The sequence below is a fragment of the Algisphaera agarilytica genome, assembly GCF_014207595.1.
Taxonomy (GTDB): Bacteria; Planctomycetota; Phycisphaerae; order Phycisphaerales; family Phycisphaeraceae; genus Algisphaera; species Algisphaera agarilytica.
On the sequence record NZ_JACHGY010000001.1, the window covers coordinates 807,400 to 863,973 of the forward strand.

Annotated in this window: 53 protein-coding genes and 1 riboswitch (2 of these 54 cut by a window edge); of the genes, 29 read left to right on the forward strand and 24 right to left on the reverse strand. The window is 64.0% G+C overall.

From position 1 onward, the window contains the following. A protein-coding gene (locus HNQ40_RS03470) for a hypothetical protein (protein WP_184676421.1) crosses the window boundary here: on the forward strand, positions 1–186 show its end. It extends 360 nt beyond the left edge of the window; only the last 186 of its 546 coding nucleotides appear in the window; its start codon lies off the left edge, out of view; the stop codon is at positions 184–186. Positions 187–195: 9 nt separating this feature from the next. Here HNQ40_RS03470 and thiC read toward each other — a convergent pair whose 3' ends face one another. Continuing rightward, positions 196–2,061: a phosphomethylpyrimidine synthase ThiC gene (thiC, locus tag HNQ40_RS03475; RefSeq protein WP_246402761.1), complete on the reverse strand. Its 1,866-nt coding sequence runs from the start codon at positions 2,059–2,061 to the stop codon at positions 196–198. 80 nt (positions 2,062–2,141) lie between these two features. Further along, positions 2,142–2,240, reverse strand: a riboswitch (TPP riboswitch). 54 nt (positions 2,241–2,294) lie between these two features. Here thiC and HNQ40_RS03480 point away from each other — a divergent pair. Further along, the gene (locus HNQ40_RS03480) at positions 2,295–3,005 is read left to right on the forward strand and encodes a regulatory protein RecX (RefSeq protein ID WP_184676422.1); all 711 of its coding nucleotides are present in this window, start codon (positions 2,295–2,297) and stop codon (positions 3,003–3,005) included. Positions 3,006–3,120: 115 nt separating this feature from the next. Beyond that, positions 3,121–3,330 carry a hypothetical protein gene (locus tag HNQ40_RS03485; protein WP_184676424.1) on the forward strand — a complete coding sequence of 70 codons (210 nt, stop codon included), beginning with the start codon at positions 3,121–3,123 and terminating at the stop codon, positions 3,328–3,330. Positions 3,331–3,436: 106 nt separating this feature from the next. Here the strand turns inward: HNQ40_RS03485 and moaC are convergent, their stop codons facing one another. Next, complete coding sequence (gene moaC, locus HNQ40_RS03490; protein WP_184676425.1) at positions 3,437–3,895, reverse strand: cyclic pyranopterin monophosphate synthase MoaC; 459 nt, start codon at positions 3,893–3,895, stop codon at positions 3,437–3,439. Positions 3,896–3,922: 27 nt separating this feature from the next. After that, positions 3,923–4,894 carry a dockerin type I domain-containing protein gene (locus HNQ40_RS03495; protein WP_184676427.1) on the reverse strand — a complete coding sequence of 324 codons (972 nt, stop codon included), beginning with the start codon at positions 4,892–4,894 and terminating at the stop codon, positions 3,923–3,925. Between the two features lie 299 nt (positions 4,895–5,193). Between HNQ40_RS03495 and HNQ40_RS03500 the strand changes: the two genes are divergently transcribed. Together HNQ40_RS03500 and HNQ40_RS03505 are read left to right on the forward strand one after the other, a co-directional pair. Beyond that, positions 5,194–5,583, forward strand: coding sequence for a PadR family transcriptional regulator (locus HNQ40_RS03500; protein ID WP_184676429.1), 390 nt, complete (start codon positions 5,194–5,196; stop codon positions 5,581–5,583). After that, positions 5,580–7,493 (forward strand): hypothetical protein, encoded by a 1,914-nt coding sequence (locus tag HNQ40_RS03505; RefSeq protein ID WP_184676431.1) that lies wholly within the window; start codon positions 5,580–5,582, stop codon positions 7,491–7,493. Before HNQ40_RS03500 ends, HNQ40_RS03505 begins: the two co-directional genes overlap by 4 nt. 54 nt (positions 7,494–7,547) lie before the next feature. Here the strand turns inward: HNQ40_RS03505 and HNQ40_RS03510 are convergent, their stop codons facing one another. Continuing rightward, positions 7,548–8,429: a hypothetical protein gene (locus HNQ40_RS03510; RefSeq protein WP_184676433.1), complete on the reverse strand. Its 882-nt coding sequence runs from the start codon at positions 8,427–8,429 to the stop codon at positions 7,548–7,550. Between the two features lie 223 nt (positions 8,430–8,652). Between HNQ40_RS03510 and HNQ40_RS03515 the strand changes: the two genes are divergently transcribed. The 4 genes from HNQ40_RS03515 (at position 8,653) to HNQ40_RS03530 (ending at position 12,579) form a co-directional block, all read left to right on the forward strand. Then, positions 8,653–10,068, forward strand: a complete 1,416-nt coding sequence (locus HNQ40_RS03515) for a sulfatase-like hydrolase/transferase (protein ID WP_184676435.1) — start codon at positions 8,653–8,655, stop codon at positions 10,066–10,068. A gap of 40 nt (positions 10,069–10,108) precedes the next feature. Next, positions 10,109–10,525 (forward strand): PEGA domain-containing protein, encoded by a 417-nt coding sequence (locus HNQ40_RS03520; protein WP_184676436.1) that lies wholly within the window; start codon positions 10,109–10,111, stop codon positions 10,523–10,525. Between the two features lie 42 nt (positions 10,526–10,567). Then, on the forward strand, positions 10,568–11,035 hold the full coding sequence (locus tag HNQ40_RS03525; protein ID WP_184676438.1) for a gamma-butyrobetaine hydroxylase-like domain-containing protein: 468 nt from the start codon (positions 10,568–10,570) through the stop codon (positions 11,033–11,035). A 212-nt stretch (positions 11,036–11,247) separates the two neighbouring features. Further along, positions 11,248–12,579: a porin gene (locus HNQ40_RS03530; RefSeq protein ID WP_184676440.1), complete on the forward strand. Its 1,332-nt coding sequence runs from the start codon at positions 11,248–11,250 to the stop codon at positions 12,577–12,579. Positions 12,580–12,675: 96 nt separating this feature from the next. On the opposite strand, the gene HNQ40_RS03535 is transcribed toward HNQ40_RS03530, so the two are convergent. Beyond that, a complete protein-coding gene (locus HNQ40_RS03535) occupies positions 12,676–13,401 on the reverse strand; it encodes a carbonic anhydrase family protein (RefSeq protein ID WP_184676441.1) in 726 nt (241 codons plus the stop codon). A 266-nt stretch (positions 13,402–13,667) separates the two neighbouring features. Between HNQ40_RS03535 and HNQ40_RS03540 the strand changes: the two genes are divergently transcribed. From HNQ40_RS03540 to HNQ40_RS03570, 7 genes are all read left to right on the forward strand, one after another. Continuing rightward, positions 13,668–14,354: a response regulator gene (locus HNQ40_RS03540; RefSeq protein WP_184676443.1), complete on the forward strand. Its 687-nt coding sequence runs from the start codon at positions 13,668–13,670 to the stop codon at positions 14,352–14,354. Positions 14,355–14,468: 114 nt separating this feature from the next. Beyond that, complete coding sequence (locus HNQ40_RS03545) at positions 14,469–15,764, forward strand: sensor histidine kinase (protein ID WP_184676444.1); 1,296 nt, start codon at positions 14,469–14,471, stop codon at positions 15,762–15,764. 86 nt (positions 15,765–15,850) lie between these two features. After that, positions 15,851–16,561 carry a phosphate signaling complex protein PhoU gene (gene phoU, locus HNQ40_RS03550; protein WP_184676446.1) on the forward strand — a complete coding sequence of 237 codons (711 nt, stop codon included), beginning with the start codon at positions 15,851–15,853 and terminating at the stop codon, positions 16,559–16,561. A gap of 85 nt (positions 16,562–16,646) precedes the next feature. After that, positions 16,647–17,222, forward strand: coding sequence for an SMI1/KNR4 family protein (locus HNQ40_RS03555; protein ID WP_184676448.1), 576 nt, complete (start codon positions 16,647–16,649; stop codon positions 17,220–17,222). A 182-nt stretch (positions 17,223–17,404) separates the two neighbouring features. Further along, the gene (locus HNQ40_RS03560; RefSeq protein WP_184676449.1) at positions 17,405–17,923 is read left to right on the forward strand and encodes a methylated-DNA--[protein]-cysteine S-methyltransferase; all 519 of its coding nucleotides are present in this window, start codon (positions 17,405–17,407) and stop codon (positions 17,921–17,923) included. A 91-nt stretch (positions 17,924–18,014) separates the two neighbouring features. Next, positions 18,015–18,422, forward strand: coding sequence for a DUF5684 domain-containing protein (locus tag HNQ40_RS03565; protein ID WP_221435359.1), 408 nt, complete (start codon positions 18,015–18,017; stop codon positions 18,420–18,422). 231 nt (positions 18,423–18,653) lie between these two features. After that, a complete protein-coding gene (locus HNQ40_RS03570) occupies positions 18,654–19,088 on the forward strand; it encodes a hypothetical protein (protein WP_184676451.1) in 435 nt (144 codons plus the stop codon). Between the two features lie 9 nt (positions 19,089–19,097). On the opposite strand, the gene HNQ40_RS03575 is transcribed toward HNQ40_RS03570, so the two are convergent. Next, the gene (locus tag HNQ40_RS03575) at positions 19,098–19,529 is read right to left on the reverse strand and encodes a PilZ domain-containing protein (RefSeq protein WP_184676453.1); all 432 of its coding nucleotides are present in this window, start codon (positions 19,527–19,529) and stop codon (positions 19,098–19,100) included. Positions 19,530–19,650: 121 nt separating this feature from the next. Between HNQ40_RS03575 and HNQ40_RS03580 the strand changes: the two genes are divergently transcribed. Then, the gene (locus tag HNQ40_RS03580; RefSeq protein ID WP_184676454.1) at positions 19,651–19,956 is read left to right on the forward strand and encodes a NifU N-terminal domain-containing protein; all 306 of its coding nucleotides are present in this window, start codon (positions 19,651–19,653) and stop codon (positions 19,954–19,956) included. Positions 19,957–20,022: 66 nt separating this feature from the next. On the opposite strand, the gene HNQ40_RS03585 is transcribed toward HNQ40_RS03580, so the two are convergent. Together HNQ40_RS03585 and HNQ40_RS03590 are read right to left on the reverse strand one after the other, a co-directional pair. Beyond that, positions 20,023–21,432, reverse strand: a complete 1,410-nt coding sequence (locus HNQ40_RS03585) for a GTPase/DUF3482 domain-containing protein (protein ID WP_184676456.1) — start codon at positions 21,430–21,432, stop codon at positions 20,023–20,025. Then, a complete protein-coding gene (locus HNQ40_RS03590; RefSeq protein WP_184676458.1) occupies positions 21,429–22,853 on the reverse strand; it encodes a DUF2868 domain-containing protein in 1,425 nt (474 codons plus the stop codon). Before HNQ40_RS03590 ends, HNQ40_RS03585 begins: the two co-directional genes overlap by 4 nt. Positions 22,854–22,994: 141 nt before the next feature. Between HNQ40_RS03590 and HNQ40_RS03595 the strand changes: the two genes are divergently transcribed. Further along, complete coding sequence (locus tag HNQ40_RS03595; RefSeq protein ID WP_184676460.1) at positions 22,995–24,716, forward strand: hypothetical protein; 1,722 nt, start codon at positions 22,995–22,997, stop codon at positions 24,714–24,716. A gap of 314 nt (positions 24,717–25,030) precedes the next feature. On the opposite strand, the gene pckA is transcribed toward HNQ40_RS03595, so the two are convergent. Next, on the reverse strand, positions 25,031–26,620 hold the full coding sequence (gene pckA / locus HNQ40_RS03600) for a phosphoenolpyruvate carboxykinase (ATP) (protein ID WP_315852761.1): 1,590 nt from the start codon (positions 26,618–26,620) through the stop codon (positions 25,031–25,033). A gap of 261 nt (positions 26,621–26,881) precedes the next feature. Then, positions 26,882–27,631: a hypothetical protein gene (locus tag HNQ40_RS03605; RefSeq protein ID WP_184676463.1), complete on the reverse strand. Its 750-nt coding sequence runs from the start codon at positions 27,629–27,631 to the stop codon at positions 26,882–26,884. Positions 27,632–27,659: 28 nt separating this feature from the next. On the opposite strand from HNQ40_RS03605, the gene HNQ40_RS03610 reads away from it, so the two are divergent. The 4 genes from HNQ40_RS03610 to HNQ40_RS03625 all read left to right on the forward strand — a co-directional run bounded on the left by HNQ40_RS03610 (position 27,660) and on the right by HNQ40_RS03625 (position 31,244). After that, entirely contained in the window at positions 27,660–27,989 is a 330-nt protein-coding gene (locus HNQ40_RS03610; protein WP_184676465.1) for a Rieske (2Fe-2S) protein, read from the forward strand. A 239-nt stretch (positions 27,990–28,228) separates the two neighbouring features. Next, positions 28,229–28,780: a superoxide dismutase [Ni] gene (locus HNQ40_RS03615; protein WP_184676466.1), complete on the forward strand. Its 552-nt coding sequence runs from the start codon at positions 28,229–28,231 to the stop codon at positions 28,778–28,780. Between the two features lie 80 nt (positions 28,781–28,860). Next, positions 28,861–30,288 carry a M20/M25/M40 family metallo-hydrolase gene (locus HNQ40_RS03620; protein WP_184676468.1) on the forward strand — a complete coding sequence of 476 codons (1,428 nt, stop codon included), beginning with the start codon at positions 28,861–28,863 and terminating at the stop codon, positions 30,286–30,288. 197 nt (positions 30,289–30,485) lie between these two features. Further along, positions 30,486–31,244 (forward strand): hypothetical protein, encoded by a 759-nt coding sequence (locus HNQ40_RS03625; protein WP_184676470.1) that lies wholly within the window; start codon positions 30,486–30,488, stop codon positions 31,242–31,244. 90 nt (positions 31,245–31,334) lie between these two features. Here HNQ40_RS03625 and HNQ40_RS03630 read toward each other — a convergent pair whose 3' ends face one another. Then, positions 31,335–32,396, reverse strand: coding sequence for a lactonase family protein (locus HNQ40_RS03630; RefSeq protein ID WP_184676471.1), 1,062 nt, complete (start codon positions 32,394–32,396; stop codon positions 31,335–31,337). Between the two features lie 199 nt (positions 32,397–32,595). After that, positions 32,596–33,714, reverse strand: a complete 1,119-nt coding sequence (locus tag HNQ40_RS03635; RefSeq protein WP_184676473.1) for an ATP-binding protein — start codon at positions 33,712–33,714, stop codon at positions 32,596–32,598. A 178-nt stretch (positions 33,715–33,892) separates the two neighbouring features. Here HNQ40_RS03635 and floA point away from each other — a divergent pair, with 178 nt between their 5' ends. Further along, positions 33,893–34,921: a flotillin-like protein FloA gene (gene floA / locus HNQ40_RS03640; protein ID WP_184676475.1), complete on the forward strand. Its 1,029-nt coding sequence runs from the start codon at positions 33,893–33,895 to the stop codon at positions 34,919–34,921. A gap of 90 nt (positions 34,922–35,011) precedes the next feature. Here floA and HNQ40_RS03645 read toward each other — a convergent pair whose 3' ends face one another. From HNQ40_RS03645 to obgE, 4 genes are all read right to left on the reverse strand, one after another. Next, entirely contained in the window at positions 35,012–36,142 is a 1,131-nt protein-coding gene (locus tag HNQ40_RS03645; RefSeq protein ID WP_184676477.1) for a GTPase, read from the reverse strand. Further along, positions 36,139–36,582 carry a hypothetical protein gene (locus HNQ40_RS03650; protein ID WP_221435360.1) on the reverse strand — a complete coding sequence of 148 codons (444 nt, stop codon included), beginning with the start codon at positions 36,580–36,582 and terminating at the stop codon, positions 36,139–36,141. The genes HNQ40_RS03645 and HNQ40_RS03650 overlap by 4 nt, the downstream gene beginning before the upstream one ends. A 58-nt stretch (positions 36,583–36,640) precedes the next feature. Then, positions 36,641–37,423 (reverse strand): type III pantothenate kinase, encoded by a 783-nt coding sequence (locus tag HNQ40_RS03655; protein ID WP_184676481.1) that lies wholly within the window; start codon positions 37,421–37,423, stop codon positions 36,641–36,643. A gap of 92 nt (positions 37,424–37,515) precedes the next feature. Continuing rightward, positions 37,516–38,604 (reverse strand): GTPase ObgE, encoded by a 1,089-nt coding sequence (obgE, locus tag HNQ40_RS03660; RefSeq protein WP_184676483.1) that lies wholly within the window; start codon positions 38,602–38,604, stop codon positions 37,516–37,518. Positions 38,605–39,027: 423 nt separating this feature from the next. Between obgE and HNQ40_RS03665 the strand changes: the two genes are divergently transcribed. Next, positions 39,028–39,513 (forward strand): transposase, encoded by a 486-nt coding sequence (locus HNQ40_RS03665; protein ID WP_184676485.1) that lies wholly within the window; start codon positions 39,028–39,030, stop codon positions 39,511–39,513. 139 nt (positions 39,514–39,652) lie between these two features. On the opposite strand, the gene HNQ40_RS03670 is transcribed toward HNQ40_RS03665, so the two are convergent. Continuing rightward, the gene (locus HNQ40_RS03670; RefSeq protein ID WP_184676487.1) at positions 39,653–40,483 is read right to left on the reverse strand and encodes a helix-turn-helix domain-containing protein; all 831 of its coding nucleotides are present in this window, start codon (positions 40,481–40,483) and stop codon (positions 39,653–39,655) included. A 243-nt stretch (positions 40,484–40,726) separates the two neighbouring features. Between HNQ40_RS03670 and HNQ40_RS03675 the strand changes: the two genes are divergently transcribed. The 4 genes from HNQ40_RS03675 to HNQ40_RS03690 all read left to right on the forward strand — a co-directional run bounded on the left by HNQ40_RS03675 (position 40,727) and on the right by HNQ40_RS03690 (position 45,139). Continuing rightward, positions 40,727–42,049 (forward strand): Gfo/Idh/MocA family protein, encoded by a 1,323-nt coding sequence (locus HNQ40_RS03675; RefSeq protein WP_184676488.1) that lies wholly within the window; start codon positions 40,727–40,729, stop codon positions 42,047–42,049. After that, entirely contained in the window at positions 42,046–42,834 is a 789-nt protein-coding gene (locus HNQ40_RS03680; protein WP_184676490.1) for a 3-keto-disaccharide hydrolase, read from the forward strand. Before HNQ40_RS03675 ends, HNQ40_RS03680 begins: the two co-directional genes overlap by 4 nt. A gap of 135 nt (positions 42,835–42,969) precedes the next feature. Further along, on the forward strand, positions 42,970–43,659 hold the full coding sequence (locus tag HNQ40_RS03685; RefSeq protein WP_184676492.1) for an NUDIX hydrolase: 690 nt from the start codon (positions 42,970–42,972) through the stop codon (positions 43,657–43,659). Positions 43,660–43,744: 85 nt separating this feature from the next. After that, on the forward strand, positions 43,745–45,139 hold the full coding sequence (locus HNQ40_RS03690) for a hypothetical protein (RefSeq protein ID WP_184676494.1): 1,395 nt from the start codon (positions 43,745–43,747) through the stop codon (positions 45,137–45,139). A gap of 103 nt (positions 45,140–45,242) precedes the next feature. Here the strand turns inward: HNQ40_RS03690 and rpmA are convergent, their stop codons facing one another. After that, a complete protein-coding gene (gene rpmA, locus HNQ40_RS03695; protein ID WP_184676495.1) occupies positions 45,243–45,491 on the reverse strand; it encodes a 50S ribosomal protein L27 in 249 nt (82 codons plus the stop codon). Between the two features lie 529 nt (positions 45,492–46,020). On the opposite strand from rpmA, the gene HNQ40_RS18580 reads away from it, so the two are divergent. After that, on the forward strand, positions 46,021–49,236 hold the full coding sequence (locus HNQ40_RS18580) for a hypothetical protein (RefSeq protein WP_221435361.1): 3,216 nt from the start codon (positions 46,021–46,023) through the stop codon (positions 49,234–49,236). Between the two features lie 372 nt (positions 49,237–49,608). Here HNQ40_RS18580 and HNQ40_RS03705 read toward each other — a convergent pair whose 3' ends face one another. From HNQ40_RS03705 to dapB, 6 genes are all read right to left on the reverse strand, one after another. Next, positions 49,609–50,772, reverse strand: coding sequence for an MraY family glycosyltransferase (locus tag HNQ40_RS03705; RefSeq protein ID WP_184676499.1), 1,164 nt, complete (start codon positions 50,770–50,772; stop codon positions 49,609–49,611). Positions 50,773–50,872: 100 nt separating this feature from the next. Continuing rightward, on the reverse strand, positions 50,873–51,583 hold the full coding sequence (locus HNQ40_RS03710) for a prepilin-type N-terminal cleavage/methylation domain-containing protein (RefSeq protein ID WP_184676501.1): 711 nt from the start codon (positions 51,581–51,583) through the stop codon (positions 50,873–50,875). Beyond that, the gene (locus HNQ40_RS03715; protein ID WP_184676503.1) at positions 51,580–53,211 is read right to left on the reverse strand and encodes a sigma-70 family RNA polymerase sigma factor; all 1,632 of its coding nucleotides are present in this window, start codon (positions 53,209–53,211) and stop codon (positions 51,580–51,582) included. The genes HNQ40_RS03710 and HNQ40_RS03715 overlap by 4 nt, the downstream gene beginning before the upstream one ends. Positions 53,212–53,368: 157 nt before the next feature. Continuing rightward, entirely contained in the window at positions 53,369–54,820 is a 1,452-nt protein-coding gene (locus tag HNQ40_RS03720) for an alpha-L-fucosidase (protein WP_221435362.1), read from the reverse strand. Positions 54,821–55,009: 189 nt separating this feature from the next. Further along, positions 55,010–56,038, reverse strand: a complete 1,029-nt coding sequence (locus HNQ40_RS03725; RefSeq protein ID WP_184676507.1) for a deoxyhypusine synthase family protein — start codon at positions 56,036–56,038, stop codon at positions 55,010–55,012. Between the two features lie 73 nt (positions 56,039–56,111). Continuing rightward, positions 56,112–56,574, reverse strand: the 3' portion of a protein-coding gene (dapB, locus tag HNQ40_RS03730) for a 4-hydroxy-tetrahydrodipicolinate reductase (protein ID WP_184676509.1). 284 nt of this gene lie beyond the right edge of the window; 463 of the gene's 747 nt are visible here — the last part of the coding sequence; the start codon falls outside the window, past its right edge; its stop codon occupies positions 56,112–56,114.

Below are 56,574 nucleotides of genomic sequence, written 5' to 3' on the forward strand. Positions count from 1 at the left end.
CTGAAAGACTACGACACCTCGAGCATGAAACGATATGGAGCCGGCGGAGCAACGTGGAAAGATCCGTTCGCGCACGGCGCCTACTTCCGCTACGGCAATCTGCTGGTCTCACTCAGCGGGGATTCACCCCAAGAGTTGCAGGACGTCGCTGCGAAACTGGTTAGCCATAATCAATCTTCACCGTAGATCGCCGACTCAGATAATCGAATCGTTCTTCGACAGCCCGTGTGCCTCGGCGGTGTTGAGCTGGACCAGCGTCTCCTTGGGCGCTACCTCTTTGGCTTCATCCGGGTCGACATAGTCGCTGTGGCAGGAGGCTTTGCCGGAATCGTCCTTGGCGGTGAGCTTACCCTTGGCTTTGGCGGCGAGCTTGTGGATCTCTTCGGGGCTGAGGTGTCCGCGTTGTTCGAGGATCTGTTGCTGCTCGGGGGTGAGGCCGGGCGACTTCTTGGTCTTGCCGCGGTCGAAGCCGTCGGCTTTGCCGCTGGCCCATTCCTGGATCTCCTTGGAGATGCGGACGCTGCACCAGTCGTGGCCGCACATCGCGCAGAAGTCGGTGTCGACGTCGAGGTCTTCATCGTGGAAGGCCCGGGCGGTGTCGCCGTCGAAAGCGAGGTCGAAGTGTTTCTTCCAGTTGAGCGCGGCACGGGCGCGGGTGAGGTCGTCGTCCCAGTCGCGGACCCCCGGAATGCCTAAAGCGATGTCCGCGCCATGCGCCGCAATCTTGTAGGCGATGCAGCCCTGTTTCACGTCGTCCTTCTTGGGCAGGCCGACGTGTTCCTTGGGGGTGACGTAGCAGAGCATGGACGCGCCGTGGTAGGCGGCGTTGGTCGCGCCGATGCAGGAGGTGATATGGTCGTAGCCGGGGAAGACGTCGGTGACGAGCGGGCCGAGCACGTAGAACGGCGCACCGTGGCAGATCTGCCGCTGGGCCTTCATGTTGAACTCGATCTGGTCGAGCGGGACGTGGCCGGGGCCCTCGACCATGACCTGGACGCCGCGGCGCCAGGCGCGTTCGGTGAGCTTGCCGATCTCGACCAGCTCAGCCAACTGCAACTCGTCGGTCGCGTCCGCCAGGCCGCCGGGCCGGCAGCCGTCGCCGATGGAAAACGTGACGTCGTGCTCGCGCATGATGTCGCAGATCGCTTCCCAGTGGGTGTTCATCAGGTTTTCTTCGTTGTGCTGCAGCATCCACTTGGCGAGGAGGCTGCCGCCGCGCGAGACCAGGCCGATGAGGCGGTTCTTCGCGAGCTTGATGTGCGACTTCAGGATGCCCGCGTGGATGGTGAAGTAGTCGACGCCCTGCTCGGCTTGGTGCTTGACGGTGTCGAGGACGATCTCGGGGGTGAGGTCTTCGATCTTTCGGCCGATGATCATCGAGTAGATCGGCACGGTGCCGATGGGCGTGTTGCTGTTCTGGATGAGGGCTTCGCGGGTCGCGTCGAGGTCGCCGCCGGTGGAGAGGTCCATGACCGTGTCGGCGCCCCAGCGCTCGGCCCAGTGCAGCTTCTCGACTTCTTCATCGGTCGACGACGACACGGGCGATGCGCCCATGTTCGCATTGATCTTGGTCTTCGAGGCCCGGCCGATGCACATCGGGTCGAGCTTGTACTTGAGGTGGTTGATGTTGGCGGGGATCACCATCCGGCCCGCCGCGACTTCGTCACGCACCTGCTCAGCGGTCAGGTGCGGCTCGCGCTCGGCGACGCGCTGCATCTGCGGCGTGATCGTGCCGAGACGGGCGTGTTCGAGTTGGGTCACCGCGGTGAAGCCTTCGGGGGCCTGCCATGCTTCGGCACGTTCGTAGTTTTCGAGGTCGGTGCAGGTCCAGTCGGCAGGCATGAAGTCCCAGGCCGTCTTGGTCGGCAGGCTGGGCATGCCCGTGGAGTTCGGCGAGCTGAACGTCGAAGCGCCCGCGCTGCCGGGCTTGATGCAGGCGGGGTTGGCGAAGCTGCCGGGCGTGGTGACGTTTTCGGAAGTGCCGGGGTTGCCGCCGATGGGCGGGAGGACGTAGTCCGCATTTCGGGATTCGGATTTCGGATTGTCGTTGGGCTGGATCATCGCGTGGCTCCTGGGCAGTGGCGGAGGGGCACGCGGGTCACCGGGATCTTAATCACTCTCATTGATGGAGTGACAACTTCCGGGGGAGGTGGGTGCTTGCCTACGCCGGTACGAACCGGATCAGGTCTTACGGGTGCTTCTCAGTCCGCGACTTTCGGCGGACGCCCCGAGCAAAGTCTGAGCATAGGAGGGCAACCCCCCGGCTGCAAGCGCTCACCACTTAGAATGCCCCCATGGACCCCGGCCCACGCATCTCCGCCCTCCGCCCCACCAACCGCGACCCGCTGCGCAGCACCGTCAAGGTCGACGGCAAAGCCGTCGGCACGCTCTCGCAGAAACTCATCGACGACCTGGGCCTGACCATCGGCTCGCCCTACACGCCCCAGCTCGCCGAGGCCGTCGCCGAGGCGGTCATCTACGACAAGGCCTTCCGCGCCGCGACCCGAAGGCTCGCCCGCCGGGCGATGTCCACCGGCATGATCCGCCAGAAACTCCGAACCCCCGCCCAGCGCAAACGCGACAAAGACGGCAAGCTCCGCGAGCCCACGCCCCCACCGCCGCCGCACATCATCGATCAGGTGATCCAACGCCTCGACGAGCTCGGCCTCGTCGACGATCGCGCCTTCGGCGAAGCGCTCATCCGTGACTTCACCCGCGGCAAACCCGCCGGCCCCATGCTGCTCAAGCAGAAGCTCTACGCCAAAGGACTCGACCGCCAACTCATCGACGAGCTCGTCGCCGAGGCGACGGATGATCCCGAGGAGCAGGCCGACGGGGCCACCGCCTTTGCTCGCAAGAAGTTCCGCAGCATGCAGCACCTCGACCGCGACGCGCAGAAACGCCGACTCTACGGCCAACTCGCCCGCCGCGGCTTCGCCCCGGATGCCATCCGCACCGCGATGGACGCCGTGTTGACCGACGACCCCGACGAACACTTCAACTGATCTATCACAAACAAAAAACTTCTCCCGCCGCGCAGGGTCCGCCCCTTCGCCGGGTACCGCATGGTGAAGTTCGCTGTTTCTCCGACCCGCACCCCACCCCGAACTGGAGCCCGTTATGCGACCCATCACCCCACTCTTCGGCCTGACCCTCGGCCTCATCACCGTCTTCGCCCTCTTCGTCGCCACCGGCTGCGAAACCACAAGCCAACGCGTCGACGAAAAAACCGACCGCGCCACCACCCGTACCGAAAACCGCGTCGACCAGGAAGCCAACGCTGCGATCGACCGCTCGGTCGACCGCACCCTCGACAAGATTTTCAAATAAAAACTTTAGCCCCGGGTCAATGACCCGGGGCGGCTGCGGCGTCCGCTCGAACATCCACCCCACCACCCACATCAACCCGACACGCCCCCGGGTGACTCACCCGGGGCTAAAGGGCTTCTTTCGTCTTCTCCACCAACCGCACCCCCTCGACCCGCAAGTCTTTATCCACCGCCTTGGTCATGTCGTACAACGTCAGACAAGCCACGCTCACCGCGGTCAAGGCTTCCATCTCGATCCCCGTCTTCGCCACGATGCCCGCCTCGGCCATGACCGTAATCTCTCCGGGGCCGGTACGTTCAAAGCTCACATTCACATAATCCACCGGCAACGGATGGCACAACGGGATCAATTCCCCGGTCTTCTTCCCCGCCATCACCCCCGCCACCCGCGCTACCGACAACGCCTCGCCCTTGGGCAAGTCCCCTTGCATCACCAGATCGATGGTTCCGGGGGCCGCACAAAACCGCCCCTCCGCGATCGCCCGCCGCCGCATGGGCGGCTTGCCACCTACATCGACCATCCCCGCCCAGCCGTGCTCGTCCACGTGTGAGAGTTTCTTGTCCATGCCTGCAGTCTAACCCACCGTATGCATTCACCCCGCCTTCCGAGTCCGCGGCCTCAACCCCGCCACCGTTACGCCGAGACCAAGTAAAGCAAGGCTCGAAGGCTCGGGGATCACCACCATTGAGGCCCCCTCAAGATTGGTGCTGCCGAAGTTGTCCTGCCACACGGTATAGTCCGCCGCATCCACCGCCCCATTGCCATTCCCGTCGGCAGCCAAGTCTTCCATCGATCCAAAAGCGTCTTGCCAAACCGTGTAGTCCGCTGCATCGACCACGCCGTTGCCGTTGTAGTCGCCCGGAAGAGTCACCAACTCCGGCAGCAGTGTAATCGTCACGATCGAGAAGTTGCGAAACACATCGCCTCGGCCCGAAAGGTCGTCACCGCCGTCGTCGGTCTCGTCCAAGTCGAAAGCGAAGGCCGTACCGTCGGCAAAGAATCCCGCCAGGGTCACATCACGGTCGGTCACCGTGAACGCCACGCCTTCGGTCAGCCCCGTCACCTCGGACCCGCCCAGCGTGAACGACGTGCCGAAGATGTTCGTCATGCTGTTGGGTGCCGCAAAGATCACGTCGCCGATCGTTCCGCCGCTGATGTTCACCTCGGCACCGCTGTCGATATAGAAGAGGCCGCCGACACTCCCGCCGGAGATGTTCACTTGGCTGCCACTGATCGCCCCAAAAAGGTCTCCGACACTGCCGCCGCTGATGTTCACCTCGCTGCCCGGCAAGGCATCGAAACGCTCACCGATGCTGCCGCCGCTGATGTTCACCTCGGCACCGGAGCCGGCCTCAAGCCGATCGCCGACGACCCCGCCGTCCATGACATTGAGCTGCTGCAGATTGCCCACCGCCGGGGGTGGCGTGTCGGACGGCACATTAAATACGCCGTTGGTAAACAACGCCGAATCGGAGGGACCCGAGCCGAACACCTGCCCCGACGCCGACACCCCGCCGAAGCCGACCAACACCACAGCCATCGCCAACTGATTCTTCAGATTCATCTTTCTTCCGGACTCCATGGAATGTTTACGAACGCATTGCCGCCACGCCCCCAGCACACCCGGAGAGCGACATGCAGCACGTTGATCATACCGGAAGCGGCGTTTTCAGCCTCGCACTTCTCCGTAAATCGAATTCAGCACCGGCCCTTCAGCGGAACGCACCAATCGGGGCTAGCCCGCAACATCTTGTCGCATTCATGCAAAACCCTCGCATTTTTCTTGACTTCATCGCCCCGACAAGCCCATACTATGTTTTACATAGCTTGCGTTGCGTAATAACCTAATTTCTGGAATCCATCATGAAACTCGAACGCGAAATGATGCGGGGGGCCGGGCCCACGGCCGTGCTCCAGCTGCTCGCCACCGGCGAGATGTACGGCTACGAACTCGTCGAAGCCCTCGAAACCCGCTCGGCGGGGGTCCTGGCGATGGGCCAATCCACGCTGTACCCGATGCTCTACAACCTCGAAGCGAAGAAGCTGGTGAAGTCGCGTACCGTCACCGCCGACAACGGCCGGCCGCGCCGCTACTACCGCCTGACCGGAAAGGGCAAGAAGAAGCTATCCGCCGACCGCGAGCAGTGGTCGGCGCTGATGGACGCGATGGCCGCCCTCGGCGTCACGCCCGGGGCCGGAACCGCGCAACCCCTCACCGCTGGCCTCGGCCTGCTCCGCGGGGGTGTGGCATGAGCGAAACGCTGCCGAACCCCTCGTCGCAGAGCACCGCCCTTCCGCCGTCGTTCTGGCGTCGCCTCGCCCACTCCCCGCTGCGCGACATCCTCCGCGGCCGGATCAACGGCCGGCTCGACCTCGACGCGAAGCTCGAGGCGGCCGAGCTCCCTGCCGAAGCCGAGGCCACGGTCCGCGATGTCGTGAAACGCACGCGCCTCTGGCGTCTCGAGAAGATGGAGGTGGCCGACGAGTTGATCGCCCACTTCAAAGACGGCCAGCAAGCCGAGGCGGATCCGCAAGCGGCCGTGCTGGACTTCGGCCAACCCGCGGTCACCGCGAAACTGATCCGCCGGTCCAAGCAACGCAACCGCTCGATCACGGCCAAGGCGTTTGTCTGGACCCGCCGGGGGATTGCGGTCCTGGTCCTGTTCTATGCCCTGCTGGCTGTGCGTTTCTTCATGGGGTCGCCCCAAGTCACCGTCGATTACGTCGCGGCGATGAACGCCGACGCCCGGGCCGTGCCCGCCGAAGATCAGGCGTGGCCGATCTATCGGGAAGCATGGATCGCGTTTGGCATGGCCGAGCACGATCTCGCGCCGCTCTTTCCGGATGACCATCATCCCTCCAGCCGTTCCTTGCTACGCCCCGGCGATGCGGGCTGGAACGAATCCCGCGCTTTCCTGGCGGAACATCAACCCCTCCTTGACGCGCTGCGACAAGCCGGGGCCAAGCCGGGCCTGGGTTATGAAGCCGGATTCAACCACAAGCTCGACGAACGTGACCGCCTCGCGTTCTACGGCCCCAACAATCAGCCCGAGCGGGTCGATCTCAGCAAGCTTTCTCCTCAGGAACGCCTGGCCGAAGAATCCGTCATCAACGTGCTGCTGCCCCACCTCGGCTTGATGCGGAAATCCGCCCGCTTGCTCGCCTCTGATCTCGACGCCGCGGTTCAGCAAGGTGACGCCGACCGGGTCTTGGCGAAACTCGAAGCCCTCCTCGGCATGGCCGATCAAGTCACCGAAACGCCCATTCTGATCAACGGCCTTGTTGGGCTATCCATCCTCTACCTGACGTACGAAAAAATCGAAGACCTGCTCATCGAATCGCCCAACCTGCTCTCCGACGAGCAGCTCCAACAACTCCAAGCCCGCGTCGCCGCCGTTTCACCGCGCACGATCGTCCGCTACGACGGCGAACGCATGATGATGTACGACACCCTGCAGCGGATGTTCACCGACGACGGGCGCGGCAACGGACGTATCACCTCGGAAGGGCTGCGTCTAATGAGCACTTATTCCAATACGTTCGCAAGCCAAGGCGTCGAGGTGCAAAGCCCCGTCTTGCAAACCATCGAGTCCGCAGCGATGCCCGCATCATTGTTGGTCATCGCTTCTCGACAAGACATGCGAGACAAGTTTGATCAGATGATGAATGACCTCGAGGCTTCGGTCGCACTCCCTCGGCGGTTTCAGCAAACCAACGAGTTCTCCGACGATCTGGACACCTGGTCGCTGCGCGAACGCACCAAGTACCTGCTGATCTCCCAGCTCATGCCTGCGCTCGGGGCCACAACGCGGAGAATCGAGCAGTGTGAAGGCCGACAGGAAGGCGTTGTGTTGGCCCTGGCCCTCGAGCAGTATCGCCGCGAGCACGGCCAATGGCCCGACGTCCTCGCCGCACTCACCCCGGCCTATTTATCCGCCTTGCCCGTCGACCGAATCACCGGCGACCCGCTGCGCTACCTCGTTACCGAAGACGGGCCCAAGGTCTACAGCGTCGGCGTGGACCGCGTGGACAATCAGGGCCAACCTCCGATCGGCGAGGACGGCAAGGCCCGACCCGAATCGGCCGCATCCTGGAGCAAAGATCGCTGCCCCGATGACGAAGGCGACTGGGTGCTCTTTCCGACCAACAACGCCAAAAAATAAGCCGCCCAAGGTTTGAGCCTTGGGCGGCAACGATGTGATGACTTCATCGGGCCTTTACTTCATCGGGTAGTGGTGCAGGTAGTCGATGTCGAGGCGGACGGGGTTGAGTTCGTATTCGGGTTTGTAGAACCAGATGTTGGAGAGGACAAAGTACTGCTTCGAGCGGTACTCGCGGTCGAGGACTTTGGCTTCGAGGTCGGTCTCGTCGCCGAACTTCAGCGCGACGCCCTTCTTTTGCCATTGGTCGTCGACGTACTCCCAGAGCTGGACGTAGTCGGGGGTGTATTCGTAGCCGTGGATGCGCCAGCCGTTGAAGTCGGTCTGGCCCTGGAAGGCGTGGATGCTGCGGTCGACGTCGGAGCCGCCGCCATCGGAGGGGAGGATGCGTGCGTGGTAGCCGGGCACCTTCTTCCACTTGATGTATTCCATCCAGTCGATCTCGAGGGTCTTGCCGCTGTCGTTGGGCGCGTTACGCGGCGTTGAGCCCATGTTGTAGGAGTAGCTCCAGATGGCAGGGTGGGCGGCGTGCTTTACCCCGTACTCCAGGCCCTTGGTGCGCCAACGGCAGACGGTGAAGCCGTATTCGTGGACATGCAGCGCCGAGACGCCCGCCTCGCCGTGCTTGTTCGCCAAGAGGCTGAGGTAACGGGTGTCGCCTTCTTTGCGGAGCTGGTTGTGCTTGGCCTTGATGTTGCCCGAGGGCTTCGAGGTGTCGGTTCCTTTACGGGCGCGGACCACCCACTTGTTGGGGTCAAGTTTCCAGAAGTCGTCCGAGACGTTCTTGTCCATCTCGACGGCGAAGTTCTCCGCGATTTCCTCGGGCACCGGCAGCGGCCCGGCACAGGCGACCTGCGAAGAACAGAGGGCGATCAAGCAGGCGACGATCAGAACAGGCAGGGTTGAATTCAGGGTGTGCGAATCGAAGGGGCAGACCATTCGGAGGGACCTTTCATTTAAGATTAAACTTATTTATTTTAATGAAGTCAGATTTCGTGAAGCATGGGCGGCGGATTCAGCCGTACCGCCCTACGTGTGGCGGGCAGCGAAGGTTTTCATCGGTGAAACCTGCAAGGCCGGTGACGTAAAAACTTTGTTAACATTATACATTTTGCGGGTATCATTTCAACTCCCAATTGCCCCCTCTCTCAGGAAATTCTCCATGCCGAACCGTCTCTGCCTGCTAATGATCGCCGTCGCGGTGCTGCTGCTCGCCCCCACCACCCCCGCGGCGGCGGACAAGCCCAACATCATCGTGATCCTGGCCGACGACCTGGGCCACGCGGATGTCGGGTTCAACGGCTGCACCGACTTCCCCACGCCACACCTCGACCGCTTGGCCGCTGGGGGCGTGAAGTTCACCATGGGTTACGCCAACCACTCGTTCTGCTCGCCCACCCGCGCCGCGCTCATGACCGGCAAGTACCAGCAGCGGTTCGGCTACGAGCTCAACGTGCCCTACGCCCCCCGCGACAAGGTGGCGGGCCTGCCGGTGGAAGAAGTCACCATCGCCAAGCGACTCAAAGACGTCGGCTACACCACCGGACTCATCGGCAAGTGGCACCTGGGCGTCAGCTCGAACCACCACCCGCTCAAGCGCGGCTTCGACCGGTTCTACGGCATGATCGGCGGCGGCCACGACTACCTCTCGGTCGACAGCACCCGGCTCGACAACCCCTACTACCACGCGCTCATCGACAACAAGCAATACGTCAACGTCGAGAAATACCTCACCCACCAACTCACCGACGAAGCGCTCGAGTTCATCGAAGACAGCAAGGACCAGCCGTTCTTCCTCTACCTCAGCTACAACGCGCCGCACGGCCCGTTCCAGGCGCCGCAGAGCACGATGGATGAACTCAGCCACATCGAACACCGCTTCCGCCGGATCTACGGCGCGATGGTGGTGGAGATGGACCGCGGCATCGGCCGGGTGATGCAGAAGCTCGACGAGCTCGGGCTGGAGGAGAACACGCTGATCTTTTTCCAGAGCGACAACGGCGGGCCGGAGAAGGGATACAAGTCGGTGGAGGAGACGTGGGGCCTGACCGACAACTCGCCGTTCAAGGGCGGCAAGGGTTATCTGCATGAAGGCGGCATTCATGTGCCGTACTTCCTGTATTGGCCCGGCAAGATCGAAGCGGGCCAGACCTACCCCTACCCCGCGCTGTCGATCGACATCACGCGCACAGCAGCCGCGGTGGCCGGGGCGGATGAGTCGGACATGGAAGGCGTAAACCTGATCGAATGCGTGACCGCCGACCCCGTGAAGGTGTCACACGAGCACATCTTCTTCCGTCAAAACAACAACGTGATCTGGGCGGTGATCGACAAGGACGGCAACAAGCTGACCAAGCCCGGCGGCGATCCCGCACTGGAGCTCTACAACCTCCAGGACGATCTGGGCGAGTCGAAAAACCTGATCGAACAGCAGCCCGAGCTGGCCAAAGCGTTGCAAGAGGCGTACGACGCCTGGAACGCGGACAACGAGGCCACCCGCTTCGTGACCCACGGCGAATACAACCGCCTGCTCGACGAGATGCACGGCTCGATCAGCAAGGGTCCCCCGAGCGAGTGATTGCTGGGCGGAGCTTGCAGGGCATCGATACACTGTGGCGATGCGGAAGCGGATTCCCCTCATCCTGATGCTGGCGAGCGCACCACTGCTGCTCCCGGGGTGCGTGCAGCGGACGATCTCGATCACCTCGGAGCCGGCGGGCGCGTTGGTGTGGCTGAACGACCAGGAGGTCGGGCGTACACCGGTGGAGGTGCCGTTCAAGTGGTACGGGACCTACGACGTACGTCTGGAGAAGACGGGGTACGAGCCGAAGTGGACGACGGGCGAGGCGGAGATGCCGTGGTGGGAGTTGCCCGGGCCGGACCTGGTGGCGGAGATGCTGCCGGGGGCCGAGTCGCGTGTGAGCTGGCATTATGAGTTGACCCAGGAAGTGCCCGCCGCGGAACAGGATGTCCCCGCCCTCATCGACCGGGCCAAGCAGATGCGTCAGGACACCCGCGGCTTCGCGGACGATTGATCGACGCATCCCTCTGATCCCGCCCCACCACGCCGCAAGTACATGGCCCACCAACCGATTCAATTTGGCGACCACAAAGACTCCGACGACTTTGGCGAAGTCGTCGAGCCGCTGCCGCCCGGGCTGCGGCCAACCGCGTTGGACCTTAAGAAAGACACCGCGCTCACCATCACCTGGAGCGATGGGCGGGTGTCGGTCTATCCGGTGGGCTACCTCCGGAAAAATTCCCCCTCAGCAGAAGCCAAGGCGTTCCGAGAAAAACAAGCGGAGAACCCGCTCACGGTTCTTCCCACCTCGGCCTCGAACACCTCGGGAAAACCCTTCCAAGCGGAGAACGCCGAGCTGATCGGAAATTATGCGCTCCGCATCGAGTTTTCCGATGGACACCGCACAGGCCTCTACACCTGGGCCTACCTACGTGAAATCGACCCGGCCCAACACGGCTCACCCGATAATCACAATGAATCACAGACTCACCAAACCCCGCCCGATCGAAAAACATCGTCCTAGACGTTTTTCCCTGCCCCACCCAGTAAATACGCCCGCATCCACGAAACGCTTTATGCGTTGCGCGTTTACACCGCTAACACTCTTCTAACTTAACAGTCGCTTAATCCTCACATGAGACTCGTACCCTTCCGCCAACCTAAGACCCCCCGGATGTCCGGGGCACGCACTGGGGTGGCCTGCTACTCCTCTTTCTCTTTATGGAGACCCGATCGATGCAACGTAAACTGACTACCGGTGTTCTCGCTGCGGCGCTTTTTTCGCCCGCCGTCGCGATGGGCGAAACTTCTGAGCTCGACGCGATGAAGGCCGAGCTCGCTGCGATGCGTGCCGAGCTGTCGCAAATCAAGGGTGGCTCGACCGCTCAAGCGACCGCCGACCTGCAGGCCGCGACCGACGCCGCCATGCTCGACGCCCAGTCGCGCATCAACTACGCCGCCGAAGAAATGACCGCCGGCCACAACGGCAAGAACTTCTTCCTCGAATCCGCCGACGGCGGCTTCAGCCTCGCCCTCTCGGGTCAAGGTCAATTCCGCTACATCTACAACCAACGCTCCAACGCCCCCGGCACCGGCATCGACGACGGCGACAACCTCGCCGGCTTCCAACTCCGCCGCATGAAGCTCAAGGGCAAGGGCCACATCGCCGACCCCAAGGTCAGCTACAGCTTCAGCCTCGCTTCGAACCGTGACTCGAACAACACCGGCCTGGAATCCTTCACCCTCGGCTACAAGTTCGACAACGGCGTGGCCCTCAAGGCCGGCCGCTTCAAGGCCCCCTTCGCCTTCGACGAACTGACCAGCTCCAGCCGTCAGCAAGCCGTCGAACGTTCGCTCGTCAACGAGCAGTTCACCACCGGCCACACCGAAGGCATCCAAGTCGAATTCAAGCCCGTCGATGACCTGAAAGTCAAGGCGATGTTCAGCGACGGTGCCAACGCCGGCGAAGGCGGCAACGGCGACTTCAACGAAACCCCCGCCGACCTGGCCGTCACCGTCCGCGGCGACTACACCATCGGCGGCAGCAAGGGCTTCGCCAAGGACTACACCTCCTGGGTTGAAGACGAAATGGGCATCAACATCGGTGCCGCGGTTCACCACGAAGTCGCCAAGACCGGCGTCAACCAAGCCACCGGCACCCTCGACGCCTTCACCCGTCTGACCGTCGACGCCCTGTACAACAACGCCGGCCTGAGCCTCTTCGGTGCCGTCTACTTCGAAACCCAAGACGCCGTCACCGGTGGTGTTGAGTCGGACCCCTTCGGCCTGCTCGCCCAAGCCGGTTACACCATCGACGACACCTGGGAACCCTTCGTTCGCTACGAGTTCATAGACACCGACGTCGCCGGTGCTGACGAAATCAACGTCATCACCGCCGGTGTGAACTACTACCTCAAGAAGCACTCGGCCAAGTTCACCGTCGACGGTGTCTTCGCCCTCGACCCGCTCACCGGCATCTCGGTCAGCGACGGCCTGGGCCTCCAGCCCGACGCCCCCGGCGAAGACGGCCAGTTCGCCCTGCGTGCTCAGTTCCAGCTCTTGTTCTAAGGCCTGCTCGCTTAAGAACAGACCCTACCGTAGGGCCCACGGCTTAATCGCCGTGGGCCTTTTTCATGGACCTGGTCGATGGTGGCTCGCCGGTGCTTAGTTAGTCAGCGTAACACTGCCGTCCTGCAGCGAGTAGACCGCACCGACAATCTTGATCTCGCCGTTGTTTTCCATCTCGGTCAGGACCTCGCTGCGTTCGCGGATGTCGGCGATGACCAGCTCCACGTTCTTGTGGACCACTGCTTCGACGAAGGCGCTGTTCTTCGAATTGCGTTGATCGTCAGCGAAGCCGTCGACGCCCTCCACTGCCGGCTCGATGTGTGCGAGCAGGTCCGTCAGGTTGCCGAGCTCCACCCCGTCACACGCCCCCTTCACCGCACCACAGGCCTCATGGCCCAAGACCATCACCAGCTTCGAGCCGGCGACCTTGGTCGCGAACTCCATCGAGCCGATCTGCTCGGTGGTGGCGACGTTGCCCGCCACCCGACCAACAAACACATCGCCGATGCCCTGATCAAACACCATCTCCACCGGGACGCGCGAGTCAAGGCAGGACAGGATCACCGCCTGGGGGTACTGGCCCGTCGAGCTGATGCTGACCCGCTCGGTGATGTTGGGTTCGGAAATGACGCCGCTGACATAACGCTCATTACCCTCCATCAAATCCGACAGCACCGCATCGGGGGTCAACGCGGCCTGCTGAGCCTGATCGATGGGGGCCTCACTGGCCTGCGGCGCGGCACAACCGGTCAGGGTTAACGCCGCGGCGATTAAAAAGCCCGAGGCGGCGGTGCTCGCTTTGCGGTGGGCGGTTTGAATCATAATTTTGCCTTTCAGTTAGAAGTTCTGGCTCTGAGAAATGGGTTGCAGACTAGGGTTATGCCGGACAAAAACCGTAACCCCGGACTCTAGCGCGAGTAAAGACGATTTCCCGGAAACCAGGACAATTATTTGCGTCCCGGAGGGCTCGGAACCCGCAGCGTAACGGGGGCTCTCGTAAGGATGAATGTCAGTTTTCCGTGAGCAACGTAGGGAATATGAATCGGTCTGCTACATTCTCCAGCGATCAATCGAAAGGTGCCTGCCCGATGCCAGATCTGAAAGTTCTGCTAGTTGAAGACGAGCGCGACCTGCTCGAACTTCTGAAATACAACCTCGACCGCGAAGGCTACGACGTCGTCACCGCCGAGACCGGCGAGGACGGCCTCAAGCTCGTCCGCAACCAGCCGCCGGACCTGATCCTGCTGGACCTCATGCTGCCCTCGATGGACGGCCTGGAGGTCTGCCGCAGCCTCAAGTCCAAGGCCGAGACCGCCGACATCCCCGTGATCATGCTCACCGCCAAGGGCGAAGAGAGCGACATCGTCCAGGGCCTCGAGCTCGGGGCCGACGACTACATCACCAAGCCCTTCAGCCCGCGCATCCTCATGGCCCGCATCAAGGCCGTGCTGCGTCGGGCCGACGTCGACGGCGAAGAGCGCCGCGTGCTCGAGTCCGCCGGCGTGCGAGTCGACCTGGAGCGCCACGAAGTCACCGCCGAGGGCGAGCCGGTCGACCTGACCGCCACGGAGTTCAAGCTGCTCACGCTCTTGGTCTCCCGCCCCGCCCGCGTGTTCACCCGCCAGCAGATCATCGACTCGCTGCATGAAGGCTTCGCCGCCGTCACCGACCGCAGCGTCGATGTACAAGTGGTGGCCCTGCGTCGCAAGCTCGGGCCCGCCGCGGGCAAGCGGATCGAGACGGTCCGCGGCGTGGGCTATCGGTTCAAGGACTGATTCCACACACAAAGTTATTTCTACAAACGGGCCGGCCCGGGTTACGATATTTCGTAGCCCATCTGAAATATCGTCCGTCCCGCCGTGGATCGAAACCCACCGTTTTTCACGTTCATGCAAACCGCCCTCATCATCCTGCTGACAGTCTTGCTGGTCGCTGCGGTCCTGACCGCGGTGACGCTCGGCCGGCGGCTGCGCCGATTGAAAGAGGGGCTGACGGGTCAGCGTGAACACAACCGCCAACTCGCCGAGCGTCTGACCACGGTCGAGCGCCGCCGCAGCGAACTCGAGGCGGTGCTGTCGTCGATGGTCGAGGGCGTCGCCGCGATCGACACCGAAGAGCGTTTGATCAGCCTGAACCGCGCCGCGGCGTTGATGCTGTCGCTCGACCCCAAGCGTGCGGTCGGCCGTTCGATCCAGGAAGTCGTCCGCAACGCCTCGCTGCAGTCGCTGGTCACCGAGGCGTTGGGCAGCCAGGCCAACACCCCCGCCACCCGCGAACTCAGCCTCCGGCTGAACCCGGGGTCGAGCACGGACGACCGGTCGATCCAGGCCCAGGCCGCCCCTGTCCGCGACGCCGAGGGCCGGCAAGTCGGGGCCGTGGTCGTGCTCCACGATGTTACCCGGCTGCGCCGGCTCGAGTCGGTCCGCCGCGACTTCGTCGCCAACGTTTCCCACGAGATCAAGACCCCGATCAGCGCGATCAAGGCCGCGGTCGAAACCCTGATCGACGACGAGCAGATGCCCGTCCCCGCCCGGCAGAACTTCACCGGCATCATCGCCCGCCAGACCGAACGCCTCGACGCGATTATCGAAGACCTGCTCAGCCTGACCCGCCTCGAGCAGGAAGGGGCCACGGTCTCCGACGAGATCGAAGCCCACGCCGTCGAGCCGGTGATCCGCGCCGCCTGCGAGACCTGCCACGCCAAGGCCCAGGCCAAGTCGATCACGCTGAAGATCGAGGCCGAGCCGTTGCGGGCCCAGGTCGTGCCCACGCTGCTGGAGCAGGCGCTGGTAAACCTGATCGACAACGCGATCAAGTACAGCCCGGAAGACACCACCGTCGTCATCTCCGCCGAGCGCCGCAACGACGACGCGGTCCTGGCCGTCACCGACGAAGGCCGCGGCATCGAACCCGAGCACCTGCCCCGCGTGTTCGAACGCTTCTACCGCACCGACCGTGCCCGCAGCCGACAACTCGGCGGCACCGGCCTGGGCCTTTCCATCGTCAAGCACATCGCCGAGACCATGGGCGGCAAAGCCAGCGTTCGCAGCCAACTGAGCAAGGGCAGCACATTCACGCTGACCTTCCGCGCCGGCACCCAGAACGCCGCAGCCAAGCCGTCCACGGGTTCGGCCGTCGCCGGCGTTGTCCACCCCGCCGAACCGCCCACCACCGAATCCGCATAATCCCCAAAAGATGGCGCAAGCCTTACCGGGGATTGTTAAACTCGAATGTTCCGGTTTACCTGTCCCCGTCGTTTTGAAAGTTCATCATGCCTATCTTCCTGCAACGCCAAATCAACACGCTCAAGAAGATGCTGCTGAGTCTCGGCGCGCTCTGCGAAGAGCAAGTGCGCGACTCCATCGAAGCGGTGGTTACCCGTGATGTCGAGCTCGCCCAACGCGTCGTCGAAGGCGACAAGAAGATCGACCTCCTGGAAATCGAGATCGAAGAAGAGTGCCTCCACACCCTGGCGCTCCACCAGCCGGTGGCGTTCGACCTGCGCTACGTCGTGGCGGTGTTGAAGATGAACAACGACCTGGAGCGCATCGGCGACCACGCCAAATCCATCGCCGAGCAGGCCAAGTACCTCGCCGAGGAGGGGCAGGTCAACGAGCCGCCGTTCGATCTCAACGCGATGGGCCGACGGGTCGAGCAGATGCTCCGCCACGCCCTGGACGCGGTGGTGAACATCGACGTCGAGGTGGCCCACCAGGTCCGCGTGCTCGACGACGAAGTCGACATCATGCACGCCTCGATGTACGGCCGGGCCATCGAGCTGATGCGTGAAAACCCACACCAGACCGAGCAGATGGTGCACTACATCAGTGTCAGCCGACAGCTCGAACGCATCGCCGACCACGCCTGCAACATCGCCAAGGATGTGCTCTACATCACCGAAGGCGAGATCCCGCGCCACGGCCAGATCCGCCGGGAAAACGCGGTCGAGGCCGCGTCCGAGGGCGAAGGCGAAAACGCCTGAGCGCGCAGGCGACGTTGGCCGATGACGTAGGAGAGGAGAAGCGGGCCGCTTTCGTGGTCCGGTAATCTCCTGCGAGGACCACGCCATGGCCAAGATGCAACCCCTCGACGTCGCGATCGAGAGCATGACCTTTGTCGCCCAGGCTCAGGGCTTTGCCGAGCCCGCGCCCGCGCCGACCGACGAGGACATCTGCGAGGCCCAGGAAGTCTTGGGCGTCCCCCTGCCGCCGAGCTACATCGAGTTCATGGAGCGGGCCGGGGAAGTCCTGCTGCCCGACTGGGACCTCTACTGGGTCGGCGGATGCGACCTGACCACCCGCCGCAACCTCGTCATCGCCAACGAACTCGAACGCGACCACGACAGCTCGCCCCTGCCCGCTTTCCTCATCGCCTTCTGCGACGACGGCAACGGCGACCAGTACTGCTTCGACACCCGCACCCGCACCGTCGCCGGCAGCGACCAGAGCGTCGAGCTCGAAGGCGAAGTCGGCATCGGCGAACGTGCCGACCCCGCCACCGACCCCTTCAACATGCAGGCCCTGGAATACCCCATCGTCCTGTGGGACCGCGACCAGGGCCTCAGCCAGATCCGCGACGGCCTCTACGTCGTCGCCACCGACTTCATCGATTGGCTCAAGGGCCAGGTGCATGAGTCGACGTGATTGTGTCGTGAACTGCGAAATTGAATGAAGCATCTTCTCCCCTCCCTTGAGGGAGGGGCCGGGGGAGGGTGCCGAGCACCCGTGACTTCCCCCCAACACGACGCCCTCCCCTAACCCCTCCCTCAAGGGAGGGGAATCAATCGGCCGCAACGCAGTCTCTACCGATGCGCTAAACTTAGCTCATGTCCCCCACCGCCCACACCACGATCAACTCCCCCGTGGGCCCCCTGCGTCTCTGCGCCACCGACACCCACCTCACCCGCATCGACTTCGTCCACGGCCGAAAGATCACCCCCCTGCCCGACGACGCGACCGCGGTGCAACACGCCGACGACCACCCGGTCTTCGTCGAAACCGCACGCCAACTCGCCGCCTACTTCGCCGGCGAATCCGAAACCTTCGACCTGCCCCTCGCCCCCCAGGGCACCGAGTTCCAGCTCCGCGTCTGGCAACAGCTCCGCCTCATCCCCTTCGGCACCACCATCTCCTACGGCCAACTCGCCCAGCGCCTGGGCCAACCCAACGCCAGCCGCGCCGTCGGCCTGGCCAACGGCAACAACCCGCTGTCCATCGTCGTGCCCTGCCACCGCGTCATCGGTGCCGACGGCTCGCTCACCGGCTTCGGCGGCGGCATCGACACCAAACGCCAACTCCTCGAACTCGAATCGCCCAGCCTGTTTGCGCTATCGAAGACAACCTAAGCCTTGCAGGCCGAGCCCGAACCGGCCATACTCAGGCGAACATCTAAGCCACGTAACCGAAATGCGTGGCGCATTCGCAAGGGGTTCATACATGGCACAGGTTTTGGTTAACGTTTTGGCACAGTCCAACGGCGGCGATGCCGTTGCGATGATTATCGGTCTGCTGTTCTTTCTTATCTACCTCGGCCTCATCGTCGTGGTCATCGCCGGGGGCTGGCAGATGTTCGTGAAAGCGGGTCAGCCGGGCTGGGGAGTGATCATCCCGATCTACAACATCTACTTGGTCTGCAAGATCGTCGGTCGCCCCGGGTGGTGGACCATCCTGATGTTTGTGCCTCTCGTTAGTGTAATCATCGGCATCATCCTGGCGATCGATCTGGCCAAGTCGTTCGGACGCGGGGTTGGAACCGCGATCGGACTGATCCTCCTCGGCTTCATCTTCATCCCGATCCTGGGTTTCGGCAGCGCCGAATACGAAGGTCCCGCTGCCGCGATGTAAACCAACGCTTTCCCCGCGTCACCTATGCCGCCGATCAAACTGCAACCACCCGAGTGGCGAACAGTACCCGAGCACTGCGCGGCCTGCGGTTACGCTCTGAAAGGCCTGGCCACGCCCGGCTCGTGCCCCGAATGCGGGACGCCATATGACGATCAAACGCTGGTCATGATCGGTATGCCCCGCCGAGGGAGCACGACAAGCCCCCTGCGTCGAATCCTTTGGGGGGTGATCATGGCCGTCGCGCTGCTCTGGCTCAACTGCATCGGCTTCTTTGTGATCGATCCAACGATCTTCGGCATCGTGGGCGTAGGCTGGATCATCGGGCTCATCGCCATGCTGTCTACCGGCAAACGCGAGCGATCCGCCACCCAGCCTTTGATCTTCACGGCCGGTGGCTTTGGCATCGCATCGGACGAAACCACCGACGCCAGCCGAACGTTGCAATCATGGTCCGAAGTCAACTGCTTCAACCTGACCCGCATCGGGGCCAAGTGGTACCGATTACGGATCGGCAACGCCAAAGACCCTGAGCGAATCCACACCGATGGTCAACTTCGATCGGTCAAGTTCGAAGCAGGCGTGCGCTGCGACGACGATCAAGCCAACCGAGTCCGCGACACGATCACCCACCACCTACGTCACTATTCATATCCCCCCGCTGCCTGAGCCAAGGCGTCACGCGGCGCTCGAGGCCTTGATCACTTCCGGATCGATAAACTCGTCGATCTGGATCATCTGATCGAAGCGGAATCCGATCTCATGGCTCTTGCCCGAGACGAGCCGGCACCAGCTCACCTTGCCCGACATCGCGACACTCTCGCCGTGGCGGGTCTGCAACGCGATGTGGCAGGGCGTGTCCGGGTACAGGAAGCTCAGGTGCAGGAAGCCCATGCCCCCCGAAGAGAGGTTGCGCGACCGCACGAGGTGCGACGTCTTCTGACCGCCCGGGTGGATGACCCGCAGGGCCACCTTCGTAACGTGGGGGTAGCGCTTGATATCCAGGTCACGCCGATCACGGGTCGCGGGGACCGTCGGGCCCTTGCCCGCTTCGAGGCTCGAGATCAGCGTGCCCCATTGCTTCTCCGTCAGCTTCAGGGAACTGTTCAAAATATCGTTCGGATTCGCGCTCATAGACCCTCTCAGGATGACTGCAGATTTATCGGAGATTTCACGGCACCGAATAAGGCGCGCCTCTGACAAAATCGCCGCGATCTGTCATGATCCGTTCATGGCCAGCCCCTCCCTGCAGATCGAAGACACGCCCAACCCCCAAGCGATGAAATTCATCGCCGAACGTCCGTTTTCCCCTCTCCCGATAGCGGAAAACGCGCCCGCGAGAATGCGTAGTTACCGATCCGCGGAAGACGCCCAGGCCGCCGAAGACGCGTTGGCGGTCGCCGTGTTTGCCGCGGGGCCGATCGTGTCGGTGATGGTCGTGGCGAACTTTGTGACCGTGAACAAAAAACCCTCGGGCCGATGGTCACGGCTGCAGCCAAAAGTCGAAGCCGCGCTTCGGCCTTTTCTCGAGGGATAATCGCTCTCACCTCACGCCACCATGTACGAATGCTGAAGACCGGAGCATCACAACCCGTGCTGCGGATCAGGGCTCCAGGATCGGCTCGATGATCTCGACCAATTCCGCGGTGGCGGCGCTGATCGCTTCGATGTCTTGCCCCGCCTTGCCCAGCGCCTTGAACGTCTTGCTCAGCGCGGTCCGCTGTTCGTCCGTCAGCGGATTCATCGCCCCGGCCTGGGCCTGATCAACCTCCAGCGCGCCGCGCTGCGCGTGGGTCCGCCCGGCGACCAACGCGTGGTGGTACCGCGCCCGTCCCAGCAACACGAACGGGAAGTTCGGGTTCCGTGTCGGGCCGCACCGCAATAGCTTGCCGCCCAACGGCTGATTCATCAGCTTGAAATCCGCCAACCGGCCCGCGCCCAGGTAGCCCATCGTCCCGCCGACCACCGCACCGATCGCCGCGCCGAGGAACAGGCTCGATCCGCCCGCCGCCACGTCCAGCGCCCCGCCCGCAGCCGCACCCCCGCCCGCTCCCGCGAGCACCAGGTCCTTTCGGCGCAGACCAAACAACAGCCACGCGTCTTCCGAAAACAGGTCGGCCACCAGCGACTCGACGTCCTCGCCCGAATCCGCCTCGCGCCGGTCCAGGCCGTGGTGGTCGTAGATCGACTCGACCCGCTCGCGTCCGCGCTTCTCGCGTCGGCGAAGCTTGCCCTTGAAGTCTTCCAGCAAGCCGGGCTGGAACTTCTTGGGGTCGTCATCGGGGCCGACCTTCTTGGTCACCGAAAGCGTGAGCCCGTCGGCCAGCAGCGTGGCGATCTCCTGGGCCGACTCGTGACGCCTCCGCTGACGGTCGGCGTCGAGGGCCTGCACCGCGGTGTCCAGCGGCTGCCGCCACTCTTCTTTGAGCTGGCCGAACGCACGCAGCAGCTCGAGCCGCTTATCGAACTCCGCGGTCACGGCGTTAAACACGCGCACGATCTTGAAATATTGGCCAAGCGCCGAGCGCCACGCCTCGATGTAGTCCGCTTCGCCGATGGGGTTGATCAGCGCCAGGCTCGGCCGACCGGTCCAGCGGAGGATCTCCATCTCCGCCTCGTACTCCGGGCCGTAGGGCACCGAGCCGTCGACGACGTATAAGATGCCCGCGGGCTGCTCGTCGTCGATCAGGGGACGCAGCAGCTCGACTTCATCGGGGTAGGCATCAGAGCGTTCGTGTTCGGTCACAAAGTCGCGCACGACCGCGCCGTGTTGATCGGCCGTGGTCTGGCGCTGCGTCATCCAGTCCAGTGCCCGCCGAGCGCGTTGGAAGCCGGGGGTGTCGATCAGGGTGTATAGCGTGTTGCCGTCGACCGACATCGGGAACTCGCGAGAGCGCGTCGTCGTGCCGGGCTCGGGCGCGACGCGCACCGCGTCGTCCGCCGCGAGCGTTGCGACGATGCTCGACTTGCCTTTGTTGGGGTGGCCCACCACCGCGAATCGTGGCTCGCTCACGGCGTCCCCCCTTCGGCTTGCCCGGCTTCGTCCATCACCATCCGCAGCCACGGGTCACCCACGCTGGCGAGTTTCTTCTTCCACACCGCGTGGTCGCCTTGGCCGATGGGCTGCACCTCGATCGAACGGCCGTCGCCGAGGGCGCGGCGCAGATCACCCAGAAAATCCAGGAACTCCAGCACCGGCGGCTCCCACGCCTTGACCCGGATCAGCACCGGATGTTCAGGCGCTTGCGCGGCCGCGGCTTCGATCGTCTGCCGATCCTCGTCGAGCGATCGCCCGCCACCCGCGTCCAGCGCCTGGCCGTCATACGCCGCCTCCGCCCAGCGGATCACACAGCCCGCTTGCGACGAGGGCGTTGCGTCCATGCTGTCCGCGGCGCTGCTCGACGCGGCGCCTTCGTGTTCGCTGGCACGCGTCTCCACCACCGCCGCGGTCATACGGCCGAGCACGCGATCGGCCCCGGGCGTGTGCACCATCGCCTTCACCACCGCGCCGCGCAGCCGCCATTGCGTGAACACCAACGTGACGAAACGCGGCACCACGCCGTAGACCAGCATCGCCATGACGAGGAAAGGCCACCACTTGGCCGACTCCTCCGCCGCCACGCCCAACTCGAAGTTCTCCGCGCGGTAGGTCTGCGTCGCTTCCACCAATGCCAACGGCGGCACCGCGTCCTGCCAGGCCATCGCCCAAGGCGTCGCCAACGCCGAAGTCAGCCCGTGCATCTGCTCGGCGTCCACCTGCAGCGTCGTGCTCCAACCAAATCCCAGGTCGCTGAACACGATCAGCTGCAGCGCCCCGCACACCGCCGCGAGGTTGAACGCCAAGGCCATCGACTGCGACCACGCCAAGAGCTGCCACTTCTGCACCGCGTGGTACACGCGTTGATGCGCCTGCCCACGCCCCAGGATCTGCTGCACCGTGTCGCGCGTCTCGCCGGGCAGCCAACGCGCCACCAGCGTCGCGAGCTTCGCCGGGCTCAGGTCGCGCAGCCACGCCGACCCCGGCACCCGGCCCGGCAGCGCCGCCACGCCGAACAGCCCCAGCGTCACCGCCTGCAGCACCACGAACACCGCGATGATCCGCACCACGTTCACCGGCGTCGAGCCGTCGTAGTAGAACAAGCCCATCGCCGCCACATACCCCAGCAGCAACCCGATCCCCACCGCGATCAACCCGACCAGCCGCAGCCCGTCGCCGCCTCGGTGGGGGCTGTCGGGGATCGCGTCCAGCCAGGCGGTCAGCCGCCGTGCCCGCGTGGGCGTGTCCAGCGGCTCTTGGCTTGCCTCGAATCCCAATTCCTTGCCGATGCCGCGGTCACGGGTCCGCAGCCGCTCCAACGGTTCGGCCTCGTCGCGATGCAGCTGCGTCGCCAGGTCCAGGAGCGTGCCGGGTTGAGGTTTGGGAAGCCGGGGCATGAGTCGATCCATGATCGGCCACCGCCCGCCGCAACGCAACGTCCGCCGGTGGATCATGCCCTGTTCTGTGTATCGTTTTTGCAGGGTAAGATAGAGAGGCTAGGTCTCTTCGCTGATCTGAATGACTAGAAGGGGTTTGTTTTGCCGATCGATCTGGACTGCCCATCTTGCGGAAGGACGCTGCGTGTCGACGACAAGTACGCCGGCCGACGCGGGACGTGCCCGGCCTGCAAGAGCCCGCTGCTGATCCCCGAGGACAGCCCGCTCCTGGAGATCCTCCCCGAAGACCGACGCACCTACGACAACGTCATCCTTCCTTCGCCCAAGCCCGCGCCCCCGCCAGCTCCGAAGCAGGACCCGGCGGAAGAAGCCGAGGAGTGGCGTGACCCCCGGCTGGTGCGGTTGGACCGTCTGCGCGAAGAGGAAGAAGCCGCCAAGCGCCCGCCGTGGTGGAACCGGCCGTTCCTCGATCTGTTTGGTGTGAAGCTTACGCCGCTGGTGATGATCCTGATCCCGCTAATGTTGGCGGGGGTCGGTTTCTGGTACGCCCGCAGCGCGGGCCAGCCCGCCAAGGTCATCAACGCCTCGCCCGTGTTCGTCGTCGAGGTGCTGCACACCGGCGACACGCTCAAGCCCGTCGGCAGCTCGACCGCCAAGTCACTGCTGGGCGGCGGGTTCCAGGGCATGGGCGCGAGCGGCGGCAGCGGCCCGGTCACGCCGTACACCGCGCCGACGGGCAAGACCCGGACGAACGTGTTTTCGGTGGGCGGTCGAGATCAACTCGTGGTCACCCAGGCCGACCCCGACGGCGACTACGTGCTGCTGGAGATCGCGCTGCAGCAAAAGATCATCAACAACCTCGGCCAGTTCTCGGGGTACGACTCGATCCTCAAAGAGGGCGAGTTCGAGCTACGCCGCATCAGCGACCCGCCGGGCGCGGGGACGACCGGCCGACTGGTGAGTGCGACGTTCGATCAGCCGATCGACCTCGACCTCGCCGGGGCGAACACAAGCAACTACCGCGCCCTGTTCCCCGCCTCGGCCAAGCCCGACCGAGTCACGGAAGACAAGATCCCCGGCGTGGTCAACGGCGAGGCCGAGTACGCCCTGAGCCGGACCCAGGGCACCATCAGTTTCACCGCGTCGCGCAGCGTGCAGGGCTACCCCGCCATGAAGGGCCTCAACGCGACGGGCAAGCTCGTGACCACGCATGCGGACAAGGACGGCCCGACCGTCACCGCCGACTACCAGGGCGGCACGCTCAACGTGAGCTGGGACCCCGGGGCCCAGGCGCACTGGACGGTGCCGAAGATGGTGGAGAAGACGCGCACCTCGCCGTGGGACCGCTACACGTTTTCGCTGCTGTTCCCCCGGCCGGACACCGCGGGCAAGTACAAGCTCTCGTTCGCGGGTAAAGACGTGGCGACGGTGAAGCTCGGCCGGGCCAAGCAGCCCAGCGCCCCCGCCCCTTCGCCGATCGCCTCGCAGCGTCCGGGCGGCCCGCAGGCGGCGTCGAAACAATCCAGTTCACCGCTGGCATACTTCGACGTCCTGCGTGACGCCAAGAGTCAAGCCAATGGTCTGGTCTCGGCCAACAACATGCGGCAGATCGGCATCGCGCTGCAGACCTACATGGATCAGAACAACGGCCGATTCCCCGACACGCTGCTGCAGCTGCGTGAGGTGTTCCCCCAGCTCGACCAGGTCATGGAGAACCCCCGCACCGGCGACCGCCCCGGGTTCATCTACGAGAAGCCCCCGCCGGGCAGCGCACCTTCACGCACCCCGGTGCTCTACGAATCCCTCAACGGCCAGAAAGACCCCGACGGCGCGGTGTTGTACGGCGACGGTAGCATCCGTTAAGCCGCCGAGCCGCTTACACCCCGACGCCTACACATTCACGGTGGATCGCTTTACTCTCCTCCCTTGAGGTAGGGGCCGGGGGAGAGTGATTTGGCAAAGCCTCCGCCGCGTTGGGTGGCCGGGGCAGAGTCCGCGATGCCCCGGAACGCGTAACCAAGGCAGCGTTCAATGCATACGCTTCCGGGGCTTGTGGCGACATCGGAACTGGATGGGAGGGCGAGGCTACCTCCGAGCCGGGTGTGGCTAAAACTTCGCGGCTTGGCATGAGCCTCGCCCTCCCATCCAACCGTGAAAAAATTAGCCCGGCTGTCGCCTTACGCCTTCGGCCCGGCCGCGCGGACGGCATCGGTGACGCCGTCTTCGTAGGTCTTGAAGTTCTCGATGAACAGGCCCGCGAGTTTCGATGCGGTGTGGTCGTAGGCGTTGCCGTCGGCCCAGGTGTTGCGGGGGACCAGCAACTCGTCGGGCACCCCGGGGACCTGCGTGAGCATGTCGATGCCGAAGACGGGATCGGCCTGGGTCGGGGCGTCCGCAAGAGAGCCCGCGTGGATCGCATCGACGATCGCGCGGGTGTAGGCGAGCTTGATGCGGGAGCCTTCACCGTAGCCGCCGCCCGACCAGCCGGTGTTGACCAGCCAGACGTTGGTGTTGTGCTTCTGCATCTTCTCGGCGAGGAGTTCGGCGTACTTCGCGGGGTGCCACACGAGGAACGGCCCGCCGAAGCAGGGGCTGAACGTCGCCTCGGGTTCGGTCACCCCCACCTCGGTGCCCGCGACCTTGGCGGTGTAGCCCGAGATGAAGTGGTACATGGCCTGCTCGGGCGTGAGCTTGCTTACCGGCGGCAGGACGCCGAATGCGTCGCACGTCAGGAAGATGATGTCGGTGGGGTGGCCCGCGACGCCGGGGATGCGGGCGTTGTCGATCGCTTCGACGGGATACGCCCCGCGGGTGTTCTGCGTGATGCTGTGGTCGGCGAAGTCGACGTGGTGGTCGTCCGGATCGAAGCGCACGTTTTCGAGAAGCGCGCCGAAACGCAGCGCGTGGAAGATCGCGGGTTCTTTTTCTTCCGAGAGGTCGAGCGCTTTGGCGTAGCAGCCGCCCTCGATGTTGAAGATGCCGGTGTCGGTCCAGACGTGTTCGTCGTCGCCGACGAGTTGGCGGTTGGGGTCGGCCGAGAGCGTGGTCTTGCCGGTGCCCGAGAGGCCGAAGAGCACCGAGCTGTTCTCGCCGTTGGCGTCGCAGGTCGCCGAGCAGTGCATGGAAAGGTGGCCCTTCTTCGGCATGAGGTAGTTCATGACGGTGAAGATGCCTTTTTTCATCTCCCCAGCGTACTCGCTGCCGAGGATGACGAACTCCTGGTCGCCGATGTTCAGGTCGATGCTGGTGCGGCTGGTCATGCCTGCGGTGAGCGGGTTGGCGGGGAACTGGCCCGCGTTGATGATGGTCCAGTCGGGCTCGCCGAAGTTGGCGGACTCCTCGGGGGTCGGGCGGATCAACATGGTCCACATGAACAGCGCGTGGTACGGACGTTCGCAGATGATGCGGACTTTTTGGCGGTGTTCGGGGTCCCACCCGGCGAAGGCGTCGACGACGTATAGCCGGGGGCGGGTGTTGAGGTAGTCGATCGCCCGGCTGCGGATGATGGCGAAGGTGAGTTCTTCGATGGGGACGTTGATCGGGCCCCACCAGACATCGTTTTCTGATTCGGGTTGTCTAACGATTCGTTTGTCTTTGGGCGATCGGCCGGTCTTCTCGCCGGAGTAGGCGATGAGCGCCCCCGACGCGGCGATCGAGGTGCCCTCTTCGTAGCGCAGCGCTTCTTCGTAGAGCGCGGCGGGGGACAGGTTGCGGCGGACGGTTTGGACTTCGAGTCCCAACGATTCGAGGCTGAATGATTCACTCACGGAATTCACCTTTCACCAGGCCAGAGGACCCACGACGATCCGTGTCGATCCGGAATCCAACGGGCGTGCCTGCATCGTAACGCGCCGCATGATTGTGAACTGGCGAACACGCAGATTTCTTCCCATGCCTTACTCCCTCTCCCTCCGGGAGAGGGTTGGGGTGAGGGCACTGGACGTATAACACGTTGGGAGCACATACGGACTCACGTTCCCCCTCCGACCGGCTTCGCCGGCCACCTCCCCCGATGGGGGAGGGGTTGGCTACGACTTCAACGACGCATACGCATCGGCCAACAGCAACGCCGGAAGCACGGCCCCCGCCCCGCCCTCGATCTGCAGGTGCGTCTGCACATCGTGCAGCTGCTGCTCGCCGAACATGATCGTGTCGGGGTTGGAGAGGAACGCCGCCAGGCCCCACGGCTGATAGGTCGTGTAGTCGGGCTGGGTGTGGTGCTGGTGGTAGTTGGTGATCTCGACGACGCGTTGTTGCCAGTCTTCTCGCTGATAGCGCTGGGCGAGCAGGTGCAGGGCGTGCACACCGACCATTTCGCGATAGGTCCAGAAGTCGATGCCGTCGTCGAGGGCTTGTTCGTGCAGCGAAGAGTCGCAGGTATTGGCGATGGCCTCGATCTTTGAGAAGGTGTCGGTCGACGGCGAGACGACTTCCCGCCAGAGGGTCAGCGATACATCTTCCTCATCGGTGGACCACTGCGGGGTGGCCGGGGCGCCCGCGGACGCAGCGAGGTGGAAGGCCAGGCACCGGTAGATCGGGCGGGAGTGCCCCCGTCCATCGGTGAAGTCGACATCCGCTTCGACCGGCGGCGCGGTGATCGTCAGCCCCGACTCGCCCAGGCGCTGGCGGGCAGCGGGGAGCATCTCGATGAGACTGAAGACGCGTTGACCCTCCCGCGGCTTGTGCGGCGTCGCGTCCACCGCGATGTCGATCGCGTGGCGGGCCAGGCTCTGGACCATCGCGGCGTACCGGCTAAGATCGTGTCCGCTGTTTTGCATATGTGATTTATAGATCGGACGACCCGCCATGCCCAACTGGACCGACCTCGGCACCGCCCAAGACTTCCCGCCCGACGCCCAGGTCTGCACCCACGCGACGATCGACGACGGCAAGAAACAGGAAGTCGTCGTCTTCAACATCAACGGCGAGTTGCACTGCATGGCCAACATCTGCCCCCACGCCGGCCTGCCCCTGGGCGACGGCGAGCGACGCGGGCTCACCATCACCTGCCCCTACCACGGCTACACCTACAACATCCGCAACGGCAGCGACCTCGACGACCCCGAGTTCGGCCTGCCCGCCACCGTCTACCCCATCCGCGTCGAAGGCGACACCGTGCAGATCGACCTGGGCTGAGGCGGATCGTCTGTCGATTTGAACCGCGGCCCAGGGGTTCGGTTCGGGTGGCCGGGGCAGAGCGGAGCGATGCCCCGGAAGGATGCGATTCACCCCTTGCTTCTCTTTTGTCGTTCCGGGGCATCGCTCCGCTCTGCCCCGGCCACCCGGCGATACGCAGACGCTATCGCGTGATAATTTTTCGTGATCGTCGCGGTTTTGTGCTGCGCGTCCGGTGTGCGGCTGCATAGGATGCGGGTATGAAAATCATCTCTCCCCTCCGCGTCGTTCTGGCCTGTTCCATCACCGCCCTGGCGGGAAGCCTGCTGCTGTCGCCCCAGCCAGCGGATGCGCACTGCCAGGTGCCATGCGGCATCTTCGATGACCAGGTCAAGTTCGCTGAGCTGAACCAGCACATCGATACGATCGAAAAAGCGATGGTGCAGATCGCGGGCTTGGCGGGCAGCCACGACGCGGAAGAGCAGCAGAAGTTCGTCCGCTGGGTCAACACCAAGGAAGACCACGCCCAGAAGATCATGGATGAAGCCCAGGAGTATTTCCTGGCCCAACGCGTCAAGCTGCCAAAGGACGAGTCCGAACACGAGGCCTACCTCGCCAAGCTGGTCTCGCTGCACGAGGTCATCGTCTACGCCATGAAATGCAAGCAGACCACCGACACCGCGGCCGTCGCGCCGCTGCGTGCGTCGCTCGAGAAGTTCGAGGGGCAATACTTCGGCAAGGATGACCACGCCCAACATGACGACCACGGCCACGCCGATCATTCCCACGGCGAGGATGGTCATAAGCACTAAACCGCTCCACACCGAACACTCTTTCAAAAGCAGCCCCGAGCAAACCGCCCGGGGTTGTTTTTTGCTCGTAAACTAATCGCATGACCACGCCCAACCCCCTGCTCGATCATCTTGATTCCGACCACAACCACGCCGTGCAGCGCCTCTCGCAACTGCTGAAGATCCCCAGCGTGAGCACCGACCCGGCGTTCGAATCCCACGTCCACGACGCCGCCCGCTGGATCGCCACGTTCTGCGAAGAGATGGGCATGAACGTCGATGTCATGCAGCCCAAGGGGGCCGACGGCAAGCAGGGCCACCCGGTGATCATCGCCAAGACGATGCCGAAGATGGTCGCGGATGATGCGAAGAACCGCGTGCTCTTCTACGGCCACTACGACGTTCAGCCGCCCGACCCCGTGGACCTGTGGACCAGCCCGCCGTTCGAGCCCACGGTGCGCGATGGCAAGCTCTTCGCCCGCGGCGCCTCCGACGACAAGGGCCAGGTCATGTGCTTCCTCGAAGCGCTGCGTGCGTATCACGATACCGACACCAAGCTGCCCTGCCACGTCACGCTACTGATCGAAGGCGAAGAAGAATGCGGCAGCGTCAGCCTGCCCGCGTTCCTCAAGCAACACGCCGCGATGCTCGACGCCGACGACCAAACCGTCTGCGTCGTCAGCGACACCAGCATGTGGGACTCGCCCGACTCGCCCACCGGCTACACCCCCGCCATCACCTACGCCCTCCGCGGACTGGTCTACTTCGACATCAAGCTCCACGGCCCGTCCCGCGACCTCCACTCGGGCGTCTACGGCGGCACCCTCGCCAACCCCGCCACCCAGCTCGTCCGCGTGCTGGGCAAGCTCATCAACGACGACAACCAGGTCACCATCCCCGGCTTCTACGACGACGTGCTCCCACTCACGAACGAAGAGCGCGACGCCTGGCAGCAACTCGGCTTCAACGAACACGAGTTCACCGGCGACGTCGGCAGCCAACCCTTCGGCGAGAAAGACTTCTCCACCCTCGAACGCCGATGGGTCCGCCCGTCCTGCGACGTCAACGGCCTCTACGGCGGCTACATGGGCGAGGGCGCCAAGACCGTCATCCCCACCTTCGCCGGGGCCAAGGTCAGTTTCCGCATCCCCGCGAACATGGACCCGAAGAAGGTCGCTCAGCAATTCACCGACTGGCTCCACCAGCACGACACCGGCGGCTGCCGCTGGGAGATCACCAACCACGGCGAGGCCGACCCCGTCGCCACCCCGACCGATTCGCCCTGGGTCATCGCCGCCAGCAAAGCCATCGAGCAGACGGCCGGCCAGCCCCCCGCCTTGGTGCGCGAGGGCGCGACCATCCCCGTCATCGCCGACTTCAAGAACCAGCTCGGCATCGACACCCTGCTCATCGGCTTCGGCCTCAACGCCGACAACATCCACTCCCCCGATGAGCACCTGGGCCTCGACCGCTTCCTCCTGGGCTGCAAGACCCACGCCGCCCTGCTGCAGCAGATCGCCGACGCCTAAAGCCGCTTGCGTCTTAGCCATCTTCGAACCCCGCTCAGCCGCAAGCGGCTACCCAACCCGCATATCCGATAACCCTTAACGCCCGGCCCCGTGGCGCGGGTTTTTATCGGTTGCACGACTTGCTGTGAATCTTAGGGTTCCCCCGTTCGGCCGCGTGCCGTGTGATTCTCCATGACCGCTCAGGGAACCTTAGTCCGATGAAACCCTCCTCCTCGATCTTGCTCGGCGTCGCGTGCGCCACCACCTTCGCCGCGGGTTGTTCGTCCACCGTCGCCACCGTCGAAGGCCCCGAACACCGCCAGAAGCTCGGCATCCCGCACCCCGTCGCGGTCAACCTCGACGACAAGCGTGCCGACCCCGCCACGTTCGCCGCGTCGATCAACGGCAGCGACATCACCCAAGCCTTCGTCTTCAACGACGACGAGGTAACGCTCTCCGACGAGTTCGTCTACGAGCCCACCACCGGCCGCACGCCCCACCAGCTCACCGTCACCGCCGAACCCGCACTCAACGCCAAAGGACGGCCTATGGGCAAATCTTTTGAGCAGACCCTCACCTTCTTCCCGCCGTCGCTCAGCCTCCAAGGCAACGTCGGCATGGGCGCTAACAGCCGCATCAACGTGCCCCAGGACGGCCGGACCAGCGTCATGGTCAAGCTGCCCCAAGCCCCCCACCGCGAAACCACCCTCACCATCCGCCCCGTCGCCACCGACGCCCAGGTCGTCGGCGACATCTCGGCCGATGACATGATCAACTGCATCGCCCTGAACGACAGCGAGCCGGGCGAAGCGATCACCCTCACCATCATGCCCGGCCAACGCGTCGCCGTGTTCACCGTCCGCGGCCACACCACCGGCGTCAACGAACTCCGCGCCGAAGCCCCCGGCTACGTCGCCACCGCCATCGACGTCTACATCGACAGCCCCGCCGTCACCGCCGCGGTGAATACATACTGATCTCCGCGGGACCAACTCCTCCCACGCAAGAAGCCCACGGACTCGCATCCGTGGGCTTCTTGCGTTTAATCAAGATTTACTTTCACACCCTTACGACCCGGGCAAAAACTTCACGCACACCGGCCGCGGCACCGACACCGGCTCGCCTACCGGCGAAAGCTTGCCCGACTCCGCATCGATCGAAAACACCTGCACATCATCGGTGTTCTGGTTGCACGCCAGCAGCCAGCGCCCGGTCGGATCAACGTTGAAGTTGCGCGGCTCCTCGCCGCCCGACGGCTGGTGGCCGACCAGCGTCAGCGTGCCGTCGCTGCCGTTGACCGCAAAGATCGCGATGCTGTCGTGCCCCCGGTTCGAGCCGTAGACAAACTTGCCGCTGGGGTGGACGACGATCTCGGCCGTCGACCTGCGCTCGCCCTCGGGGTAGTCTGCGGGCAGCGTGTCGATCGTCTGCTTGGCCGTCAGCGTGCCCGCCACGGCGTCCCAGTCCATCACAGTCAGCGTCGCGTCGAGTTCGTTGATCACGTACGCCCACTGGTCATTCGGGTGGAACGCGAAGTGCCGCGGGCCCGCGCCGGGGTGCAACGACATGAACGGCGGGTCGTTCGCCTTGAGCTGGCTGGTTGCGGGGTCGATTTCGTAGACGAGCAGTTGGTCCGTGCCCAGGTCCGCCGCGATCGCCCACTTGCCGGTCGTGTCCACGTTCACCGAGTGGGCGTGCGGGCCTTCCTGGCGGCCCTTGTTGGCGCTCGAGCCTTCGTGCTGCATCAGCGAAGCGACTTCGCCCAGCGAGCCGTCGTCGTTCACGGGGAAGGAGGCGATGTTGCCGCTGCCGTAGAACGCCACGATCGCCGTGGTCGCGTCGGGGTCGAGGATGATGTGGCACGCCCCGCGTCCCGCGACGGTCTGGGTGTTGATCATCGTCAGGTCGCCGGTCGCTTCGTCGATCGCAAACGAGGTCGCGCCGTCGTTCTTGCCCGCCTCGGCCACGGCGTACAGGAACTTGCCGTTGGGGTGCACCGCCAGGAAGCTCGGGTTGTCCACGCCGCCGAAGCCCTTGGCGACCGTAAGCTCGCCGGTGTCAAGGTTCAGCTCGCCGCGGAAGATGCCCTCCTCGCGGTCCTGGGTGTAGGTGCCAAAGTAAACGTGCATGGTCGATCGATCCTCCGAGTTCGGCGCGGCCACGGCACAGCCGCCGCCCACCACCATCAACAACAAACTCAAACCCGCTAACCAGTCCAAACGCATCATGATCTAGTCCTCGCGGAGATATGTAGGTCAGGTCTTCGACCTGACACCGGCTTGATATAAATCGCGTCAGGTCGAAGACCTGACCTACGACGCCATCTGCTCAATGCCCGAACAGATTCGTCTGAGCAAACATGCCCTGGTCTTCGAAGTACTGCATCGCCTCGTCGACCGTGCGGAACCACTTGGTGCTGGTCTCGGTGATGAACGGGCTGGGGTTCTTCTGGGGGTGCCAAACCACGTACACCTCTTTGCCGTGCTCAAACGCGTGGTGCAGCTCGCGCTCCACGCCGCTCGACAACCCCGGCGAGCCGTCGGGCAGGTTCGGCACCAGCGACACGATCATGTCGCTCTGACGCACCATCTTGAAGTCACGCGAGTAGATCTGCCCATCGACATCCCCCGCGATGTCCAGCACCTGCTTCACCGGCACCTTCAGTTTTTCCTGCCCGCCCATGAAGCTGCCCGGCTCGACCTCGACAAAGTCCAGGCCCTCCCGCGCCGCTTCGATCGCGCGGTCCAGCAGGATTTTCTCGTCCACGTCGGCCGGGTCGAACGCGATGAACTTGTCCGCCAGGTCCGCACGGAACTTGTCGATGACCTTGAGCACGTCCGGCAGCTTCTCGACGTGGGTCATCGGGAAGCTGGGGTACACCGTCTTCATCTCGGGCTTGCAGATCAGCCGGTAGCCGGTCTCGGTCGTGTCTGCGTGACGGCCGCGGCTGAGCACGTAGAACCGGTCCTGAATCCCCAGCGCCTGGGCCATGATCTCGGTGGCCATGATCTCTTCTTCACGCCAGACCATCAGGTCCTTGAGCGTCGCGTCCACCGCGTGGTCGCGGTGCAGGCGGGCGTGGACGATCTCGATGTTGTCCAGCAGGCAGATCAGCACGTCCGGCTTGAGCGCCTGGACCTGGTCAAAATCGAACGCGGAAAACAGCCCGTGCCGCCAACGGAAGGTGGCGTGGGTGTTGACGATGATGTTCTCTTTGCCTTCCGACTCGCGGATGATGTCTTTGAAGGCCGAGCGACGCAGCGCGTTGAGTCGGCCCAGCTGCAGGTCGAGGATCCGGCCGGGCTTCACGTCGGGCGCCTCGGCGTACATCATGTCGCCGACGTTGTAGAGCTCGACGGCTTCGCCCCGCGAGCCCGCCAGATCGACGATGCCCTGGAGGTAGTCCTGTTTATCCATGCCGACTTGGCCGGTGACGATTGCGCGCATGATGCCTCATTTCTCAAGGTGTAGATTTGCTTGCAAGCAACGACCAAGTATAGGGATTTAATTGTGAATTGGGGTTAGCATCGCGTTGCCCGGGGGCACCCGGCGGGCGTACACTAGAACGTGTTACCCCGAACCGACGCCCCGCCGGGGCTCTGCCATCTTCCACAAGGACCGCGTCATGCCTGCTTCTCCGTTCTCGCTCACTCCCACGCTGGCGATTAGCGACCAGATCGTAATCGTGGTGCTGATCATCGCCGTCATCTTCGGCGTCGGGGTCATCATCTTCCTCTCGCGCTTCCTGAACCTGTGGGTGCAGGCCTGGGTGTCGAACGCCAAGGTCGGGCTGCACGAACTCGTGGGGATGTGGCTGCGGAAGGTCAACCCGCGCACCATCGTGCTCAGCCGCATCCAGGCCGTGAAGGCCGGGCTGGACATCGGGTCGAACCAGATGGAAACCCACTACCTCGCCCGCGGTGATGTGCCGCGTGTGGTCAACGCGCTGATCGCCGCCGACCGCGCGAAGATCGACCTGGACTGGAACACCGCGTGCGCCATCGACCTCGCCGGCCGTGACATCCTCGACGCGGTGCAGACCTCGGTGAACCCCAAGGTCATCGACTGCCCCAGCCCCGAGCAGGGCCGCAGCACGATCGACGCCGTCGCCCAAGACGGCATCCAACTCAAAGCCCGCGCCCGCATCACCGTGCGGGCCAACCTCGCCCGCCTCATCGGTGGTGCGACCGAAGAAACCATCGTCGCCCGCGTCGGCGAAGGCATCGTCACCACCATCGGCTCGGCCGAGACGCACAAGGCCGTCCTCGAAAACCCCGACTCGATCTCCAAGGTCGTGCTCTCCAAAGGCCTGGACTCGGGCACCGCGTTCACGATCCTGTCGGTGGACATCGCCGACATCGACGTGGGCGAGAACATCGGCGCGAAGCTGCAAGCCGACCAGGCCGAGTCCGACAAACGCCGCTTCCAGGCCGAGGCCGAGAAACGCCGCGCAATGGCGGTGGCACTCGAGCAGGAAAACAAGGCCGACATCGAGAAGAACCGCGCCATGGTCGTCCTCGCCGAGGCCGAAGTGCCCAAAGCCATGGCCGACGCCTTCCGCGCCGGCAACATGGGCATCATGGACTTCTACCGCATGAAGAACATCCAGGCCGACACCGAGATGCGCGACAACATCGCGGGCAACGAAGAGTGATCTAAGCGACAACCCAACAACCGCGACGCACTCGACCACAACCCAAACCACGAAAGCCCGCAGGTGCACCGCTCCTGCGGGTTTTGCTTTTCACTGCCCCAGGTACGCCATCAATTCTCCGGCATCACCCCCGCGCTTATTCCACTCGACCAACCAAGGCGAAAAGGCCCATGGCGGGTCGCGCTCGATCTCCATCACGCCAAGCGTTTCCAACACCGCGTGGGTGAGCGCCGTGATACCTTCGCCGTTCTGTGCGCTGACGAGTATCGCATCCGCCCGGCCGTCCCACGCCTCGCCCACCGCATCGGCCTTGTTCACCACCCACACATCCGGCTCTCTCGGCAATTCGGCCACCTCGGGCCAATCGTTCTCCGGGTCACGCATCAACACCAACACATCCGCCGACGCCACGACACTGCGGGCCTGTTGAATCGCGCGCTGCTCGACCGTGTCGTCGCTGTCACGCAGCCCCGGCGTGTCCAACCAACGCACCGCCACGGCGCCGCGCGTCGGGTCGCCGCCTTCGGGCACCAGCTCGACCAGGCCGCCGACCCAGTCACGCGTCGTGCCCGGAAGGTCGGCAACAACGCTGGCGGAACGGCCCACGAGACGGTTGAGCAACGTCGACTTGCCGACGTTGGGCCGACCGACGACGACGACGGTGGGCGGGGTGAGGAGGTGTTGGAGGGACTTCGGATTGGGGATTTCGGATTTCGGATCGGAAGACAGCCAGGTGCGCCAACGCGCGGGTTGCTGGGCGATCAGGTCGATCGCGGCGGGGCTGGCAGCGGTGGCGATGGCGTGGAGCATGTCCGCTTCGATCGGCGATGCCGCTTCGGGGTAGAGCGTTTGCGTATCGATGTCCGTGGCGGGCTGGACGGCGTGGGCCTTGAGCCAGGCTTCGAGTTTTTGCACCACACGCAAGCCGCCGTGGGGCATGAGTTGGGCCGTGGTCTCCGAGATGCGTCCCGCCAAGCCCTCGTCGATGTCTGCGAAGTGACACAGCCGTAAACGGCCAACCTCCCACCGATCGAGTAGCCGCGACGCCACGCGTCGTGTGTCTTGCTCTTCTCCGCGACGCGTGGCGTCACGGCTTTTGTCGTTGTCACCCGCCGACAGGGTTTCGAGCAGTCCGACCAGCTCGCCCGCTTCGCCGCTGACCTGCACGATCGCGACCGCGCCGGGTTGGTTGGCGGTGGTGATGGAGTAGTGCAGCGTCATCGTTCGTTTCGTTTCTCGGGGACGCCCAGTCGCGGCGAGGCGTCGAGCTTCGGCCGGCCGTGCGGGTAGTTGAGCAGCAGCAGGCCCAGCACCACCGCCATCGGCAACGCCCCGGGCAACAGCCGCCCCTCTATGAACGCCGACACAAAGCCCAAGATGGCGGGCAACTCAAGCAACGCGAAGAAGATCAGGTTCGCCTGAACGTATCCCTCGTCCGACACCGCGTCCTGCCGCCAGTGGGCCTTGTAAATCTGATTCCGGATGAAGTACGCGATCGGCACCACCAGCACCAGCGCCACCCAACCCACCATAAACAACAACCCCGCGAGTTGCTGTGCCGGTTCCTCGGTTTCAAAACGTTGCCCCGACACGCCCAGGAACAGGAGCATGAAAACCTGAGCCGAGACGACGGCGAGCCAGATCAGTTTGACGGGCGGCACGACGGGGCGAGGGCTGGACGGATGGTCGCCCGCCTCGCTTCCCCGATCACAATCGTCTTCACTGCGCCTCATCCGCTTGCTCCCGCGCGATGCGTAGCGTCGCTGCCAGGCCCATGAGCGTGAGGTCGGGGGCGATGCGGTCGATCAGGTCGTAGTCCTGGAAGAGCAGCGGCGCATCGCCGCCGGTGGCGACGACGAGGGGGAATTGCCCGGCGTGCTCGGCGAACTGCTCGACGAGCTCGCGGACCATGCCGCGCAGGCCGTGGAACACGCCGACCTTCATCGCCTCGATCGTGTTGTGCCCGATGACGTTTTCCGGGCGGTCGAATTCGACGTCGGGCAGCTGCGCGGTGCGCTGATTCAGGCTGTCGAGCATGAGCTGGGCGCCGGGGGCGATCGCGCCGCCGTGGAACGTGCCCGCGCCGTCGACGAAGTCGACCGTGATCGCGGTGCCGGCATCGACAACGACGCAGGTTTGTTTCAGCACGTCGTAAGCCGCGGCGGCGTTGAGCAGACGGTCTTCGCCGACCATGGCCTCGGGGTCGAGCTGTCGGCCGATGGGGATGTTGAAGTCGCGCTCGGCCAGGTGGACCTCGCGCCCGAGGTGGGCGGCCAGCGTCTTCTGGATCGGCTCGGCGATCGTGGGGTTCACCGACGACAGCAGCACGACCGCGTCGTCCTTGCCACGCAGCGGGGCGTAGGCACGATCGATCGCGTCGGTGATCTTGCCGTTGCGGTCGTTCACGAACGTGGCGGTCTCGGCGAGCTTGCCGTCGACGAATCCGCCGATGCGGGTGCGGGTGTTGCCGACGCTGACAGCGAGGAGGTTGACTTCAGACATACAAAGCAGGGAATAGGGAGTAGGGAGTAGGGAGTAGGGAGTAGGAAATCGTGGCGGGCGTGAGACGCGCTCGTGGATTTATCCTTGACGGGTTATTCGCTGGCGGGTGGTTGGCTTTTCCAACCGGGGGCGGTCTCGGGGGCGGCGTGGAGCAGGGCCCACGCTTCTTCGAGCAACTCGGTCAGGCCCACACGGGTCGCCGAGCTGAACGTGAACACCGGCTTGCCGAGTTCGTCGGCGATCATCTGCCGCGCGACCTCGTGGTCTTCGGGCCCGCCCATGAGGTCCATCTTACTTAGCGCGATGATCTCCTGCTTGTCGGCCAGGGCCGGGGAGTGCGACGCGAGCTCTTTGCGGATCACGTGGTAGTTCTCGATCGGGTCGCTGCCGTCCTCCGGCTCGGGCTCGAGCACGTGGATGAGCAGCTTCGTCCGCTCGACGTGACGCAGGAACCGCGTACCCAGCCCCGCGCCCTCGCTCGCTTTTTCGATCAACCCGGGGATGTCGGCGATGACCAGCCGGCGGTTGTACCCCTCGGGCGTACCCCCCGAGTTGTTCTTGCCGAAACCGCTGCTCAGCTCGGCGATCCCGAGTTGGGGCACCAGCGTCGTGAACGGGTAATCCGCAACCTTCGGCTCGGCAGCGCTCACCACACTCAGCAACGTGCTCTTGCCCGCGTTGGGTTTGCCCAGCAGGCCGATGTCGGCGATCAGCTTGAGTTCGAGGCGAAGATCAAACTCCTCGGCCGGCTCGCCCGGCTCGGCCTCGGTGGGGGACTGGTTCGTCGCGGTTTTGAAATACTCGTTGCCCCGCCCGCCCTTGCCGCCTTTGGCAACGGTGAAGGTCTTGCCCTCGTAATCGAGGTCGACGATCAGCTCGCCGTTTTCTTCGTTGTACACCAGCGTCCCGGGGGGCAGGCGGATGGTGAGGTCCTCGCCCTTCTTGCCGTGCTGCTGCTTGCCCCGCCCCATCTCGCCGGCCTCGGCCCGCCAGTGGTGCCGACCCGCGAAGTCCAGCAGCGTCTCCACCTCCGGGTCCGCCACGAGAATGACCGACCCGCCGTCGCCGCCGTCGCCGCCGTTGGGCCCGCCCTTGGGGATGTACTTCATGCGGAGGAACGAGGCGCACCCGTCCCCGCCCTTGCCGGACTTCACGTAGATGTTGGCGGTGTCGATGATCATGGGAACGCCCCATCCTACTCGCCCCCCGGCATCCACGCCCGGTCCTGGAATGGCACCCGGAATCGCGACCGGAACTGCACCACGAGAATCGTGTCCACTGGCCCGGTCGTGGTCTGGAACTGGTCTGGTTTTGGTGGTCTGGTCTGGGGGTAGACCAGTTGGCGGACCAGATGTCGGGCGATTGAGGCTCGGTGGGATTGAATTCGCCCATAGTTGAATCACCCACAAAAGGAACCCCTTGCTGTTGTATGCATATTTATATATTATAGGTTTTTGTACGGTTTTGATCAATCCCCCCCTTTAGCCCCGGGCTTTGCCCGGGGTCTGGGATTCAAAGGCTTTGACTGCTTGAGTGTTGGTTGCGGGGATTGGTTTTTGGGCGCTTGCCCCCCGGCAGAGCCGGGGGCTAAGGGGGCAATGAAAATGGCGGAATTCCGGGTGAACCTGTTGGCGACGATGATCACGACGACGACCTACGGGGTTTGGCTGCCCGGGGATGTGCGGGGGTACGTGGAAGACGGAAAAGTGTTGCCGGGCGATCCGCGGAAGGTGGAAGCGGCGCGGGCGTTGATGACTGCGGAGGCGGTGGTGTTGACGACGACGGAACAAGACGCGGTGTTTGATGGGCTTTGTCGCGGGGTCGTGGAATTCAACTATGAACTGCTCGCTGTTTCGGTCGAGTCGTGGCACGTCCACGTGTTGGTGTCGCATGAAACGGATGCGGTGAAGACGGTGGTGGGACGACTGAAGAACCGGATGCGTCAAGCGGTGGACGAGGTGTCACCGGGCCGGGGGAGGGTATGGGCGAAGGGGTATGACAAGCGGTACTGCTTCACCGACGCGCAGGTGCGGACGCGGATGGCGTACATCGAACGACACGCGGGTTGTCGTGCAGTTCCCCGCCCTTAGCCCCGGGCTCTGCCCGGGATCGGACTCAAAGGCGTGGCCAATAATGTGATCGAAGACGTGATCGTGTTTGGGGGCATAGGCCCAAAGTGGTTTATTTGTTGGTGGTAAAACCCCGCCCGCCCCCGGGCAGAGCCCGGGGCTAATGGGGGGCGAGTTGGTTGGGGCGGCAGCCGAGTTCGCGGTGGACGCTGCGGTAGCACTGGGCGTAGCTGCCGAAGCCGGCGGCGGTGGCGGCTTGTTCAAGGGTCAGGCGGCCGCCGCGGCCGACGAGTTCGCGGAAGAGGCGGACGCGTTGGCGGGTGCGGAAGTCGGTGAGGGTCATGCCGATCTGCCGGGCAAATAATCGCGACAGGTGGGCGCGGCTGACGTGGCACTCCTCAGCAATCGCATCGAGGTTGTCGGCGTCACGTCGGTGTGCGCGTTCGTGTAGTAGCCGCGCGGCTTTTTCCACGGCCGGGTGGAGGTGCGTCCCGGCGGGGATGTCGGCGGCGTGTTCAAACATCTGCCACGCTTCGCTCAGCAGCCAGGCGATGCCCGCCCTTCCGCGTTGGTGGGTGGTGCCTTCCAGACCGGCAACCCGACGACACAACCCGCCGAGCATCTCGGCTTCGGGCTCGGCGAGGATTCGGCCCCGCAGCTCGACGGGTTCATCACGATCGAGCAGCCGTTGCCAGTGGGATAGCCCGGCGTCCTGGCTCATCTGCCGGACGAGCGGTTCGCTGAACACCGCGACCCACATCCGCATGTCGCGGGACTGGTCGATGAGCACGTGCGGCTGCTGGGGGAGCAGCCACGTGAGTGAGTCGGTGGGCAGGCGGTAGCGCTGGCCATGGATGAGGTACTCGACCCAGCCGCGTTCGATGAGGTTGAACTCCCACTCGGCGTGCTGGTGGCCGAGGTTGGGCCCGCCGCGTGGCCCGCCGGTGTTCAGAAACAACCGCGAGGAACCCAGCTCACCGGGAGGGAGCACCTGGACCCGTGGGATATCACCATTTGCAATGTTTTGGCTTTCTGGCGGCATGGCGAGGATGAACTAACCCACAGGATAATCTGGAATCCGCAGAATGCGCGATTTGGACCATATCGCGATTTGTCATGATATGAGAATTCGTGCCATGCGGACGCGCGGGGACAAGCCCCGCGGCTAACGGGACGCCGCAATTGGGGGCGGCCATCGACTCTGATCCCATGTCTGAACCATCAGGACTCTCGCATGAACACACCGACCACTCAAACCCTCCTGAGCCGACGGTCTTTCGTAAAAGCGGCCGGTGCCGGGGCGCTGGCGTTCCCGACGCTGATTCCTTCGCGGGTGCTGGGCGACACCGCCCCGTCGAAGCAGATCACGCTGGGCTTCATCGGCGTCGGCGGGCAGGGCGTCAACGTCAACCTCAACGGCTTCCTCCCCGAGAAGGACTGCCGGGTGGTCATGGTCTGTGATGCCCACATGGGCAAGGCCCGCCAAGCACAACAGATCGTCAACGAGCGCTACGGCAACACCGACTGCCAGGCGGTGCAGGACTTCCGCGAGGTGCTGGCCGACCCGGCGATCGACGCGGTGGTGATCTCCACGCCCGACCACTGGCACGTCACCATGTCGCTGATGGCGATGCGGGCGGGCAAGCACGTGTTCTGCGAAAAGCCCACCCATAGCATCCACGAGGGGCGCATCCTCACCGACGCGTTCACCAAGAGCGACCGCGTCTTCCAGGCGGGCATCGAAGACCGCTCGGCGGTCCACTTCCACAAGATGGTCGAGTGGGTAAAGAACGGCGCGATCGGCGAACTCCAACGCGTCGAAGTCAGCATGCCCGGCGGGATGTACTACAAGATGCAGGACCCCAAGCCCGTGCCCGAAGACCTTGACTGGAACCTGTGGCAGGGCCCGGCGGCGTACCGCGAATTCTTCCCCGCCCGCATCAACCCCGGGGGATGGCGTCAGCACTCGCTCTACGCCAAGGGCGCGATCATCGATATGGGCACGCACCTGGTCGACACCGCCCAGCTCGGTGTGAACGATCCGGATGTCTGTCCGGTCGAGGTGACGGGCACCGGCGAGATCCCCGAGGGCATGCTGACCGACGTGCCGGTGAGCTACGACCTGAACTACCGCTACGGCAACGGCGTGGAGATGCACGTGTTCAACGGCTCGACCAAGGGCTGGGACCCGCAAGCCTGCGTGCTCGAATTCCACGGCAGCAAAGGCTGGATCAAACGCGTCGGCTGGGGCGGAAAGATCGAAGCCAGCGAGCGCGACATCCTGCGCAAGAAATACACGCCCGAGCAAAACAAGCACTGGACACGCCCGCCACGCGAGCAACGCGACTTCCTGGACGGCATCCAAACGGGCAAGCGCACGACCTACCCGCCGATCGACCTGCACCACATGTCGACGACGCTGCACATGGGCGTCATCTCGATCGAGCTCGGCCGCACGTTAAACTGGGACCCGCAAAGCGAGGCCTTTCTCGGCGACGACGAAGCCAACGCCAAACGCTCCCTCCCGCCGGCCCGCGACTGGGAATCTGCATCATGAAACCATGGATCATCGCCCTCGGACTCCTCTTCTGCACCGCGTCGGCGGCCGCGGAAGAAGGCTTCTACCAATACAAACACCCCGGCCACCCGGACAACCCGCTGGTGCCCGGGATGCAGTGGAAGGTCCACGACAACGACCGGCCGCACGCGCCGCGTGTGATCCCCGGCAGCTACGACGAGCAGGCGATCATGGCCCCGCCATCCGACGCGGAAATCCTGTTCGACGGCACCCACCTCGACGCGTTCAACGAGAACAAGTGGTTCCTGAAAGACGGCTACGTCATCGCGCACTGGGGCGGCCTGCAGAGCAAGAAAGCCTACGGCGACATGCAGATGCACCTCGAGTGGCGCACGCCCAACCCGCCGCTGACCGAAAAAGTCGGCGCGATGGGCAACAGCGGCATCTACATCATGGGGCTGTACGAGCTGCAGATCTACGATTCGTACAGCTCGAGGATCTACGCCGACGGCGCCGCGGGCGCGATGTACGGCCAGTGGCCCCCGCTGGTCAACGCCTCCCGCCCGCCGGGCGAGTGGCAGACGTTCGATATCTATTTCACCGCCCCGGTCTTCGACGGCGACCAGGTCATCGAACCCGCGAAGATCACCGTGCTGCACAACGGCATCTTCATCCACGTCGACACCGTACTGACCGGCCCGACCAGCCACCGCAAGCCCAAGGCCTACGAACCCCACGCCGACCGCCTGCCGTTTTATTTGCAGGGCGGCAAAAACCCCGTCGAGTTCCGCAACATCTGGGTGCGTGACCTCGAGAGCCCTTAATCGGCCGACACCACCAATCCCACCGGGATCGAACCGCGTCTCAATCGACGCGGTTTTACATATTTTTTCAAGCGCGCTTGACTTAGTGTCGATTTGACAATATCTTTTAGTATAAATAACACTAAGGAGCCCGTCATGCCCACCACCTACGACTACCCCCGCCCCGCCCTGACCACCGACTGCGTGGTGTTCGGCCTGGACCAGGAAGAGCTGATGGTGCTGCTGATTCAACGGGCCAGCGACCCGTACGCCCAGCGATGGGCGTTCCCGGGCGGGTTTGTGGAGGTCGGCGAAACGATCGACCACGCCGCCCGACGCGAGCTCGAGGAAGAGACCGGGTTGCGCGACGTGTTCCTCGAACAGCTCTACACCTTCGGCAATCCCGATCGCGACCCGCGTGAGCACGTGATCAGCGTGGCCTACTACGCCCTGGTCAACCTGCACGACCACCGCGTCCAGGCGGCAACCGATGCGTGTGACGCGGCGTGGTTTGCGGTGGACGACGTGCCCCCGCTGGCGTTCGACCACGCCACGATTCTGGATACCGCGCTCGAACGCCTGCGTGGCAAGGTCCGCTACCAGCCGATCGGCTTCGAGCTGCTGCCCGACAAGTTCCCGCTGCGGAAACTTCAGCACCTGTACGAAACCGTGCTCGGGCGGTCGCTGGATAAACGCAACTTCAGGAAGAAGATCCTCTCGATGGGGGTCCTCAAAGAACTCACCGAAGTCGAGCGTGATGTCTCGCACCGCGCCGCAAGGCTCTACCGCTTCGACAAGAAGAACTACCAGAAACGATTGAAACAAGGCTTCAACTTCGAGATATGAAACGAGGTGACCCGTGATTGGAATCCAAACGATAAAACAAGGCGAACGCGTAGCGGTCTGGACAAAAGACGGACGCGTTCAATTGATGGACGGCCCCCGACGCATCCGCACACGGGGAAGAACGATTGAACCCCTGCGAAGGATCACCGCCGACGAGCAACACTTCCTGGCGGTGCAGTTCATCGATGGCCACACCGAACACTTGGCGGGGCCAACCGAGCTCTTCATCGACCCCACGCAGCACGCGAAGATCAACAAAGAGCAGGCCACCGCACTGGATGCGGGGGTGGCGCTGCTGCTCTACACCCGCGGCGACGACGGCGAGGTGACGTGGGAAGTGGTCCGCGGACCCGCCCGGATCGTTCCCGGGCCGAACCAGTGGCTGCGCCCGCTTCCCCTGCACACCGCGGGTGAAGATGAGTATCTGGCCATCCGCTTCCGTGACGGGCGGACCGAGCACCGGCCCGGTCCCACCGCGATCCACGAAGACCCCGTGGAGCACGAAGCGGTTGAGGTCCATCAGGCGTTGCCCATCAGCACACATGAAGCGGTCGTGGTCTACGGCCGAGACGCAGAAGGCCGGGTCAACCGCCGGGTCCTCCGCGGGCCCGCTCAGTTTGTACCCGCCAGCAACGAGTGGTTACACGAGTTCCGTTGGCACGGGGCGGACCCGAAGAACCCGCGGGTGAAAGTGCCTCGGGCGTTGCGCTTCAATCGGCTGCGGGTGATCCCCGACCAGATGTATGTCGATGTCGAAGATGTCCGGACCGCGGACGACGCCCTGATAGCGGTCAAGCTGATGCTGTTCTTCGAGCTGACGGACATCGAGCGGATGCTCGACCAGACCCACGACCCGGTCGCGGACTTTTTGAACGCGGTCACCGCCGACGTGATCGATTTCGCTGCCACCCTGAATTTCGAGCAGTTCAAGGCCCGCACCGAACAGCTCAACGAGCTGGAGGCCTACCCCAACCTGACCAACCGGGCCGAACGCATCGGCTATCGTGTCAACAAGTTGGTCTACCGGGGTTACGAGGCCAGCAACAAGCTCCAGGTGATGCATGACGACGCGATCGAGGCCCGGACTCGGCTCAAGCTGGAGGGCGAAACCGAGCGGCAGGCCCAAGAGCTGGCCGATCTCAAACTCGAGCGAGAGGGCCAGCGGGACGCGATGCGTCGAGAGATGCAGCGGGAGCAGGCGGAACACACCCGCCAGCTAGAACGCGAGGCCCATACCGAGAACTTGCGTCAACGGGCCGAGGAAGCGGAACAGCAGGCCACCGGTCAAAGACTGATCAACGAGGTCGAGCTAGACCACATCAAGGCCAAGGACACCCAGCAGGCCGCCCTGCTCGGCCAGATGCAAGCGATGCAGATCGACGTCACACGGTATCTAGTGGCCCAGTACCAGAACCCCGACCGCCTGGTGCGGATCGAGGGCGGGGGCACCCCACCGGTTCACCTGCATGAGCCCGGCTAATCGCTCGGTCGCTAACCCAATTCAAAAAAACGCCCCGCAACGGATGCGGGGCGTTTTCATTGATTTATACAGATAGTGTTCGCGTAAGCGGCTGGGCTTCGCCTCAGGCCACGGCTTCTTCGCGGACGTGGACCTTGCGGCCTTGGAATTCCACGGTGCCGGGGATCAGGGCGAAGAGGGTGTCGTCTTTGCCGATGCCGACGTTGAAGCCGGGCTTGAACTTGGTACCGCACTGGCGGACGATGATCGAGCCGGCCTTGGTGGCTTGGCCGCCGTAGATCTTGATGCCGCGGAACTGGGGGTTGGAGTCGCGACCGTTTTTGGTCGAGCCTTGTCCTTTTTTGTGTGCCATGGTGGAACTCGTGGGTTCGGGGTGGTTTCGGGGTATCGGGCCGGGGCACGGGCGTTGGGCCGGGCTTTGGCGAGCCGAACATCTTAATGGATGGTCGCTGCGAAGGCAAGCGTGGGGTGATCCGGGTTCGGCCGGGGTTTCGGGGGGCGGATTCGGGAGGGCCCCGCATCGACCCCGGATTCGAGCAGGCCAGTCTAGTCTTACGGCCCCGCCGCCACCCCTCGGCCTAAACGGTACTTTGGGCAAGGTCCGACAACAGTCGGGCAGGCAGTATTGGCGTCCGGGATCGCCCGTCTTCTCGGACCCACAGCTTGGGCGTTCAAAACCACTTGCGTCTCGTGGTGCAGCCATTTAGACTGACCGTCCGGGTTGGATTGATCCGTATTCATTTGCGGTTCAAAATTTGTTTACCGTATCGCCCCATTAACGTCGTCTGCCTCACGCAACACGACCCCGCCTGATCGTTCGATTTAGTCCCCGCATCGGAGGCCTTGCTTTGCTCAAACGTCAACACGCTGCCGTTGTTCTCGTGACGTGTGTCGCCCTGTTTTCCGGGGCAACCCCTCGGGCCCTGGCTCAAGACACCACGGCCGCTGAACTGCTCCAACAAGGCATCACGCTCATGGAGGCCGGCGATTCGCAAGCCGCCAAGGAAGTGCTTGAGCAGATCGATGCCATCGCGCTTTCCAAAGAGCAACGTCAAGCGCTGTACGCGGCCCTGACCGACATCGAAACCACACTCGCCGAAGCACCCGCCGAACCCGCCGCCCCCGCGGCCACGGAAGTTGCCGAGGCACCTGCCGAGACTGAAGCCCCCGCCGAAGCCGGCCCTACCGCCGCGGAGGTGCTCGCTCAAGCCGACGCCGCCGCCGAGGCCGACCCCGGCACCGCGATCGCTTTGTACACCTCGCTGATCGAAGACGGCGGCAGCGAAGCTCAGACTGCCCAAGCCCGCATGGCCGACCTGCTGCGTGAACTCAACGCCGACGTGACCCAAGCCAAGCGTACGCTTGACTCGGCCGAGGCCGACCTGGCCGCGGGCCGCTTCGAACTGGCCCAGGACAAGTTTGCCGCCGTGACCGCTTCGGGCGTTGAACTGGGTTGGTTCGACGAGCAACGCATCGCCCGCGGCAACGAACGCATCGCCGAAGCCGGCGTCGCCGCCGAAGCCACCGCGGTGGCCGAAGCTCCCGCTGAGCCCGAGCCCGCCGCCGAGCCGGCCGTGGAAGTGACCCCCGCGGTCGCCGTGGCCCCCGCTCCCGCCGCTTCGCCCTCGCTCAACGCCGAGAGCGACCTGATCGTGCAGGCCCGCAAGGCCGTGGCCAACGAGTACTACGTCGACGCCCAGGCCGCCATGGAGCAAGGCTACGACGCCCTGGCGATCAACCTGCTTAGCCAAGCCGATGAACTGGACCCCAACAACCCCGCCATCGAAGCGAGCCTGGCCCAGGCCACCGCGACCGCCGGCAACAACATCCAGCTCACCAACCAGGTCGACAACTTCAAGCTGCGTCGCGACGCCGCCCAGGCCGCGTACGACGAGTCGATGACCAAGGCCCAGGGCAAGCTCGAGGCCGGCGACTACGCCGGTGCGGGCAACGACGTCGCCGCCGCGAAGAACACCATCGAAAACAACCAGGAGTTCTTCAGCGTCAGCGAATTCGAAAAACGTCGTGATGCTGCGACCGAACTCTCCAAGACGATCAACCAACAGCAGATCGCCGCGGCGATCAAGGCCGACGAAGACGCACGCAAGAAAGCGGAAATTGACAACGCCGAGGCCCTGAAGCGTGCGAAGAAGCAAAACGCCCAAGAGGTGCGTGAGCTGATCATCAAGGCCCGACAGTTCCAGAAGGAAATGAAGTACGAAGACGCCCTGCTGCTGCTAGAGCGTGCTCTGTTCATCGAGCCCAACAACTTCACCGCTCAGCTCCTGAAGGAAGTCATCGAAGACTCGCAGGTCGCGGTGAACTACACCAAGATCGAACGTGCCCGTCGCCTCGAAGGGGCACGCGACCACCTGCTCAACCGCGAAGCCATCATCCCCTACACCGACCTGGTCACCTTCCCCGAGGACTGGCCCGAGCTGTCGGACCGCCGTATCCGTGGCCTCGATGACACCGGCGGCGAATCCGAAGCCAACCGCGAGACCGCGCTGCGTCTGAAGAAGACCGTGCCGATCAGCTTCGACGCCAACCCGCTGGAGTCGGTCATCGACTACCTGCGTGAGACCACCGGCGCCAACATCTTCGTGAACTGGCCCGCCCTGATCGACAGCGGCGGCATCGAGCAGGATCAGCCGATCTCGCTGACGCTCAACAACGTCCCCGCCGAGAAGGCCCTGGAGCTCGTCCTCCAACAAGCCTCTTCGACCGGCTTCGGCGACCCGATCGACTACTCCATCATCGATGGCGTCGTCACCATCTCGACCGCTGAAGACCTCAAGCGCTCGACCGACCTCCGCGTCTACGACATCCGTGACCTGCTGGTCCAGGTCCCCAGCTTCACCGACGCTCCCGAGTTCGACCTGACCGAAGCCCTGTCCAACACCAACTCCGGTGGCGGCGGCGGCGGCGGCGGTGGCGACAGCATCTTCGGTGATGACGAAGATGACGAAGATGATGAAGAAGAAGTCACCCGAGCCGAATTGATCCAACAGATCACTCAGCTCATCGAGGAAACCGTCGGCCAGTTTGAAGACTGGGAAATCGAAGGCGGCGAATCCACCGTTCGTGAACTCAACAGCAACCTCATCATCAAGACCACCCCGGACAACCACCGCCAGATCAACGATCTGCTGGCCCTGCTCCGCGAAACCCGTGCGATCCAGATCTCAGTCGAGGCCCGCTACCTGCTGGTCGACCGCAACTTCCTGGAATCGGTCGCGGTCGACTTCGACCTCGCCTGGGTGGGTGGCCAAGAAGCAGACGGCACCGGCTTCCAACCGGTCGCCCTGGATCAAAACTCCGCGGGCCAAGGCGGCACCGGCATCGCCGCTCCCGTGATCGACGCCCTGAGCTACGAGCCCTTCTTCGCGGTTGACCCCGCGTTGGGCCTGGGCGTCAGCTTCATCGACGACCTCTCGGTCAACCTGCTGGTGGAAGCCACGCTGGCCAACCGCAACTCGATCTCGCTGACCGCACCCCGCGTCACGTTCTTCAACGGCCAACGTGCTTACGTGGTCGTCGCCCGTCAGATCGCGTTCGTGTCCGACCTCGAGCCCATCCCCGACGCGGCGGGCTTCGACGTCACCGTCTCGGTCACCCAGTCCGGCGTCGTGCTCGACGTCGAGGGTACGATTTCGGCCGACCGCCGATACGTCACCCTGACGCTGCGGCCCAGCCTGGCCGACGTTGCCGAAATCGATGAGTTCCGTGTCATCGGTATCATCGACGACGACGACGATGATGACGGCATCGACACCAGCGGCGTCTTCGAAGGCTTCATCCAACTCCCCGTGCTGGACATCACCACCGTCCGTGCCACCGTCAGCGTTCCCGACCGCGGCACCCTGCTGGTCGGTGGTCAACGCCTCGTTGGCGAGACCGAAGTCGAGGCCGGCGTCCCCGTGCTCTCGAAGATCCCGGTCCTCAACCGGCTGTTCACCAACAGCTCGAAGGTGGAAGACGAGCGGACGCTCTTGATCCTCATCAAGCCGACCATCATCATCCAGAACGAGCGTGAAGAGGATGCCTTCCCCGGCATCTCCGAGAACCTCAAGGAACTCGGCGCCAACCTGAACTGATCATTGCATCAGTCAACCGGCCTCGGCAATCACAATCCCTCAACCGCCCACCGAAAGGTGGGCGGTTTTTTTATGGGGGTTAAACGTGGGTGAGGGGTGAGGGGTGAGGGGTGAGGGGTGAGGGGTGAGGGGTGAGGGGATGATCATACGCCGCGGGGGTGGCGTGGAGCAACGTTAGCCGCGGGGCTTGACCCCGCGCGTCTCGCACAAAACCGATCGAGTGCTTGAGGTGATCGCCATCCCCTAAATTCACCATCCCGGCGATACCTTTGTGCAAATAAAGCGCATCGATGCGAAAGGCAGCGCGGGGTCAAGCCTCGCGGCTAACGCTGTTCCAATCACCATGCTCCCTACTCCCTATCTCCCTACCCCTCACCCCCGCTTGCCCGACTCCAGCAGCGCCAGCACGGCCAACACCGCCCCGGCCTGCACCGCCACGAGCACGGCCTGCCAACCCTCCAGCCGACCCAGCATCACCCCGCCCAGCCCTGTGGCCAGCGTCGAGAGCAGGATCACCGTCAAAGCCTTGCGCTTGCTCAGCCCCTTGCGGAGCAGGCGGTGGGAAAAGTGGTTGTGGTCCCCCTGGAACGGGCTCTTGCCCGCCAGCAGCCGCATCACGGTCACCGACGTGAAGTCGTACAAAGGCACCGCGAGCACCAGCACGGGCATCATGACGCCGTACCACGCCGTGCCGGGCCCCGACAGCACGCCCGGCTCGGCCCCGGGAACGACGTACGTCGTCCGCACCGAGATCACCGCCAGCATCAGCCCAACCAGAAGCGACCCGCCATCGCCCAGGTACAGCCGGGCGGGCGGGAAATTGAAGAGCATAAAACCCAGCAGCCCACCCACCAGCAACGCCGCCAACCCCGCCACGAACCACTGCCCGGCGATCAGCGTCGCCGCGAGGTACAGGCTGCCCACGACGATCCCGACGCCCGCCGCCAGGCCGTCCATGTTGTCCAGAAAGTTCATCGCGTTGGTGATGACCGCGATCCAGAGCACGCTGACCACGATCGAGGCCACCAGCCCCAGGGTCCCCCCGCCCGCCTCCGGGTTGCCCAGGAACGACAGCACCCGCACGTCCGCCAGCACCACCAGCCCCGTCGCCACGGCCAGCTGCACCGCCAGCTTGGGCCAGGCCCCCAGCGCCCTACGGTCGTCCACCAGCCCCATCACATGCAGTACCGCCAGGGCCACGAGCAAGCCGCCCCCCAGCTTCGTGGTCTCCTGCAGGCCCGGCAGGTGCGTGACCAGCGCGTTCTCGCCCACGCCCGGCAGTTGCTCCCAAACCTCCGACGGCACCAGCCACACGCCCAGCAGCACCCCCACCATCGGCCAGGCGATCGCACAGAACAACGCCACGCCGCCGGTGTTCGCGATCGGTTGACGCCCGGGCAGAAGCGCGAGTTTGTGCGCCTCGGTGCCCGCCTGGTCCACCAGCCCCCACATCTCACTCATCCGCCGCACCGCCAGGCACAACGGCACACTGATCAGCAGGGCAACGAAACCGAGGGCAAAAATAATCCAAACCATATGACGGAGTGTCGCGGCAAACCGCCCTCTTGTCGAGCCGTCATCCGCTGCGTTGTCCTGCGTGCAGCGAGACCGCTTGCCGGACAGACTTCCGTTGGCGTCAGAATCCCCACCAGTCGGTCATGCGCTGGTAGTGATACGTCATGCGTGTGGAGTCGTGGGCGGAATGGTGGGCGACATGCCCGTCCACGAACATGATGTTGAGGCCGCCGGAGTGCTGCGGCTCCCAATGGTTGAGGGTGGCGGTGAAGCTCAGTGTTTCCTGGGTGTAATCGTCTTTGTCTGGCGCGTCCGGCTCGTTTTCAAACCGCCAGTTGTTGTCGCCGCCGAGGATGTGCGCAGAGGTGTGTCGGACCCGGGCGCGATCGACCGGAGCAAAGCCGAAAAGTTTCGCTTGGTCTGCCGCATCGAGGGCCACCGCCCGGGTGCCCAGGAAGTAGTGGTAAGGCGTATCGGTGGGGTACTCGTGACAGCCGGAGAAGACTTCTCGGCTGGTCATATAGGTGTCGATCTGTTCCATCCACGAAGGCAGACCTGTGACCGGGTCGATCATCCCCCAGCCGATCTGTCCGCCCGCGGTCGGGTAGAGCTCCTTGTGATCGTTGGCGTGCATCTCCAGCGCCTTGCCGACGTGGGCGATCTGAGCGCTGCAGTGGGTCTGGTGGGCCGCCCTTCGGGCCGAGCGGAGCGCAGGGAGCAGCAACGCCAAGAGCAGCGCGATGATGCCCAGGGCCACAAGTAGCTCGATCAGCGAAAAGCCGGCCTGAGTGGCGGGGCGCTCGCCCGCCGTAGAGTCGTTGCAGGAGATCATGGCTGATACTCCACAAACATCGCCAGGGTGAGGCCTTCTCGCGGATCATTAAAGCCCTTGGGGTACTGACCGTTGAACGGTGAGTTTTTCAAATACACCGCGGTTCGAATGACGCCGTCATCACCTGCTTCGTAGATCATCTTCCGGGAGTCGACCATCTTCCCTTGCGGGGTAGCAAGGGTGAAGACCCCGCCGAGACGTTTGGGCTTCGAATCCACATCCCACTCCTTGACCTCAAGCTCGCCCACGGGCTTTTCGGGATTCGTGACTTCGAATATCTGCCATCGCTCCGCGGCAGGCATCACGTAGTACTGGTCGGCCAAGAGCCACGGCCCTTGCAGGGTGTAGACCGTGGTGTCGCCCTGTAGCTGCCGGCTCGCCGCCGCCTGCTCGGGGCTGCGGGCACTCGCCATCAACACCTGCCCCGCTTCCCGGTTCTCCGTAAATGATTTGGGGATCTTTCGCGGCCGCTTCCCGTCGAAGGCACCGGCGTAAAAAATCAGGCATTGCCCTCGGTTCAGGAATTGATAGACCGCCTTCCGCGTCTTGCCGATGTTGGCGCGGTCTTGATCGGAGATCGGGCCCTTCCCCTCGATGCGCACCAGCTCGAGGTCGATCGTGGCTGGCTCGGCGAGCGGGTCATTGTCGGCGATGGTGTACACCCAGCGGATGTCCGGCTTCCGGGTGTAGAGGATGACTTCATCGTCTTTCACAGCGAGCTGAAGCAACGTGTCGGAGATGCCGGAGATCAGCACCGGCTGCAGCGGGCGATCGAAAGCCGGGTCGGGAAGGCCCGAGGCCGCCGGTTCCACCACCGTGATCTGGGGAACAGACAACGTCGTGGCGGTGGAAGACGGCTGAGGCGCACGCTCGTTCGTCACCGAAACGACGCCGATGGTGGCCGCGGTGGTCAAAACGGCGGCGGCACCTAGCCACCCCAACTTGCCGGATAAGAGAGTGGTTAAAGCATGGCTCGCCGAAGCACCGGGGGCCATCCCACTCCCCACGCCGCTGAGCCCGAGCTTCATCAAGCCCGCGCCCAGCGTGCCGGGCACCTGCGCTAGGGCCGCGTCCTGAACCAGGAACGTGGTTAGGGCCACGGCCGAGGTCGCCACATCCCGCTTGGCCAAGACATCGCGCAGCCGCTCGGTCGCTCGGCCGAGGCGGTGTTGCAGGCCCGACCGGCTGATCCCCTGTTCGTCGGCCAGATCGGATTGCGTACCGCCCTTGAGGTAGTAGCTCAGAATCAGTTCGCGGTCGGACGCACGGAGTTCCTCGAGCGCCGCGTCGACCTCGGCCATGATGGCCTGGCTCCGCTCCGCTTCATGGTTGTCGGTGGGTACCCACGCCAGCTCGTGACGCCGCCGGGTCGCGTCACGCCGGATGCGGCTGATACTGGCGTTAGTGGCGCAGCGGTGCAGCCAGCCCGCGATGTTCCGCCGAATCTTCGCTGCGTTTTCTGCCAGCTTCAGGAACGTCTCCTGGACCGCGTCCTCGACATCCGCCTCGTCCCGGAGGTGGCGGCGGCAGGCGGCGTAGACCAGCCGTTGGTACGTCCTCACGAGGTGTTGGAAAGCTTCGACATCCCCATGGCGTGCGTAAAGTTGTAGAGCTTGCTGATCGGTCATCACAACCATCCTTTCTACAAACTAGACGCGAGACACCCGTGCGATGCCGGTGACCGCTCAACATATTTTCTGTCACACCCCACCATGACAGCAAGCGGGGACGTGGTACGTCACCCGCTTGCGGCCGTGTTTCTCGATGTAAACGCAGCTTGCTGCCTTATGCCGGGGTGAGCTTCAGACACCAGGCGTACTTGCCGGGCTTCTCGGCGGGGAGCTTGACCTTCATCGCTTCGTCGTCGCGGGTGTATTCCACCTCGCCCGGGTGGCCGAGCAGCCCGACCTTGGCCAGGTGCTTGTGGCAGAACCGGCGGTCCTTGTAGAAGTTCTTGATGTGGACCTCGCCCGACTCGGGCCAGCCGAGGAAGTGGACGTAGATGATGCCGTCCTTGGTGGTGAAGCGCAGGTCTTCGGGGCCGAAGTCCTTGCGGTTCTTCTCGGCGAAGTGGCCTTCGGGCACCGCGGTCGGGCCCTCGCCGTAGATCTTCCAGGGGTAGGTGTCGTAGATGCCTTCGCCGTTGATCTTCATCCAGCCGCCGAGCTCGCGGAGCAGGTCTTTCTGCTCCTGCGGGATGGTGCCGTCGGCACGCGGGCCGACGTTCATGAGCAGCGCCCCGTTCTTGCTGACGATGTCGACGAAGTCGTGGATGATCGCTTCGGGGGTGCGGTACTTCAGGCCCTCGATGTAGCCCCAGGAGTTGTAGGCCAGCGAGGTGTCGGTCTGCCAGAACGGGTAGCGGATGCCCTTGAGCTGGCCGCGTTCGATGTCCCAGACACCCGCGTTGGCGGGCATGGCTTCGTTCTTGAAGTTGATCGCGCCTTCGATGCCCCACTCCTTGCAGCGGTTGTAATAGTAGGCCGCGAAGGTGCGGAACCGCTGGGCGTAGAGCGCCTCTTCGATCCACCAGTCGAAGAACACCACCTCGGGGCGGAACTTGTCTACGAGCTCGCAGGTGCGGACCAGCCAGTCGTCGAGCCACTCGTCGCCGGGCGTGCTGCCGTGGACGACGCGCATCTTCTCGCAGAAGGGCATGTTGTCGGTCGGGCCGTAGAGGTCGCGGTACTCGGGGTCCTGCACGTCGGAGGGCATCAGCGTGCCGCCGTTGAAGAACCAGCAGTTCTCTTCGCGGTGGGTCGAGACGGCGAAACGCATGCCCTGCTTGCGGACCGCCTCGGCGAGCTCGGCGGTCACGTCACGCTTCGGGCCCATGTTCTTGGCGTTCCACCGGTTCCACGGCGTGTCGTACATCGCGAAGCCGTCGTGGTGCTCGGCCACGGGCATGACGAACTCCGCCCCGGATTCCTTGAACACCTCGGCCCACTCGGTGGCGTCGTAGTGCTCCGCTTTGAACTGCGGGATGAAGTCTTTGTAGCCGAACTGATCGACCGGGCCGTACGTCTCCACGTGGTGCTTGTGGACGTCGGTGTCGGGCACGTACATGTTGCGGGCGTACCACTCGCTGCCGTAGGCGGGCACGGCGTAGACGCCCCAGTGGATGAAGATGCCCAGCTTCTTGGCGCGGTACCAACTGGGCACCTTGAACTGATCAAAGTTGTCCCAGTTCGCATCGTCAAACGGCCCCTGGGCCACGACGTCGCGAATGGTGTTCAAGGCCGCGTCATGAGACACCGTGCCGGAAGAAGAGCCGTTCAAAGTATGTAAGCAGTTGGACATTAATTAAGGATAACTCAAAATCACGTCTTGTCGACCACAATAACACTTATTGTTGTAGACAATTTTCAATTGTTAACCTATTTTAACTGCCTTATCGCACCCAAAAAACGCTCCATTCCCAGGCGATCAATCGCCCAAGACATAGCTGAAGACCAGCGGGGCAACGATCGTCGCATCAGACTGGATCATAAACTTGGGGGTCTCCGGGGCGAGCTTGGCCCAGGTGATTTTTTCGTTGGGCACCGCCCCGCTGTACCCGCCGTAGCTGGTCACCGCGTCGCAGACCTGGGCGAAGTAGCCCCAGAGCGGCGTGTCGGCCAGCTTGAGGTCCTGGATCATCAGCGGCACCGCACAGATCGGGAAGTCGCCCGCGATGCCCCCGCCGACCTGGAAGAAGCCCACGCTCGGGGCGTCGCTTCCGGCGTTGTTGTTGGCCGAGTACCACTCGATCAGCGCGGCCATCGCCTCGGTGCCGAGCTTGGCGACCTGGTGCGAGAACTCGCCGCGGATCGCCCCGGCGGTGAACACGTTGCCGATGGTCGAATCCTCCCAGCCCGGGGTATAGATCGGCAGGTTCTTCTCCGCCGCAGCCAGCATCCACGAGTCCTCCGCGGGCATCTGGAAGTGGTCGGCGAAGTCGGGCTGAGCAAAGACATCCCGGTAGTACTCGTAGGGGAACTTACGCGTGCCATCCAGCTCTGCCTGCTTCCAGATATCCAGCAGCCGGTTCTCGAAGTGACGCATCACTGTCTCAGGGATGCAGGTGTCGGTCACGCGGTTCATCCCGCGGTCCAAGAGGTCCTGCTCGTCCTGAGCACTGAGCGCCCGCCAGTTGGGGCACCACTCGTACTCTTTGCCCGCCAGCAACAGGAAGATGTCTTCCTCGAGGTTCGCGCCCGTGCAGGTGATCGCGTGGACTTTTTCTTCACGGATCATCCGGGCCAGGATCCGCCCGATGCCCGCGGTGCTCATCGCGCCCGACAGCGTGATCATCATCTTCCCACCCGCCGCGAGGTGGTCCTCGTAGCCCTTAGCCGCGGCGAGGGTTTCACGGCTGTTGAAGTTGGTGTAGTGGCGCTCCATGAAGGCGCGGATCTGGCCGGATTCGATTTCGAATTTCGGATTTCGGATTTCGGATGTAGTGGCCGTGGTCATATGTCTGCTCGTATAAAAGTTCATAGAGGACTTCGGGTTTTGCTTTCCGAAATCCGAAATCAAAAATCCGAAATCATTTCAGCCCCATCACGTCCTTCATGTCGTAACGCCCGGGCTGCTGCCCGGCGAGCCACTTTGCGGCGCGCAGCGCGCCCGAGGCGTAGCTGTCGCGGCTGGTGCTGACGTGCTTGAGCTCGAGGCGTTCGCCCGGCGCGGCGAGGAAGAGCGTGTGTTGCCCGGCGTCGTCGCCGATGCGCAGGGTCTGGACGGTGATGTCCTTGGGCTGGCGGGGGTCGTCGCCGTGGCGGGTGAGCTTGACGTGCTCGTCGAAGTCCCGCCCCGCCGCGTCGGCCACCACGCGGGCCAGCGTGAGCGCGGTGCCCGAGGGCGCGTCCTGCTTGTAGCGGTGGTGGGCCTCGAGGATTTCGAGGTCGTAGTCGTCGCCCAGCAGCTTGACCGCCTGGGCCGAGAGGTGGTTGAGCACGTTGACGACCTGGCTGAAGTTGGTGGCCTGGAGAACCGGGATAATCTGGGCA

Coding starts and splice junctions, on each gene's coding strand:
- HNQ40_RS03525 (WP_184676438.1), top strand. CDS start 10,568: ATGGCCCACCAACCGATTCAATTTGGCGACCACAAAGACTCCGACGAC.
- obgE (WP_184676483.1), bottom strand. CDS start 38,604: ATGATCATCGACACCGCCAACATCTACGTGAAGTCCGGCAAGGGCGGG.
- HNQ40_RS03615 (WP_184676466.1), top strand. CDS start 28,229: ATGAAAATCATCTCTCCCCTCCGCGTCGTTCTGGCCTGTTCCATCACC.
- HNQ40_RS03500 (WP_184676429.1), top strand. CDS start 5,194: ATGAAACTCGAACGCGAAATGATGCGGGGGGCCGGGCCCACGGCCGTG.
- HNQ40_RS03480 (WP_184676422.1), top strand. CDS start 2,295: ATGGACCCCGGCCCACGCATCTCCGCCCTCCGCCCCACCAACCGCGAC.
- HNQ40_RS03690 (WP_184676494.1), top strand. CDS start 43,745: ATGGACGGCCCCCGACGCATCCGCACACGGGGAAGAACGATTGAACCC.
- HNQ40_RS03555 (WP_184676448.1), top strand. CDS start 16,647: ATGGCCAAGATGCAACCCCTCGACGTCGCGATCGAGAGCATGACCTTT.
- rpmA (WP_184676495.1), bottom strand. CDS start 45,491: ATGGCACACAAAAAAGGACAAGGCTCGACCAAAAACGGTCGCGACTCC.
- moaC (WP_184676425.1), bottom strand. CDS start 3,895: ATGGACAAGAAACTCTCACACGTGGACGAGCACGGCTGGGCGGGGATG.
- HNQ40_RS03665 (WP_184676485.1), top strand. CDS start 39,028: ATGGCGGAATTCCGGGTGAACCTGTTGGCGACGATGATCACGACGACG.
- HNQ40_RS03535 (WP_184676441.1), bottom strand. CDS start 13,401: ATGATTCAAACCGCCCACCGCAAAGCGAGCACCGCCGCCTCGGGCTTT.
- HNQ40_RS03565 (WP_221435359.1), top strand. CDS start 18,015: ATGGCACAGGTTTTGGTTAACGTTTTGGCACAGTCCAACGGCGGCGAT.
- HNQ40_RS03705 (WP_184676499.1), bottom strand. CDS start 50,772: ATGGTTTGGATTATTTTTGCCCTCGGTTTCGTTGCCCTGCTGATCAGT.
- HNQ40_RS03655 (WP_184676481.1), bottom strand. CDS start 37,423: ATGTCTGAAGTCAACCTCCTCGCTGTCAGCGTCGGCAACACCCGCACC.
- HNQ40_RS03680 (WP_184676490.1), top strand. CDS start 42,046: ATGAAACCATGGATCATCGCCCTCGGACTCCTCTTCTGCACCGCGTCG.
- HNQ40_RS03485 (WP_184676424.1), top strand. CDS start 3,121: ATGCGACCCATCACCCCACTCTTCGGCCTGACCCTCGGCCTCATCACC.
- thiC (WP_246402761.1), bottom strand. CDS start 2,061: ATGATCCAGCCCAACGACAATCCGAAATCCGAATCCCGAAATGCGGAC.
- HNQ40_RS03530 (WP_184676440.1), top strand. CDS start 11,248: ATGCAACGTAAACTGACTACCGGTGTTCTCGCTGCGGCGCTTTTTTCG.
- HNQ40_RS03510 (WP_184676433.1), bottom strand. CDS start 8,429: ATGGTCTGCCCCTTCGATTCGCACACCCTGAATTCAACCCTGCCTGTT.
- HNQ40_RS03625 (WP_184676470.1), top strand. CDS start 30,486: ATGAAACCCTCCTCCTCGATCTTGCTCGGCGTCGCGTGCGCCACCACC.
- phoU (WP_184676446.1), top strand. CDS start 15,851: ATGCCTATCTTCCTGCAACGCCAAATCAACACGCTCAAGAAGATGCTG.
- HNQ40_RS03505 (WP_184676431.1), top strand. CDS start 5,580: ATGAGCGAAACGCTGCCGAACCCCTCGTCGCAGAGCACCGCCCTTCCG.
- HNQ40_RS03610 (WP_184676465.1), top strand. CDS start 27,660: ATGCCCAACTGGACCGACCTCGGCACCGCCCAAGACTTCCCGCCCGAC.
- floA (WP_184676475.1), top strand. CDS start 33,893: ATGCCTGCTTCTCCGTTCTCGCTCACTCCCACGCTGGCGATTAGCGAC.
- HNQ40_RS03675 (WP_184676488.1), top strand. CDS start 40,727: ATGAACACACCGACCACTCAAACCCTCCTGAGCCGACGGTCTTTCGTA.
- HNQ40_RS03545 (WP_184676444.1), top strand. CDS start 14,469: ATGCAAACCGCCCTCATCATCCTGCTGACAGTCTTGCTGGTCGCTGCG.
- HNQ40_RS03520 (WP_184676436.1), top strand. CDS start 10,109: ATGCGGAAGCGGATTCCCCTCATCCTGATGCTGGCGAGCGCACCACTG.
- HNQ40_RS03580 (WP_184676454.1), top strand. CDS start 19,651: ATGGCCAGCCCCTCCCTGCAGATCGAAGACACGCCCAACCCCCAAGCG.
- HNQ40_RS03710 (WP_184676501.1), bottom strand. CDS start 51,583: ATGATCTCCTGCAACGACTCTACGGCGGGCGAGCGCCCCGCCACTCAG.
- HNQ40_RS03495 (WP_184676427.1), bottom strand. CDS start 4,894: ATGAATCTGAAGAATCAGTTGGCGATGGCTGTGGTGTTGGTCGGCTTC.
- HNQ40_RS03605 (WP_184676463.1), bottom strand. CDS start 27,631: ATGCAAAACAGCGGACACGATCTTAGCCGGTACGCCGCGATGGTCCAG.
- HNQ40_RS03590 (WP_184676458.1), bottom strand. CDS start 22,853: ATGCCCCGGCTTCCCAAACCTCAACCCGGCACGCTCCTGGACCTGGCG.
- HNQ40_RS03630 (WP_184676471.1), bottom strand. CDS start 32,396: ATGCACGTTTACTTTGGCACCTACACCCAGGACCGCGAGGAGGGCATC.
- HNQ40_RS03685 (WP_184676492.1), top strand. CDS start 42,970: ATGCCCACCACCTACGACTACCCCCGCCCCGCCCTGACCACCGACTGC.
- HNQ40_RS03540 (WP_184676443.1), top strand. CDS start 13,668: ATGCCAGATCTGAAAGTTCTGCTAGTTGAAGACGAGCGCGACCTGCTC.
- HNQ40_RS03635 (WP_184676473.1), bottom strand. CDS start 33,714: ATGCGCGCAATCGTCACCGGCCAAGTCGGCATGGATAAACAGGACTAC.
- HNQ40_RS03570 (WP_184676451.1), top strand. CDS start 18,654: ATGGCCGTCGCGCTGCTCTGGCTCAACTGCATCGGCTTCTTTGTGATC.
- HNQ40_RS03620 (WP_184676468.1), top strand. CDS start 28,861: ATGACCACGCCCAACCCCCTGCTCGATCATCTTGATTCCGACCACAAC.
- HNQ40_RS03715 (WP_184676503.1), bottom strand. CDS start 53,211: ATGACCGATCAGCAAGCTCTACAACTTTACGCACGCCATGGGGATGTC.
- HNQ40_RS03560 (WP_184676449.1), top strand. CDS start 17,405: ATGTCCCCCACCGCCCACACCACGATCAACTCCCCCGTGGGCCCCCTG.
- HNQ40_RS03645 (WP_184676477.1), bottom strand. CDS start 36,142: ATGACGCTGCACTACTCCATCACCACCGCCAACCAACCCGGCGCGGTC.
- HNQ40_RS03515 (WP_184676435.1), top strand. CDS start 8,653: ATGCCGAACCGTCTCTGCCTGCTAATGATCGCCGTCGCGGTGCTGCTG.
- HNQ40_RS03725 (WP_184676507.1), bottom strand. CDS start 56,038: ATGACCACGGCCACTACATCCGAAATCCGAAATCCGAAATTCGAAATC.